52 protein-coding genes and 4 pseudogenes (1 of these 56 cut by a window edge) are annotated in these 56,955 nt (G+C 72.8%); 32 read left to right on the forward strand and 24 right to left on the reverse strand.

The genetic code is table 11. The features are described 5' to 3' along the window. The 8 genes from NFS20_RS18480 to NFS20_RS18515 form a co-directional block, all read left to right on the forward strand. Positions 1-304 carry the final stretch of an ABC transporter permease gene (locus NFS20_RS18480; protein WP_251153266.1) on the forward strand. 1,004 nt of this gene lie to the left of the window's left edge, so only the last 304 of its 1,308 coding nucleotides appear in the window; its start codon lies beyond the left edge, outside the window; its stop codon occupies positions 302-304. A 7-nt stretch (positions 305-311) separates the two neighbouring features. Continuing rightward, positions 312-785 carry a cytidine deaminase gene (locus NFS20_RS18485; protein ID WP_285821154.1) on the forward strand — a complete coding sequence of 158 codons (474 nt, stop codon included), beginning with the start codon at positions 312-314 and terminating at the stop codon, positions 783-785. Positions 786-802: 17 nt separating this feature from the next. Further along, positions 803-2,137 (forward strand): thymidine phosphorylase, encoded by a 1,335-nt coding sequence (locus NFS20_RS18490; protein ID WP_251153364.1) that lies wholly within the window; start codon positions 803-805, stop codon positions 2,135-2,137. Between the two features lie 2 nt (positions 2,138-2,139). Further along, entirely contained in the window at positions 2,140-2,598 is a 459-nt protein-coding gene (locus tag NFS20_RS18495) for a YidH family protein (protein ID WP_251153267.1), read from the forward strand. Further along, positions 2,595-2,921, forward strand: coding sequence for a DUF202 domain-containing protein (locus NFS20_RS18500; RefSeq protein ID WP_251153268.1), 327 nt, complete (start codon positions 2,595-2,597; stop codon positions 2,919-2,921). Before NFS20_RS18495 ends, NFS20_RS18500 begins: the two co-directional genes overlap by 4 nt. Beyond that, a complete protein-coding gene (locus tag NFS20_RS18505) occupies positions 2,918-3,958 on the forward strand; it encodes a hypothetical protein (protein WP_251153269.1) in 1,041 nt (346 codons plus the stop codon). The genes NFS20_RS18500 and NFS20_RS18505 overlap by 4 nt, the downstream gene beginning before the upstream one ends. A 151-nt stretch (positions 3,959-4,109) precedes the next feature. Continuing rightward, positions 4,110-4,349: a hypothetical protein gene (locus NFS20_RS18510; protein WP_251153270.1), complete on the forward strand. Its 240-nt coding sequence runs from the start codon at positions 4,110-4,112 to the stop codon at positions 4,347-4,349. Positions 4,350-4,400: 51 nt separating this feature from the next. Beyond that, positions 4,401-5,531: an adenosine deaminase gene (locus NFS20_RS18515; protein WP_251153271.1), complete on the forward strand. Its 1,131-nt coding sequence runs from the start codon at positions 4,401-4,403 to the stop codon at positions 5,529-5,531. A gap of 176 nt (positions 5,532-5,707) precedes the next feature. Here NFS20_RS18515 and NFS20_RS18520 read toward each other — a convergent pair whose 3' ends face one another. From NFS20_RS18520 to deoC, 3 genes are read right to left on the reverse strand one after another with little or no spacing between them, the layout of a single operon-like run. Further along, positions 5,708-6,661 carry an aldehyde dehydrogenase family protein gene (locus NFS20_RS18520; protein ID WP_251153272.1) on the reverse strand — a complete coding sequence of 318 codons (954 nt, stop codon included), beginning with the start codon at positions 6,659-6,661 and terminating at the stop codon, positions 5,708-5,710. Then, positions 6,661-8,142 (reverse strand): aldehyde dehydrogenase family protein, encoded by a 1,482-nt coding sequence (locus NFS20_RS18525; RefSeq protein ID WP_251153273.1) that lies wholly within the window; start codon positions 8,140-8,142, stop codon positions 6,661-6,663. The genes NFS20_RS18520 and NFS20_RS18525 overlap by 1 nt, the downstream gene beginning before the upstream one ends. A 23-nt stretch (positions 8,143-8,165) precedes the next feature. After that, on the reverse strand, positions 8,166-9,227 hold the full coding sequence (gene deoC, locus NFS20_RS18530; RefSeq protein ID WP_251153274.1) for a deoxyribose-phosphate aldolase: 1,062 nt from the start codon (positions 9,225-9,227) through the stop codon (positions 8,166-8,168). Positions 9,228-9,299: 72 nt separating this feature from the next. Between deoC and NFS20_RS18535 the strand changes: the two genes are divergently transcribed. Beyond that, entirely contained in the window at positions 9,300-9,527 is a 228-nt protein-coding gene (locus tag NFS20_RS18535; protein ID WP_251153275.1) for a hypothetical protein, read from the forward strand. Between the two features lie 72 nt (positions 9,528-9,599). Here NFS20_RS18535 and NFS20_RS18540 read toward each other — a convergent pair whose 3' ends face one another. Both NFS20_RS18540 and NFS20_RS18545 read right to left on the reverse strand, forming a co-directional pair. After that, a complete protein-coding gene (locus NFS20_RS18540) occupies positions 9,600-11,456 on the reverse strand; it encodes a phospho-sugar mutase (RefSeq protein ID WP_251153276.1) in 1,857 nt (618 codons plus the stop codon). Between the two features lies 1 nt (position 11,457). Further along, positions 11,458-12,309, reverse strand: a complete 852-nt coding sequence (locus tag NFS20_RS18545) for a purine-nucleoside phosphorylase (protein WP_251153277.1) — start codon at positions 12,307-12,309, stop codon at positions 11,458-11,460. Between the two features lie 129 nt (positions 12,310-12,438). Here NFS20_RS18545 and NFS20_RS18550 point away from each other — a divergent pair, with 129 nt between their 5' ends. Further along, complete coding sequence (locus tag NFS20_RS18550; protein WP_463105846.1) at positions 12,439-13,890, forward strand: NAD(P)H-quinone dehydrogenase; 1,452 nt, start codon at positions 12,439-12,441, stop codon at positions 13,888-13,890. Between the two features lie 40 nt (positions 13,891-13,930). On the opposite strand, the gene NFS20_RS18555 is transcribed toward NFS20_RS18550, so the two are convergent. Together NFS20_RS18555 and NFS20_RS18560 are read right to left on the reverse strand one after the other, a co-directional pair. Beyond that, a complete protein-coding gene (locus NFS20_RS18555; RefSeq protein WP_251153279.1) occupies positions 13,931-14,404 on the reverse strand; it encodes a hypothetical protein in 474 nt (157 codons plus the stop codon). Between the two features lie 58 nt (positions 14,405-14,462). Further along, on the reverse strand, positions 14,463-16,670 hold the full coding sequence (locus NFS20_RS18560) for an endonuclease/exonuclease/phosphatase family protein (protein WP_251153280.1): 2,208 nt from the start codon (positions 16,668-16,670) through the stop codon (positions 14,463-14,465). A 248-nt stretch (positions 16,671-16,918) separates the two neighbouring features. Here NFS20_RS18560 and NFS20_RS18565 point away from each other — a divergent pair, with 248 nt between their 5' ends. The 5 genes from NFS20_RS18565 to NFS20_RS18585 all read left to right on the forward strand — a co-directional run bounded on the left by NFS20_RS18565 (position 16,919) and on the right by NFS20_RS18585 (position 23,444). Continuing rightward, entirely contained in the window at positions 16,919-18,484 is a 1,566-nt protein-coding gene (locus NFS20_RS18565) for a CoA-acylating methylmalonate-semialdehyde dehydrogenase (RefSeq protein WP_285821157.1), read from the forward strand. A 59-nt stretch (positions 18,485-18,543) separates the two neighbouring features. Next, the gene (locus NFS20_RS18570) at positions 18,544-19,965 is read left to right on the forward strand and encodes an aspartate aminotransferase family protein (RefSeq protein WP_251153281.1); all 1,422 of its coding nucleotides are present in this window, start codon (positions 18,544-18,546) and stop codon (positions 19,963-19,965) included. Next, the gene (locus NFS20_RS18575) at positions 19,962-20,798 is read left to right on the forward strand and encodes a nitrilase-related carbon-nitrogen hydrolase (RefSeq protein ID WP_251153282.1); all 837 of its coding nucleotides are present in this window, start codon (positions 19,962-19,964) and stop codon (positions 20,796-20,798) included. The genes NFS20_RS18570 and NFS20_RS18575 overlap by 4 nt, the downstream gene beginning before the upstream one ends. 82 nt (positions 20,799-20,880) lie before the next feature. Then, a complete protein-coding gene (hydA, locus tag NFS20_RS18580) occupies positions 20,881-22,317 on the forward strand; it encodes a dihydropyrimidinase (protein ID WP_251153283.1) in 1,437 nt (478 codons plus the stop codon). Between the two features lie 59 nt (positions 22,318-22,376). After that, entirely contained in the window at positions 22,377-23,444 is a 1,068-nt protein-coding gene (locus NFS20_RS18585; RefSeq protein WP_251153284.1) for a TIGR03842 family LLM class F420-dependent oxidoreductase, read from the forward strand. Between the two features lie 15 nt (positions 23,445-23,459). Here NFS20_RS18585 and NFS20_RS18590 read toward each other — a convergent pair whose 3' ends face one another. Continuing rightward, positions 23,460-23,996, reverse strand: coding sequence for an NUDIX hydrolase (locus tag NFS20_RS18590; protein ID WP_251153366.1), 537 nt, complete (start codon positions 23,994-23,996; stop codon positions 23,460-23,462). A gap of 154 nt (positions 23,997-24,150) precedes the next feature. Here NFS20_RS18590 and NFS20_RS18595 point away from each other — a divergent pair, with 154 nt between their 5' ends. Together NFS20_RS18595 and NFS20_RS18600 are read left to right on the forward strand one after the other, a co-directional pair. Then, a complete protein-coding gene (locus NFS20_RS18595) occupies positions 24,151-25,365 on the forward strand; it encodes an MFS transporter (protein WP_251153367.1) in 1,215 nt (404 codons plus the stop codon). 121 nt (positions 25,366-25,486) lie between these two features. Next, the gene (locus tag NFS20_RS18600; RefSeq protein WP_353050484.1) at positions 25,487-26,860 is read left to right on the forward strand and encodes an MFS transporter; all 1,374 of its coding nucleotides are present in this window, start codon (positions 25,487-25,489) and stop codon (positions 26,858-26,860) included. Between the two features lie 20 nt (positions 26,861-26,880). Here NFS20_RS18600 and NFS20_RS18605 read toward each other — a convergent pair whose 3' ends face one another. The 11 genes and pseudogenes from NFS20_RS18605 to NFS20_RS18655 form a co-directional block, all read right to left on the reverse strand. Next, entirely contained in the window at positions 26,881-28,686 is a 1,806-nt protein-coding gene (locus tag NFS20_RS18605) for an acetyl/propionyl/methylcrotonyl-CoA carboxylase subunit alpha (RefSeq protein WP_251153285.1), read from the reverse strand. 181 nt (positions 28,687-28,867) lie between these two features. Further along, the gene (locus tag NFS20_RS18610) at positions 28,868-29,539 is read right to left on the reverse strand and encodes a Maf family protein (RefSeq protein WP_251153286.1); all 672 of its coding nucleotides are present in this window, start codon (positions 29,537-29,539) and stop codon (positions 28,868-28,870) included. A gap of 198 nt (positions 29,540-29,737) precedes the next feature. Continuing rightward, complete coding sequence (locus NFS20_RS18615) at positions 29,738-30,211, reverse strand: hypothetical protein (protein WP_251153287.1); 474 nt, start codon at positions 30,209-30,211, stop codon at positions 29,738-29,740. 191 nt (positions 30,212-30,402) lie between these two features. Continuing rightward, complete coding sequence (gene ybiA / locus NFS20_RS18620; protein ID WP_251153288.1) at positions 30,403-30,978, reverse strand: riboflavin biosynthesis intermediates N-glycosidase; 576 nt, start codon at positions 30,976-30,978, stop codon at positions 30,403-30,405. Between the two features lie 152 nt (positions 30,979-31,130). Beyond that, positions 31,131-31,218 (reverse strand): annotated as a pseudogene (locus NFS20_RS18625) (IS5/IS1182 family transposase); the annotation flags it as partial. A gap of 169 nt (positions 31,219-31,387) precedes the next feature. Beyond that, positions 31,388-32,308 carry an AEC family transporter gene (locus tag NFS20_RS18630; protein ID WP_251153289.1) on the reverse strand — a complete coding sequence of 307 codons (921 nt, stop codon included), beginning with the start codon at positions 32,306-32,308 and terminating at the stop codon, positions 31,388-31,390. Between the two features lie 3 nt (positions 32,309-32,311). Next, positions 32,312-34,051 (reverse strand): DUF885 domain-containing protein, encoded by a 1,740-nt coding sequence (locus NFS20_RS18635; protein ID WP_251153290.1) that lies wholly within the window; start codon positions 34,049-34,051, stop codon positions 32,312-32,314. Positions 34,052-34,093: 42 nt separating this feature from the next. Next, positions 34,094-34,819: a hypothetical protein gene (locus NFS20_RS18640; protein WP_251153291.1), complete on the reverse strand. Its 726-nt coding sequence runs from the start codon at positions 34,817-34,819 to the stop codon at positions 34,094-34,096. Further along, positions 34,816-35,070, reverse strand: a complete 255-nt coding sequence (locus NFS20_RS18645; RefSeq protein WP_251153292.1) for an acyl-CoA carboxylase epsilon subunit — start codon at positions 35,068-35,070, stop codon at positions 34,816-34,818. Before NFS20_RS18645 ends, NFS20_RS18640 begins: the two co-directional genes overlap by 4 nt. Continuing rightward, positions 35,067-35,612 (reverse strand): hypothetical protein, encoded by a 546-nt coding sequence (locus NFS20_RS18650; RefSeq protein WP_251153293.1) that lies wholly within the window; start codon positions 35,610-35,612, stop codon positions 35,067-35,069. Before NFS20_RS18650 ends, NFS20_RS18645 begins: the two co-directional genes overlap by 4 nt. A gap of 49 nt (positions 35,613-35,661) precedes the next feature. Next, complete coding sequence (locus NFS20_RS18655; RefSeq protein ID WP_251153369.1) at positions 35,662-37,263, reverse strand: acyl-CoA carboxylase subunit beta; 1,602 nt, start codon at positions 37,261-37,263, stop codon at positions 35,662-35,664. A 212-nt stretch (positions 37,264-37,475) separates the two neighbouring features. Here NFS20_RS18655 and NFS20_RS18660 point away from each other — a divergent pair, with 212 nt between their 5' ends. After that, positions 37,476-38,456, forward strand: a complete 981-nt coding sequence (locus tag NFS20_RS18660) for a biotin--[acetyl-CoA-carboxylase] ligase (protein WP_251153294.1) — start codon at positions 37,476-37,478, stop codon at positions 38,454-38,456. Between the two features lie 65 nt (positions 38,457-38,521). Next, positions 38,522-39,619, forward strand: coding sequence for an adenylate/guanylate cyclase domain-containing protein (locus NFS20_RS18665; protein ID WP_251153295.1), 1,098 nt, complete (start codon positions 38,522-38,524; stop codon positions 39,617-39,619). Positions 39,620-39,623: 4 nt separating this feature from the next. Here the strand turns inward: NFS20_RS18665 and NFS20_RS18670 are convergent, their stop codons facing one another. Further along, positions 39,624-40,388, reverse strand: coding sequence for an SOS response-associated peptidase (locus NFS20_RS18670; protein WP_251153296.1), 765 nt, complete (start codon positions 40,386-40,388; stop codon positions 39,624-39,626). A 136-nt stretch (positions 40,389-40,524) separates the two neighbouring features. Between NFS20_RS18670 and NFS20_RS18675 the strand changes: the two genes are divergently transcribed. The 3 genes from NFS20_RS18675 (at position 40,525) to NFS20_RS18685 (ending at position 45,588) form a co-directional block, all read left to right on the forward strand. After that, entirely contained in the window at positions 40,525-41,760 is a 1,236-nt protein-coding gene (locus NFS20_RS18675; protein ID WP_251153297.1) for a multidrug effflux MFS transporter, read from the forward strand. 86 nt (positions 41,761-41,846) lie between these two features. Continuing rightward, positions 41,847-44,135, forward strand: coding sequence for an esterase-like activity of phytase family protein (locus tag NFS20_RS18680; RefSeq protein WP_251153298.1), 2,289 nt, complete (start codon positions 41,847-41,849; stop codon positions 44,133-44,135). A gap of 133 nt (positions 44,136-44,268) precedes the next feature. Then, positions 44,269-45,588: an LCP family protein gene (locus NFS20_RS18685; RefSeq protein WP_251153299.1), complete on the forward strand. Its 1,320-nt coding sequence runs from the start codon at positions 44,269-44,271 to the stop codon at positions 45,586-45,588. A gap of 62 nt (positions 45,589-45,650) precedes the next feature. Here NFS20_RS18685 and NFS20_RS18690 read toward each other — a convergent pair whose 3' ends face one another. Next, a complete protein-coding gene (locus tag NFS20_RS18690; RefSeq protein WP_251153300.1) occupies positions 45,651-46,880 on the reverse strand; it encodes a pyridoxal phosphate-dependent aminotransferase in 1,230 nt (409 codons plus the stop codon). Positions 46,881-47,082: 202 nt separating this feature from the next. Here NFS20_RS18690 and NFS20_RS18695 point away from each other — a divergent pair, with 202 nt between their 5' ends. After that, the gene (locus NFS20_RS18695) at positions 47,083-47,499 is read left to right on the forward strand and encodes a hypothetical protein (RefSeq protein ID WP_353050485.1); all 417 of its coding nucleotides are present in this window, start codon (positions 47,083-47,085) and stop codon (positions 47,497-47,499) included. 45 nt (positions 47,500-47,544) lie between these two features. On the opposite strand, the gene NFS20_RS18700 is transcribed toward NFS20_RS18695, so the two are convergent. Together NFS20_RS18700 and NFS20_RS18705 are read right to left on the reverse strand one after the other, a co-directional pair. Further along, positions 47,545-48,174: a hypothetical protein gene (locus tag NFS20_RS18700; protein WP_251153301.1), complete on the reverse strand. Its 630-nt coding sequence runs from the start codon at positions 48,172-48,174 to the stop codon at positions 47,545-47,547. 363 nt (positions 48,175-48,537) lie between these two features. Next, on the reverse strand, positions 48,538-49,083 hold the full coding sequence (locus NFS20_RS18705) for a hypothetical protein (RefSeq protein WP_251153302.1): 546 nt from the start codon (positions 49,081-49,083) through the stop codon (positions 48,538-48,540). Between the two features lie 130 nt (positions 49,084-49,213). On the opposite strand from NFS20_RS18705, the gene NFS20_RS18710 reads away from it, so the two are divergent. The 7 genes and pseudogenes from NFS20_RS18710 to NFS20_RS18735 all read left to right on the forward strand — a co-directional run bounded on the left by NFS20_RS18710 (position 49,214) and on the right by NFS20_RS18735 (position 54,655). Beyond that, positions 49,214-49,408 (forward strand): hypothetical protein, encoded by a 195-nt coding sequence (locus NFS20_RS18710; RefSeq protein ID WP_251153303.1) that lies wholly within the window; start codon positions 49,214-49,216, stop codon positions 49,406-49,408. Between the two features lie 257 nt (positions 49,409-49,665). Next, positions 49,666-50,256, forward strand: coding sequence for a hypothetical protein (locus NFS20_RS18715; RefSeq protein WP_251153304.1), 591 nt, complete (start codon positions 49,666-49,668; stop codon positions 50,254-50,256). Positions 50,257-50,392: 136 nt separating this feature from the next. Then, complete coding sequence (locus NFS20_RS22390; protein ID WP_502800841.1) at positions 50,393-50,743, forward strand: 4-fold beta flower protein; 351 nt, start codon at positions 50,393-50,395, stop codon at positions 50,741-50,743. A 158-nt stretch (positions 50,744-50,901) separates the two neighbouring features. Next, positions 50,902-51,854 (forward strand): annotated as a pseudogene (locus NFS20_RS18720) (IS481 family transposase). An 872-nt stretch (positions 51,855-52,726) separates the two neighbouring features. Then, positions 52,727-53,386, forward strand: a complete 660-nt coding sequence (locus NFS20_RS18725; RefSeq protein ID WP_251153305.1) for a hypothetical protein — start codon at positions 52,727-52,729, stop codon at positions 53,384-53,386. Between the two features lie 85 nt (positions 53,387-53,471). Further along, the gene (locus NFS20_RS18730) at positions 53,472-54,188 is read left to right on the forward strand and encodes a hypothetical protein (protein ID WP_251153306.1); all 717 of its coding nucleotides are present in this window, start codon (positions 53,472-53,474) and stop codon (positions 54,186-54,188) included. Then, positions 54,185-54,655, forward strand: a complete 471-nt coding sequence (locus NFS20_RS18735) for a hypothetical protein (RefSeq protein WP_251153307.1) — start codon at positions 54,185-54,187, stop codon at positions 54,653-54,655. The genes NFS20_RS18730 and NFS20_RS18735 overlap by 4 nt, the downstream gene beginning before the upstream one ends. Before the next feature lie 318 nt (positions 54,656-54,973). On the opposite strand, the gene NFS20_RS18740 is transcribed toward NFS20_RS18735, so the two are convergent. Beyond that, on the reverse strand, positions 54,974-55,204 hold the full coding sequence (locus tag NFS20_RS18740) for a hypothetical protein (protein ID WP_251153308.1): 231 nt from the start codon (positions 55,202-55,204) through the stop codon (positions 54,974-54,976). 184 nt (positions 55,205-55,388) lie between these two features. On the opposite strand from NFS20_RS18740, the pseudogene NFS20_RS22180 reads away from it, so the two are divergent. Further along, positions 55,389-55,670: pseudogene (locus NFS20_RS22180) on the forward strand (ATPase, T2SS/T4P/T4SS family); the annotation flags it as partial. A gap of 280 nt (positions 55,671-55,950) precedes the next feature. After that, positions 55,951-56,798 (forward strand): annotated as a pseudogene (locus NFS20_RS18750) (type II secretion system F family protein). Positions 56,799-56,955 lie beyond the last annotated feature (157 nt).

The following is a 56,955-nucleotide window of genomic DNA, read 5'->3' on the forward strand; positions in this document are numbered from 1 at the left end:
GCTCGGCGGAGCGTTCTTCACGGTCGCCGCGGGGCTCGCGTTCGGCAAGGAGATGACCGGCGGCAAGGGCTTCATCGCCCTCGCCGCGATGATCCTCGGTCGCTGGAACCCCGTCGGCGCGCTGATCGCCGCGCTGCTGTTCGGGTTCTCCGACAACCTGCAGGTCGTGCTCGGGATCGTCGGGACGCCCATCCCCAGCCAGATCATGCTCATGACGCCCTACGTCGTGACGATCTTCGCCGTCGCCGGCCTCGTGGGTCGTGTGCGCCCGCCCGCCGCCGAGGGCATCCCCTACGTGAAGTGAGGTCCCGATGACGCACGTGCCCGACGGCGGGACGCACCCCGGTGACGACGCTCGACCAGGACGCGGCGCCGTCGGGGACCCGGACCCCGCGGTCGACTGGGAGGCGCTGCGTTCCGCGGCCCGCGAGATCATGGAGCGGGCGTACGCGCCGTACTCCGGCTACCCCGTCGGCGCCGCCGCGCTCGTCGACGACGGGCGCGTGGTCGTGGGGTGCAACGTCGAGAACGCCGCGTACGGCGTGACGCTGTGCGCCGAGTGCTCGCTCGTGAGCTCGCTCGTCGGCGGCGGGGGCGGGCGGCTCGTCGCGTTCGCGTGCGTCGACGGGCGTGGCGCCACGCTCATGCCGTGCGGGCGCTGCCGCCAGCTCCTGTGGGAGCACGGCGGCCCCGACCTGCTGGTCGACACCGTGCGTGGTATCAAGACGATGAGGGACGTGCTGCCCGACGCCTTCGGGCCCGACGATCTGGAGGTGCGCTCGTGACCAACGACGACGGGGCCGTGCAGGGTGGCGCGGCCGACGAGGAGCAGACCGGTCCCGCGCAGGAGCCGTTCGACGCGGTCGACGTCATCCGCGCGAAGCGCGACGGGGGGCTGCTCGACGGCGCCCAGATCGACTGGGTGATCGACGCGTACACGCGGGGCGTCGTCGCCGAGGAGCAGATGGCCGCGCTCGCGATGGCGATCTACCTGAACGGGATGGACCGCACCGAGATCGGGCGCTGGACGCAGGCGATGATCTCGTCCGGCGAGCGCATGGACTTCGCGGGGCTGTCCCGCCCGACCGTCGACAAGCACTCGACCGGCGGTGTCGGCGACAAGATCACGCTGCCCCTCGCCCCGCTCGTCGCCTCGTACGGCGTCGCCGTGCCGCAGCTCTCCGGGCGGGGCCTCGGCCACACGGGCGGGACGCTCGACAAGCTCGAGTCGATCCGCGGGTGGCGCGCCTCGCTGACCAACGAGCAGATGATGAACGCGCTCGAGCACGTCGGTGCGGTGATCTGCCAGGCAGGGTCCGGGCTCGCGCCCGCGGACAGGCTCCTCTACGCCCTGCGCGACGTCACGGGCACGGTCGAGTCGATCCCGCTCATCGCGAGCTCGATCATGAGCAAGAAGATCGCCGAGGGGACGGGCGCCCTCGTCCTCGACGTCAAGGTCGGCTCGGGGGCGTTCATGAAGGACCTCGAGTCCGCGCGCGAGCTCGCGCGCACGATGGTCGACCTCGGGACCGACGCCGGCGTCCGTACGGTCGCGCTGCTCACCGACATGTCGACGCCGCTCGGCCTCACGGCGGGCAACGCGCTCGAGGTGCGCGAGTCGGTCGAGGTCATGCAGGGCAAGGGCCCGCAGGACGTCGTGGACCTCACCGTCGCCCTCGCCGTCGAGATGCTCGCCGCCGCGGGCCGCCCGCAGGACCCCGACGACGTCCAGCACGCCCTCGTCGGCGGGCGGGCCCTCGACAAGTGGCGCGAGATGATCGCCGAGCAGGGCGGCGACTCGCGCGCGCCGCTGCCCGTCGCGCGCGAGAAGGAGCACGTGGTCGCGGACCACGACGGCGTCATGTCGCGGCTGGACGCCTACGCCGTCGGGGTCGCCGCGTGGCGCCTCGGCGCGGGGCGCGCCCGCAAGGAGGACGTCGTGCAGGCCGGGGCGGGTGTCGAGCTGTTCGCGAAGCCCGGCGACGTCGTCCGCAAGGGCCAGCACCTCATGACCCTCCACACCGACACGCCGGACCGGTTCGACCGGGCCGTGCAGGCGCTCGAGGGCGCCTGGGAGATCGCCCCTCCGGGGTCCGACGTCTCGCCGGGACCGGTCGTCCTCGACCGCGTCGGCTGAGCGTGGCGGACCCCGGGGCGGGCGGGCCGCCGGACCCGCGCACCGAGCCGGGGCCGGACCACGCGGAACCTGTCGACGACCGCCGCCCGCGGTCCGTCTACGGTGTCGGGACCGAGCCCGACGCGCGGTTCAGCCTCGCGAACGAGCGCACGGCCCTGGCGTGGGTCCGCACGGGTGTGGGCCTCGTCGCCGGAGGCGTCGCCCTCACGTCGTTCTCGACCTTCGCGGACCTCCCCGGGCTCGTCGACCTCGTCGCGGCCGTCGCGTGCCTCGTCGGCGCGGCGTGCGCCCTGTACGCCCTGCTGTCGTGGCGCCGCAACGAGCGAGCGCTCCGGCTGCGGCAGCCGTTGCCCGCGCCCGGCGGCATCCCCGTCCTCGTGACCGGCGTGATCCTGCTCGCGGTGCTCATCGCGGGCTACTCGGTCGCAGCGGGCCTCGGCGAGGCGGGCGCACTGCCGTGAGCGACCCCGTCGCACGGGACGAAGGCCTCCAGCCCGAGCGCACCGCCCTCGCCTGGCAGCGCTCCGTGCTCGGCGTGGTCGTCGGCGCGCTCCTGCTCGGCGCGGCCGGGCTGCGTAGCGCCAACGCCCTCGTCGTGGTGGCGGCCGCGGCGGTCGCGGTGCTGACGCTCGTCCCCGCCGTCCTGCGGCCGCCGACGGGCGGCCTGCCCGACAGCGGGCGGCTGCGCTCCTGGTCGTTCCTCGTCCGGCTCGTCGCGCTCGTGCTCGCGCTCGCCGGGATCGGCGCCGCGTGGGCGGTCGCGCGCGCGGTCGGCGCGGCATGAGCGCGCTCGGCGGGTTGCGGCTCACGTCCCTCGCCTCGCTGCTCGGCGCCGGTGCGCGGCCCCTGACGACGGGTGCGCGGCCGATCGCGCCCGGCCTCGGTACGTCGCTCACCGTCGCGGGCGCGCTCGACCGCGCGCGCGGCGCCGGGCACCGGGACGACGTCGTCGCCGGGCTCGCGCACGTGCTTCCCCGACTGCCCGTCGACACGCGCGTCGAGGTCGTCGACCCGCTCGGCCGTGCCTCGTCGCTCGCGCGCGTCGGTGGGCCCGCGGTCCGCCCCCTCACGCTCGCCGGTGCGCTCGCGCGGCAGGTCGACGGGACGACGTGCGGCTCGGCCGTGCTCGCGCTGCTCGCCGCCGCGGGCGATCCTGTGCTCGCCCTCTGGCTCGTGACCGGTACCGCGCTCGACGGCGCTCCCGCGACCGCCGGCACGGACCCGGCTCCCGGTCCGCGCGTCGCACCGGACCGGTCGTCCGGGGGCGCCTCGCCGGGCGGGGCGGAGCACCGGTGGCGTCGCCTGCAGCACATCGTCAAGGCGCGCACCGGCCGGAAGGCGCTCGGGCCGTTCCCGTGGCCCGGCGCGCTCGGGACGCCGCCGTGGGGTGCGGCGCGCACCGCGCGGTACGCCGACGTGCGGTTCACGCACCACGCGGTCGACGGCGCGCGCGGGTACTCCGTGCTGGGCGCCGCCCTCGACGCGGCGGCTCGCGGGATCCCGGTGCCCCTGTTCACCGGCGGCGATCTGTCCGGCGGCGTCACGGCAGCGGTGCCACGTCACGTCGTGCTCCTCGTGGCCGCCGACGCCGCGACGACCGATGGTGCCGCGGGCCGGTCAGGCCCGGTGCGCGCGCCAGGGACCGCGGCGTCCGGGAGGGCCGGCACGCCCGGGGTGCGCCGCTGTTGGGTCTACGAGCCGTCGTCGGGCACGGTGCACCGGCTCGACGCCGCACGGCTCGCCGCGGGGGGACAGGCGGCGGCCGTGCGGCGGGCGCTCGGCGGCTGGCCGCACGTCGTGTGGGCGATCCTGCCCGCCTGACGACGGCGAGGACGAGGGCGACGGCGGCCGCGCCGGAGGGACCGGCTCGGTGACCGGTCGGCGACCCGGCCGTCGACCGGGCGGGCTGGCGACCGGAGGACGCCCGCGTGAGGATGGAGGGGCCACGACCCGCCACGCTGAAGGAGTCGACATGAGCACGGTCCCGGGGGAGAACACCTGGCGAGACGCCGGTCTGGTCGAGCAGGACGAGGAGGCGGTGAGCCTCGTCGAGGAGGTCGAGACCGACGACACGGGCGTCGACGACCCCGAGCACGAGCCGGACGACTACCGCCCCCGTTCGGCGCGGCCCGACCTCGACGGGGAGGCGAGCGAGGCGGACGTCGTCGAGCAGGCGTCGGCGGTCCCCGGCGCCGAGGACGACTACGTCTGACGCGACGACGCGTGACCGGCCCGCCGGCTCCGCGGCCGGTACCGTGAGCGCATGACCACCGAGAACCGCCCGCTCACCGCGGACGTCATCCGTGCCCTGCCCAAGGTCGTGCTCCACGACCACCTCGACGGAGGGCTCCGTCCCGCGACGATCCTCGAGCTCGCGGCCGAGGTCGGGCACGAGCTGCCCGCCCACGACGCCGAGTCGCTCGCGACCTGGTTCGCCGAGTCGGCCGACTCCGGCTCCCTCGTGCGCTACCTCGAGACGTTCGACCACACGATCGCCGTCATGCAGACCCACGAGGCGCTCGCCCGCGTGGCCCGCGAGGCCGTGCTCGACCTCGCCGCCGACGGCGTGGTCTACGCCGAGCAGCGCTGGGCACCCGAGCAGCACCTCCAGCGCGGGCTGACCCTGCAGGAGACCGTCGACGCCGTCCAGGCCGGCATCGAGCAGGGCGTCGCCGCCGCCGCGGCCGAGGGGCGCACCATCCGCGTCGGACAGCTCGTCACCGCGATGCGCCACGCCGACCGGTGGCAGGAGATCGCCGAGCTCGCCGTCGCGAACCGCACGAACGGGGTCGTCGGGTTCGACATCGCCGGCGCCGAGGACGGCTTCCCGCCCTCGCGGCACGCCGAGATCTGGAGCTACCTCGCGGCGAACAACTTCCCCGTGACGATCCACGCCGGCGAGGCGGCCGGGCCGGAGTCGATCGCGGAGGCGGTGCACCTGGGCCAGGCCGGGCGCATCGGCCACGGCGTCCGGATCGTCGAGGACATCGCGTTCGACCCCGCCCACCCGCACAGCGCCGAGGGCGAGCCTGGCACGGCCGCGCTCGGGCTCCTCGCGCACTGGGTCCGGGACCACCAGATCCCGCTCGAGCTGTGCCCGTCGTCGAACGTCCAGACCGGCGCCGCGACGTCGATCGCCGACCACCCGATCACGCGGCTCAAGGAGCTCGACTTCGCCGTCACGCTCAACACCGACAACCGGCTCATGTCGCGCACGTCGATGACGCAGGAGATGACGCTCCTCGTCGAGCAGGCGGGGTGGACCATCGACGACCTCGCGGACGTGACGATGACGGCGGCGTGGAGCGCGTTCGTGCACCACGACGAGCGTCGCGCGCTGGTGGACGACGTGATCCTGCCGGGGTACCAGCTGGTCGAGGGCGCGCAGGTCTGAGCTTCCGCGGTCTCGAAGGGCCACGGGGCTGGTTCAGCGGCCTCTGCGGAGGGTCGACCGTGATCGCGCGAGGTAGTACGGGGGGCGCGGGGTCGAACGCTGTGCGTGAGGGTGGCCGAGAACGACTCCGGTGCCGTCATCCGAGGACGACGGCACCGGAGTCGTTCTCGGCGGGGTCAGATGCCCTTGGGGTGCCAGACCGTCTTGATCTCCGTGTAGGCGAGGATGCGCTGGGGGAGCGGGGCCTCGGTCCAGTCGGGCTCGGTGTCGTTCCCGCGGCGGTCGACGGCGGGGCGCAGGACGCGCTTGACCGAGTCCGCCGCGGCGGCCTCGAGCTCTCCCCAGCCGACACCGGCTGCGGCCACCGCGCCCGCGAGGTCGATCGCGTTGACGTCGAGGTGGGACGCGAGCGGGGGAGCGAGCTCCTTCGTGCGGCCCGTGAGGACGTTGACGACGCCGCCCGGCACGTCCGACGTCGCGAGGACCTCGGAGAGCGTGACGGCCGGGATCGGCCGGTCCTCGCTCGCGACGACGATCACGGAGTTCCCCGTCACCAGCGGCGGGACGATCGTCGAGACGAGGCCGAGGAGCGACGAGCGCTGCGGCGCGAGCACCACGACGACGCCGGTCGGCTCGGGCGACGACAGGTTGAAGTAGGGCCCGGCGACGGGGTTGGCGGAGCCGGCGACCTGCGCGACCTTGTCGGTCCAGCCCGCGTACCAGACCCAGCGGTCGATCGCCTCGGACACGGCGGTCTCCGCCTGCCGTGCGGTCAGGCCCTCCCCGGCGGCGACCTCGGCGACGAACTGGTCGCGACGTCCCTCGAGCATCTCGGCGACGCGGTAGAGCACCTGCCCGCGGTTGTACGCCGTCGCGCCGGCCCAGCCGGGCTGCGCGGCGCGCGCCGCGACGACGGCCTCGCGCGCGTCCTTGCGCGAGCCCTGCGCGACGTTCGCGAGGAAACGGCCCTTCGCGTCGACGACCTCGTAGGTGCGGCCCGACTCGCTCCGGGGGAACTTCCCGCCCACGTAGAGCTTGTACGTCTTGCGGACGCCGAGCCGCTCGGGTGCGGACGACCCGCGCGAGGCGCCGGCCTTCGTGGTCGTGCTGCCGCTCGTGGTGCGGGCCATCAGTACGTGCTCCCCTCGATCAGGTAGGACGCCAGGCCGTGCCGGCCGCCCTCGCGGCCGTAGCCGGACTCCTTGTAGCCGCCGAACGGGCTCGTCGGGTCGAACCGGTTGAAGGTGTTCGACCACACGACGCCCGCGCGCAGCCGGTCGGCCATCCAGAGGATGCGCGACCCCTTCTCGGTCCAGATCCCCGCCGAGAGACCGTAGGGCGTGTTGTTGGCCTTGGCGACGGCCTCGGCCGGCGTCCGGAAGGTCAGGACGCTGAGGACCGGACCGAAGATCTCCTCGCGCGCGATGCGGTGCGCCGCGGAGACACCGGTGAAGAGCGTCGGCGCGAACCAGTACCCCGACTCCGGCAGCTCGCACGCCGGGCTCCACCGCGTCGCGCCCTCGGCGACGCCCGCCTCGGTGAGCTCGGTGATGCGGGCGAGCTGCTGCGGCGAGTTGATGGCGCCGACGTCGGTGTTCTTGTCCATCGGGTCGCCCACGCGCAGCGTGCCGAGGCGTGCCTTGAGCCGCTCGACGAGCTCCTCGGCGATCGACTCCTGGACGAGGAGCCGCGAGCCCGCGCAGCACACCTGGCCCTGGTTGAAGAAGATGCCGTTGACGATGCCCTCGATCGCCTGGTCGACCGGCGCGTCGTCGAACACGATGTTCGCGGCCTTGCCGCCGAGCTCGAGGGTCGCGTGCTTGCGCGTCCCGGCGATCTGCTGCGCGATGCGCTTGCCGACCGCCGTCGACCCGGTGAACGCGACCTTGTCGACGCCGGGGTGCACGACGAGCGCCGCGCCCGTGGACCCGGCCCCGGTGACGATGTTCACGACGCCGGGCGGCAGCTCGGCCTGCCGCAGGAGGTCCGCGAAGAGCAGCGCCGTGAGCGGCGTCGTCTCCGCGGGCTTGAGCACCACGGTGTTCCCTGTCGCGAGCGCCGGTGCGATCTTCCACGCGAGCATGAGCAGCGGGAAGTTCCACGGGATGACCTGCGCGGCGACGCCGTGCGGGCGGGGGGCGGCGCCGTAGCCCGCGTGCTCGAGCTTGTCGGCCCAGCCCGCGTAGTAGAAGAAGTGGGCGGCGGCCGTCGGGACGTCGACGTCGCGCGCCTCGCGGATGGGCTTGCCGTTGTCGAGCGTCTCGAGGACGGCGAACTCGCGGGCCCGCTCGGCGAGGAGCCGTGCGATGCGGAAGAGGTACTTCGCACGCTCACGGCCCGGCATGGGCCCCCAGACCTTCTCCTGGGCGCGGCGGGCGGCGCGGACGGCGCGGTCGACGTCGTCCTCGGTGGCCTCCGCGACCTCCGCGAGCACCTCCTCGGTGGCCGGGTTGACGGTCTTGAACGAGCCGTCGTCGGACGCCGCGGTGAACTCGCCGTCGATGAAGAGGCCGTACGACGACGCGATGTCGACGACGGCGCGCGACTCGGGGGCCGGGGCGTACTCGAACGGCGAGCCGGCGGTGGTCGGGGTGCTGCTCGTGGTGCTCATCTGTTGCTGTCCTCGGGTTCCGCTCAGTCGACGGTCACGTAGTCCGGGCCCCAGTAGGCACCCGTGGCGAGCTTGTTGCGCTGCATGAGCACGTCGTTGAGCAGCGACGACGCGCCGAACCGGAACCAGTCCGGGTCCAGCCACTGCGGGCCGGCGACCTCGTTGACGGCGACCAGGTACTTGATCGCGTCCTTGGAGGTCTTGATGCCGCCCGCGGGCTTGACGCCGACCTGGACGCCCGTGAGCGCGAGGAAGTCGCGCACCGCCTCGAGCATGACGACCGTCACCGGCAGCGTCGCGGCGGGGGAGACCTTGCCCGTGCTGGTCTTGATGAAGTCGGCGCCCGCGAGCATCGCGAGCCACGACGCGCGGCGCACGTTGTCGTACGTCGCGAGCTCGCCCGTCTCGAGGATGACCTTGAGGTGGGCGTGGCGCCCGTTCGCGCGGCACTCCTCGCGCACGGCGACGATGTCGTCGTAGACCTGCTCGTACCGGCCGGAGAGGAACGCGCCGCGGTCGATGACCATGTCGATCTCGTCGGCACCCGCCTCGACGGCGTCGCGCGTGTCGGCGAGCCGCACGGCGCGGGTCGCGCGTCCGGACGGGAACGCCGTCGAGACGGCGGCGACCTTGACGCCCGTGCCCGCGAGCGCCTCGACGGCGACCGGGACCATGTCGTTGTACACGCAGACCGCCGCGGCGGCCGGGCACGTCGGGTCGTTGGGCTCGGGGCGCACGGCCTTGGCGGCGAGCGCGCGGACCTTGCCGGGCGTGTCGGCGCCCTCGAGCGTCGTGAGGTCGACCATGCGGATGATCGTGTCGAGCGCCCAGGCCTTCGACGTGGTCTTGATCGAGCGCGTGCCGAGCATGGCCGCACGGCCGTCGGCGCCGACCTTGTCGACCCCTGGCAGGCCGTGCAGGTAGCGGCGCCAGCCGGTGTCGTCGAGGACGGCGGAGCCGGTCACGGAGCGGGCGAGCTCGGCGATCTCGACGGCGGGACGGTCGGCGGGTGCCGGGGCCGCCGGGGCCGCGTCGGAGCCCGCCGGGCCGGTCTCCCGGACCGACGGCGGTGTCGTGGTGCTCATCGCCCCAGGTTACCCGTCGGTACGGTGCCGCGGATCGGAGAAGCGTGGCAGTCTGCCGCCATGATCACGCTGATGGACCGATTCCTGCAGGACACGCTCACACCGCGTGTGCGGGAGGCCGTCATCGCCTTCGCCGAGTCCGACGTCGGCTACCTGGAGATCACGGGTGACGTGTACAGCGCCGAGCTCTTCCGCGCGGACGGCGTGGCGGTCGTCCTCGACGAGCTCGATCCGGACGCCGAGATGCGCGTGCCACTCGAGGACTTCGTCCGGCTGGTCCGCGGTCGCACTCCCCGGTGACTGTCCCGCCCGACCGCGTCGAACGAGGTCCCTCGACGAGGCGATGACGCCGTCGTGGCGGTGTCCGACGTCCTACAGGCCGAGCGCGCGCGACATGTCGGCCTTCACGCGGTCGATCCGCTCGCGGGCGAACGCGCGGGCTGCGGTGAGGTCGTCGTGGGACGCGTCCGCGGCGACCGGGACGACGACCTCGAGGTAGCACTTCACCTTGGGCTCGGTCCCGCTCGGGCGCACGATGACGCGCGTCGAGTCGGCGGTGAGGAGCCGGACGCCGTCGGTCGGCGGGAGGCCGTCGAGCCCAGCGGAGAGGTCGGCGACGTCGGTCACCCCGGCGCCGGCGAGGGTGCGCGGCGGCGCCGAGCGCAGGTGCGTCATGGTGTCGCCGATGCGGTCGAGGTCGGTGAACCGCGCCGAGAGCTGGTCGCTCACGTGGAGGCCGTGCCGGCGCGCGAGGTCGTCGAGCGCGTCGACGAGCGTGCGGCCCTCGGCCTTGAGGCGGTTGGCGAGCTGCGCGACGAGCAGCGCGGCGCTGATGCCGTCCTTGTCGCGCACGTGCGCGGGGTCGACGCAGTAGCCGAGGGCCTCCTCGTACCCGAACACGAGGCCGTCGACGCGGCTGATCCACTTGAACCCGGTGAGGGTCGTCGCGAAGCCCAGGCCGTGCGCCGCGGCGATGCGCGAGAGCAGGCGGGAGGAGACGACCGAGCACGCGAGCACGCCACCGGCCGCCCCCGAGGAGGCGGCCCGTCGCGCGACGTCCTCGCCGAGCAGCGCACCGACCTCGTCGCCGTGCAGCATGCGCCAGCCGTTCGACCGCGCCGTCTCGGCGCCCTGGTACGTCCCGACGCGCGGGTCGTAGACCGCGACGGCGCACCGGTCGGCGTCCGGGTCGTTCGCGAGCACCACGTCCGCGCCCGCGTCCTGCGCGTACGCGAGCGCGAGGTCCATCGCGCCCGGCTCCTCGGGGTTCGGGAAGGACACGGACGGGAAGTCCGGGTCCGGGTCCAGCTGCTCCTCCACGGGCACGACGGTCGTGAACCCGGCCTCGCGCAGGACGTGCGCCACGACGGCGCCGCCCACGCCGTGCAGCGCGGTGGTGACGACCTTGAGCCGGCGGGGAGCGCCGTCGGACAGCGCGAGGACGGACGCGGCGTAGGCGCGGACGACGTCCCGTCCGAGCACCGTCCACCCGTCGCCCGCGCGCGGTACGGAACGGGCCGGCCCGACGGCGGCGATCGCCGCCGCGATGCGCGCGTCGTACGGCGGGACGATCTGAGCGCCCTGACCGCCGTCGGTGACCACCCGGCCGCCGAGGTACACCTTGTAGCCGTTGTCCGCCGGCGGGTTGTGGCTCGCGGTGACCATGACGCCCGCGTCCGCGTCGAGGTGGCGCACGGCGAACGCGAGGACCGGCGTGGGCAGCGCGCTCGGCAGGACCGAGACGTCGAGGCCGGCGGCGGTCAGGACCGCGGCCGTGTCGACGGCGAACGCGCGCGAGCGGTGCCGCGCGTCGAAGCCGACGACCACCCGGGGCCGCGTGCCGCTGCCCAGCGCGTCGAGCAGGTACGCACCCAGCCCGGCCGCGGCACGCACGACGACCGCCCGGTTCATGCGGTGGGGTCCCGCCGCCATCGCTCCGCGCAGGCCGGCCGTGCCGAACTCCAGCGGGCCGGAGAACCGGTCCCGCAGCTCGGCGAGCGCCGCGCGGCGCACGTCGTGCTTCCGGGGGTCGGGGGAGTCGGCGAGGTCCAGCAGGTGGCGCAGGTCCGCCTGGTCGCCCGCGTCGACGTCGTCGTCGATCCACGCCGCGACGCGCTCGAGGAACGCGGCGTGCGCCGAGCCCGGGTCGAACGACGGGTCGTCGGTGGCGTCGGCCGGAACGCTCGGCCTGGACGTCTTCCCCCGCGGGGACGTGGCACGCTCGGTCATGTCACACCAGCTTCGCGATGTCGGCCAGGAGGGCGCTGATACGGGGGCCCGCGGCCTGGCCGGCCTCGATGACCTCCGCGTGGGAGAGCGGCGTCGGGCTGATCCCCGCCGCGAGGTTCGTCACGAGCGAGATGCCGAGCACGTCGAGGCCGCAGTGCCGGGCGGCGATGGCCTCGATCGTCGTCGACATCCCGACCAGGTCCGCGCCGATGGCCCGCGCCATGCGGACCTCGGCCGGCGTCTCGTAGTGCGGCCCGGGGAACTGGGCGTACACGCCCTCGGCGAGGCTCGGGTCGACGCGGCGCGCGAGCTCGCGCAGGCGCGGCGAGTACACGTCGGTGAGGTCGACGAACGTCGGCCCCTCGAGCGGGCTGCGGCCCGTGAGGTTGATGTGGTCGGAGAGCAGGACGGGCGTGCCCGCGGCCCAGTCGGTGTTCAGGCCGCCGCACCCGTTCGTGAGGATCAGGGTCTCCGCCCCCGTCGCGGCGGCGGTCCGCACGCCGTGCACGACGGCGCGCACGCCCTTGCCCTCGTACAGGTGCGTGCGCGAGCCGATGACCAGGGCGTGGCGCACCGAGCCGTCCGCGCGCTCGACCCGGATCGAGCGCGTCACGGACAGGTGTCCGACGACCGCCGTCGCGGAGAAGCCGGGGATCTCGGCGGTGGGGATCTCGGCGACGACGTCGCCCAGGAGCTCCGCGGCGCCGCCCCAGCCCGAGCCGAGCACGAGCGCCATGTCGTGCCCGTCGACCCCGGTCGCCTCGGCGATGTGGTCCGCGGCGGCCCGCGCCACGACGAAGGGTTCGGTGCTCGGGTCGTCGAGCGAGGGTGTGCTCGGAGGCGTCGTCGTCATGCCGCCCAGGCTAGTCCTCCCGCCGCGCGCTGACCTGGGGTGCGGCCGACCGGGCCGCCGCCCCGCCATGTCGGGACCTCGGCAGGCCGTCTCGCATCGTGACACGCGCGGGCCGTCCGGCCTGACAGAATGGGCCGCGTGACCCACGAGACCCTCGACCGTCAGGCCACCCGGATCGTCGTCGTGGGAGGTGGTCCCGGCGGTTACGAGGCGGCTCTCGTCGCCCGTCGGCTCGGGGGCGACGTCACGGTCGTCGAGCGCCAGGGGATGGGCGGCGCGGCCGTCCTCACGGACGTCGTCCCGTCGAAGACGCTCATCGCGACCGCCGACTGGATGACGATCGCCGAGCGCGCCGCCGACCTCGGCATCCGCCTCCCCGTCGACACCGCCAAGGCGCAGCACCCGGCGATGCGCCGCCACATCGTCGACCTCGACGCCGTCAACACGCGCGTCATGGCGCTCGCGGCCGCGCAGTCGGCCGACATCCGGGCGCGCCTCGAGCGCGAGGGCGTGCGCGTCGTGACAGGCACGGGCCGGCTCGACGGCCCGTCCCGCGTCGTGGTCGAGGGCGGTGGCGGTGCGGGCGCCGACGTCACGCTCGACGCCGACGTGATCCTCCTCGCGCTGGGCTCCACGCCGCGCACGCTGCCCACCGCGCAGCCCGACGGCGAGCGCATCCTCACGTGGACGCAGCTCTACCACCTCACCGAGCTGCCCGAGCGCCTGATCGTCGTCGGTTCGGGCGTCACGGGCGCCGAGTTCGCGGGCGCGTACAACGCGCTCGGCTCGGACGTCGTGCTCGTGTCGAGCCGTGACCGCGTGCTCCCCGGCGAGGACGCCGACGCCGCCGAGCTCCTCGAGGGCGTCTTCCGGTCGCGCGGCATGACCGTCATGTCGCGCTCGCGGGCCGAGTCCGCGGTCCGCACGGCCGACGGCGTCGAGGTGACGCTCTCCGACGGCCGCGTGATCACCGGCTCGCACGTGCTGCTCGCGGTCGGGTCGATCCCCTCGACGCACGGCATCGGTCTGGAGGAGGCCGGGGTGCGCCTCGCGCCGAGCGGGCACGTCGAGGTCGACAAGGTGTCGCGCACGTCGGCGCGAGGGGTCTACGCGGCAGGGGACTGCACCGGCATCCTGCCCCTCGCGTCCGTCGCGGCGATGCAGGGCCGCGTCGCGATGTCGCACGCGCTCGGCGACGCCGTCGCGCCGATCAAGCTCCGCACGGTCGCCGCGAACATCTTCACCGCTCCCGAGATCGCGACCGTCGGGTACAGCGAGGAGCAGCTCAAGGCCCAGAGCAGCAAGTACGTCACGACCACGCTCCCGCTCGCGCGCAACCCGCGGGCGAAGATGCTCGGCATGCGCGACGGCTTCGTCAAGCTCTTCGCGCACCCGGAGGCGGGGGTCGTGCTGGGCGGCGTCGTCGTCGCGCCGCGCGCGAGCGAGCTGATCTTCCCCATCACGCTCGCCGTGTCGCACCGCCTCACGGTGGACGACGTCGCGTCCGCCTTCACGGTGTACCCGTCGCTCTCGGGGTCGATCGCCGAGGTCGCACGCATGCTGCACCACCGCGAGGACTGAGCACCCGGGCGACGGGCCGTGCCACGCCGGAGGGAGCGCGCTACAGCCTCGCCTCGACCCGCAGCGTCCCGGCGGCGTAGGCGAGATCGGTGATCTCGAGGCCCGGCAGGGTCCCGGCCAGCCCGGCGGCGAGGAGCGCCTGCACGTCGAGGGCGAGCCGCGCGTCGGGCAGCACGCGGACCGCGTCCGCGGGGAGGCCCTTCGACCGCAACGCACCCTGGAGCGGGCCCTCGGCCATCCCGAGCAGCTTGTGCGCGGGGAGCCCGGCGGCGCTCGCCTCCACGGCGACGACCGCCGTCCCCGCGACGAACGACTCGACGCGCAGCGTCCCGCGGACGACGGGGACGAGCCGCGCCGCGAGCCGCAGGGCCGACGGCGGGTCGGGCACCTCGCGCAGGTCGAGGACCACGCGCACGTCGTCGCCCTCGCCGGTCACCGAGCGCACGAACGGGGGCAGCGCCCCGGACGCACGCGCGAGCTCGACGGCCTCGGTCACGGTCAGCTCGATACGCACCGGCCGACCTTAACCCGGGCTCACCGCGCTCGCGGGCGGGGGCCGGCGTCGGCCGCGCTCAGTCCGTGGCGCGGACCTCGGTGAGCAGCGAACGGTGGTCGGACGCCGTGTCGTCGAGCACCTCGAACGACCGGAACGTCACCGGCGCTGAGCCGAGGACCCAGTCGATGCGGTGCGCCGGGGCGACCGCGGGTGACGTGAGCGCGTCGGGGTCGCCCGCGGCGTCCTGGCCGCTCTCCAGGCCCTGGTCCTCGAGGAGCGCGATCTCGTCCCACCCGGGCTCGGCGTTGAGGTCGCCGGCGAGGACGTACGCACCCTCGACCGGTTCGGCGGCGAGCAGGGCGTCGAGCTGTTCGAGACGCGTGGGCGTGCTCTCCTCGCGGTGCTGGAGGTGGACCGACGTGACGCGCACGGGCACGCCGCCCGCGTCGACGGTCGCGGACACCGCGGAGCGCTGCTGCGGGCCCGCGCCGAACGGCAGCGCGTGGCGCTCGACGTCGGCGAGGTCGCCCAGGGCGGGGTCCCAGAGGAGGACGTTGACGAACTGGCGGTCGGCCGCCGGCGCGGCGACGAACCGCATGCCGGTCTCGCGCGCGAGGTACGAGGCCATGTCGGCACCGCCGCCGAGCACCCAGCCGCGCGAGACCTCCTGCAGCGCGACGACGTCCGCGCCCGAGGTCTCGATCGTCGCCACGACCTCGTCCAGCCGGACCGAGGGGTCGGCGCTCACGCCGTAGTGCAGGTTCCAGTCGAGCACGCGCAGGAGACCGGGCTCGCGGTCGGCGGTGGCTCCGGACGCCGGTGCGAGCACCTGTGTCGTCCCGACGAGCGCCAGCACGGCGACAGCTCCCGCGACGGCGACGAGCGGTCCGGTCCGCAGGCCGCCGCTCTCGACGCCGTCCGCCTGCGCGCCTGCGAGGGGCATGCCGCCGCCGGCAGGGTCGGCGGGCTCGGCGGAGGCGGCGCTCGCGGCGCGTGCCGTGCGGTACGCGGTGACGACGGCGACGACCGCGAGGACCGCGGCGGCACCGACGGGCACCCACCCGTTGCGGAACGGGAGCGGCACGTCGTAGTCGATCTGGTAGCCGAGGACCGGGACCACCACGCCCAGCCCGGCGAGCGTCGCCGCGCCCGCGAGCCGCAGCCAGGTGACGTCGCGCGCGGGGCGGTCGAGGCCCAGGGAGAGCGTCGCCGCGGCGGCGGGCACGAGGAGCGTGAGCAGCACGACGAGCGCCCAGCCCCCGGCCGTGCCGGGTCCGTCGAGGCGCGGGACCGCGAGGAAGGCGACCGCGACGCCTCCGACGAGCAGCACCGGTGGCCCCCAGACGGCGACGAGCCGCCCGGCGCCACGGACGCTCCGGGCAGCGCGCGCGACCCACGGCACCGCCCAGGCGGTCAGGAGCGCTGCAGCGGCGAGCGCCGCGACCGCCGGGGCGAGCGCGACCCCGGACTGCGAGGCGACGAACGCCGGGTTCGCGAGCGCCTGCACGACGAGCGCGAGGAACGGGCCGAGCAGCCAGAGTCCCCGGGCACCGGGCCACGCGGCGCGCCCTCGCACGACCCACGCGCACGCGAGCGCCCCGAGCCCGACCGCGACCGTGAGAGACCAGGCGAGGGGCCCGTCGCGCCAGTAGGCGTCCCACGTGCCGAGGAGCGCGCTCAGCGCCGCGGCGAGCAGGGCGCCGAAGGTCACGCCGAGGGCGACGAGACCGCCGCGCGCGCGGCCGGCCGGCCGAGCGTCGCCCGGGTGGGGGTCCGCGGGACGGGGTGCCGCGCCCGTCGTCCCGGCCACGGCGTCGGTGGGCCGGGAGCGCGAGCCGCTCGCGAACGCGGCGACGATCACGAGCGTGGCGATCCCCAGCGCGACCGTCGCGAGCCCCACGCCGTAGCGCACGAGCCCCAGGTCCGCGCCGGCGGCGATCGCGGTGCCGAGGCCCTGGAGCACGAGCCGCGCGACGACGAGGGAGCAGACCGCGAGGAGCACGACCTTGCCCGTGATCTCGAGCCGCGCGGCGATCATCACGACGAGGACGCCGGGGGCGGCGTAGGTCGCGAGCGCCGTGAGCGCGACGGTCGTGATCCCCGCGGCGAACGCGTGGTCGAGGAGCGGCCCGCTCGACCGGACCAGCTCGACGACGAGTGCCGTGACCAGCACGAGCAGGACGAGGACGGCCCGACCCGGGTCCCGGTCCGGCCGGCCCGGTGGCGTCGTCGTGCCCGAGGTGTCGCCGGTCGGGGAAGGGGGAGCCTGCGGCGTCGCGCTCACGGGACCGAAGGTACCGGGCGCCCGGCCGGCCCGCGACGTCCGTGCCGGTGCGTGCCGGTGCGCGCCGTCCGTGGCGTCAGTGCCGCCCGGTGCGGAGGTGTGATCCGTGCCACACTGGGGGATCGGCGGCGACGGCGCGCCACCACCTCGGCGCGCGAGGAGGAGACGTGGATCGGACGACCCGGACCCTGGGCACCACGAGCGCCCCGCGCGGCGTGAGGATCCCCGCGGCGCCCGACAGCACCGTCGTGGACAGCGACGAGACCGGTACCCGGCCCGCGGGCGCTCCCGGGCAGCCGCGCGTCGTCGGGCACTGGGTCGGCGGCGCGCTGCGCACGGACGCCGTGCGGCACGCCCCGGTCCACGATCCCGCCCGGGGCACCGTCTCGGGCCGGGTGGCCCTCGCGTCCGCCGAGGACGTCGACGCCGCGGTCGCGGCAGCCCGCGAGGCGTTCGGTGCCTGGCGGGCGACGAGCGTCTCGCGCCGTGTCGAGATCCTCTTCGCGTTCCACCAGCTCCTCGTGGAGCACCGGGACGAGATCGCGGCCGTCGTGAGCGCGGAGCACGGCAAGGTGCTCTCCGACGCCGCGGGCGAGGTGGCCCGCGCGCTCGAGTGCGTCGAGTTCGCGTGCGGCATCGGGCAGCTCCTCAAGGGCGGGTACACCGAGCAGGCGTCCGCGGGCGTCGATGTGCACGAGGTGAAGCAGCCCCTCGGGGTCGTCGCGTGCATCACGCCGTTCAACTTCCCCGCCATGGTGCCGCTGTGGATGATCCCCAACGCGATCGCCTGCGGGAACACGGTCGTGCTCAAGCCGAGCGAGCGCGACCCGTCGGCGTCGCTCGTCGTGGCGCGGCTGCTCCAGGAGGCGGGACTGCCCGACGGCGTGGTGAACGTCGTGCAGGGCGACCGCGTCGCCGTCGAGCGGCTGCTCGAGCACCCCGACGTCGAGGCCGTGAGCTTTGTCGGGTCCACGCCCGTCGCGCGCCACGTGTACGAGACCGCCACCCGGCACGGCAAACGGGTCCAGGCCCTCGGCGGCGCCAAGAACCACATGGTCGTGCTGCCCGACGCCGACGTGGACGTCGCCGCCGACGCGGCGGTCTCGGCGGCGTACGGGTCGGCGGGCGAGCGGTGCATGGCGGTGTCCGTGCTCGTCGCCGTGGGTGCGGTCGCCGACCCCCTGGTCGAGGCGATCCGGGAGCGCGTGGCGCGCCTCGTCGTCGGGCCGGGTGACGACCCGGCCTCGCAGATGGGTCCGCTCATCACCGCGGAGCACCGTGACCGCGTCGCCGCGCGCGTGGCGACGGCCGAGGCGGAGGGCGCGACGCTCGTCGTCGACGGTCGCACGACACCGGACCGCGGGGCAGGCGACGGCTCGGGCGCCGCCGACCTGGGGGCAGGCTTCTTCCTGCACCCCACGCTCGTCGACCACGTGCGGCCCGAGCACACGGTGTACCGCGAGGAGATCTTCGGGCCCGTGCTGTCCGTGGTCCGCGCCGACACGTACGACGAGGCGGTCGGCCTCGTCAACGACAACCCGTACGGCAACGGCGCGGCGATCTTCACGCGCGACGGTGGCGCGGCGCGCGCGTTCGAGGTCGACGCGCGCGCGGGCATGATCGGCGTGAACGTCCCCATCCCGGTGCCCGTCGGCTACTACTCGTTCGGCGGGTGGAAGAGCTCGCTGTTCGGCGACCTGCACGTCTACGGCCCCGAGAGCGTGCAGTTCTACACGCGCACCAAGGTCGTCACGACCCGCTGGCCCGACCCCGCGACGTCCGCCGTGGACCTCGGCTTCCCCCGGACGAGGTGAGGGGACCGGCCCGCACGACCCTGACCGACGCTCACCGAGCCCGGACGAGAGGAGGACGCGTGACGACGGAGGACCTCACGCGGGGGGCAGCGACACGGCCCGACTCGCGCACGCGTGCCGACGACCGGTACGTCTTCCACTCGTGGTCCGCGCAGGGCGCGATCTCGCCGCTCCCCGTCGCCGGCGGCGAGGGCGCCTGGTTCTGGGACGAGGACGGCAACCGCTACCTCGACTTCGCGTCCCAGCTCGTCAACCTCAACCTGGGTCACCAGCACCCGCGCCTGGTCGCGGCCGTCCAGGCGCAGGCGGCGCGGCTCGCGACCGTCGGTCCGACGTTCGCGAACGACGTGCGGGGCGAGCTCGCGCGGCTGATCGTCGAGCGTGCGCCGGGCGCGACGGCCGGCGACGCGTCGCGCGACCGGCGATGGCGCGTGTTCTTCACGAACGGCGGGGCGGACGCCGTCGAGAACGCGGTGCGGCTCGCGCGCCTGCACACCGGCCGGGCCAAGGTGCTCTCCGCGTACCGGTCGTACCACGGGAACACCGCCACGGCGATCACCCTCACCGGCGACCCGCGGCGCTGGCCGAACGAGGTCGCGCCCGACCCGCAGGTGCGCCACTTCCTCGGGCCGTACACGTACCGCTCGGCGTTCGGCGCGCGCGACGACGCCGAGGAGGGCGAGCGCGCCCTCGCGCACCTGCGGGAGGTCGTGAGCCTCGAAGGACCGGGGACGATCGCGGCGATCCTGCTCGAGACGATCGTCGGGACGAACGGCGTGCTCGTCCCGCCCGACGGCTACCTCGCGGGCGTGCGCGCGCTGTGCGACGAGCACGGGATCCTGCTGGTCGTCGACGAGGTCATGGTCGGGTTCGGCCGGGTCGGGGAGTGGTTCGCGATCGACCGGTGGGGCGTCGTGCCCGACCTCGTGACCTTCGCCAAGGGCGTGAACTCCGGGTACGTGCCGCTCGGTGGTGTCGTCATCGCCGAGCACGTCGCGCAGACCTTCGACGACCGCGTGTTCCCCGGCGGGCTCACCTACTCCGGTCACCCGCTGGCCTGCGCCGTCGCGGTCGAGTCGATCCGCACGTTCGAGGACGACCGGATCCTCGAGCGGGTCCGTCGGCTCGGCGACGAGCTGATCGGCCCCCGCCTGCGCGAGATCGCCGCCCGCCACCCGAGCGTCGGCGAGGTGCGCGGGCTCGGCTTCTTCTGGGCGGTCGAGCTCGTGCGCGACAGGGAGACGCGCGAGCCGTTCGTCCCGTTCAACGCGAGCGGACCGGCCGCCGCTCCCATGGCGGCGGTCGTCGCCGCGGTGAAGGAGCGCGGCGTCTGGCCGTTCGTCCACTTCAACCGCCTGCACGTCGCGCCGCCGCTCGTCACGTCCGCCGACGACCTCGAGCACGGCCTCGCCGCGATCGACGCCGCGCTCGACGTCGCCGACGACCACATCGGGAAGCCCAGGACGAAGGAGGGGTCATGACCACCGTGCGCGCCGCACTCACGCAGGTCCGCTGGACCGGCGACAAGGAGTCGATGATCGACGTCCACGAGAAGCACCTGCGCGACGCCGCCGACCAGGGCGCGCGGCTCGTGTGCTTCCAGGAGCTGTTCTACGGCCCGTACTTCTGCCAGGTGCAGGACGCCGCGTACTACGCGTACGCCGAGTCCGTCCCCGGGCCGACCGTCGAGCGGTTCTCGGCGCTCGCGGCCGAGCTGGGGACCGTCGTCGTGCTGCCCGTGTACGAGGAGGAGCAGCCCGGCGTCCTCTACAACACGGCAGCCGTGATCGACGCCGACGGGCGCTACCTCGGCAAGTACCGCAAGACCCACATCCCGCACGTGCGCGGGTTCTGGGAGAAGTTCTACTTCCGCCCGGGCAACCTCGGCTACCCGGTGTTCGACACCGCGGTCGGGCGCGTCGGCGTCTACATCTGCTACGACCGGCACTTCCCCGAGGGGTGGCGGGCGCTCGGGCTGAACGGCGCGGAGATCGTCCTCAACCCCAGCGCGACGAGCCGTGGCCTGTCGAACTACCTGTGGCGGCTCGAGCAGCCGGCCGCCGCCGTCGCGAACGAGTACTACGTCGGCGCGATCAACCGGGTGGGCGTCGAGGACCTCGGGGACGACGACTTCTACGGCACGTCGTACTTCGTCGACCCCGAAGGGGCGTTCGTCGGGGACCCGGCGGACGACCACGAGGAGGAGCTCGTCGTGCGCGACCTGGACCTCGACCTGCTGCGCGTCGTGCGCGACCGGTGGCAGTTCTACCGGGACCGCCGCCCGGACGCCTACGAGGACCTCACCCGGCCCTGAGCCGCTCCTCCCGCCGGCGATACCGCACGGCCACCCGCACACCCACCCCGACACCGCTCGCTCCAGCAGGGAGGACCACGAGATGCCGCACACGCTGATCCGCGGAGGGACCGTCGTCGGGCCGACGGGCTCGACGCTCGCCGACGTCCTCGTCGACGGCGAGCAGGTCGCCGCGCTGCTGCGGCCGGGGGACACGAGCCTCGGCGCGGACCTCGCCGCGAACGCCGAGCGCGTGGTCGACGCGACGGGGAAGTACGTCATCCCGGGGGCGGTGGACTGCCACACGCACATGGAGCTGCCGTTCGGCGGCACCCACGCGTCCGACACGTTCGAGACCGGGACGCGCGCCGCGGCCTGGGGCGGCACGACGACGATCGTCGACTTCGCGGTGCAGCGCACCGGCGAGCGCGTCCAGGACGGGCTCGCGGCGTGGCACGAGAAGGCCGCCGGGCGGTGCGCGATCGACTACGGCTTCCACCAGATCCTCGGCGGCGTCGACGACGACGCTCTGAAGGCCATGGACGAGCTCGTCGGCGAGGGGATCACGAGCTTCAAGCTCTTCATGGCCTACCCGGGCGTGTTCTACAGCGACGACGGCCAGATCCTGCGAGCCATGCAGAAGGCCCGCGACAACGGGTCGGTGGTCATGATGCACGCCGAGAACGGCATCGCGATCGACGTGCTCGTGCGGCAGGCCCTCGACCGCGGCGACACCGGCCCGTTCTTCCACGGCACGACGCGACCGTGGGAGACGGAGGAGGAGGCGACCCACCGCGCGATCATGCTCGCGCGGCTCACGGGCGCGCCGCTGTACGTCGTGCACATGTCGGCGAAGCAGGCCGTCGAGACGCTGGCACGAGCCCGCGACGAGGGCCACACGGTGTTCGGCGAGACCTGCCCGCAGTACCTCTACCTGTCGCTCGAGGAGCAGCTCGCGGCGCGCAGCGAGCAGTGGGGCGACCTCGAGGGCGCGAAGTGGGTGTGCTCGACGCCGCTGCGGTCGCGCGCCGAGGGCCACCAGGACGAGCTCTGGCGCTACCTGCGCACGGGGGACCTGTCGGTCGTGAGCACCGACCACTGCCCGTTCTGCATGAAGGAGCAGAAGGAGCTCGGCCGGGGCGACTTCTCGAAGATCCCCAACGGCATCGGCGGGGTCGAGCACCGGCTCGACCTCCTGTACCAGGGCGTCGTCGACGGGAGGATCTCGCGCGAGCGCTGGGTCGAGCTGTGCTGCACGACGCCGGCCCGCATGTTCGGGCTCGACGGCCGCAAGGGCGTGCTCGCGCCGGGCGCCGACGCCGACGTGGTGGTCTACGACCCCGCCGGGCACACCTCGATCGGGTACGAGCGGACGCACCACATGAACCTCGACCACTCCGCGTGGGAGGGCTTCGAGGTGGACGGACACGTCGACCTCGTCATGTCGCGCGGGCGCGTGCTCGTCGAGGACGGCGCCTACCACGGGAGCCCCGGTCACGGGCAGTTCCTGAAGCGCGGGCTGTCGGCGTACCTGCGCTGAGGGCGGAGCCGGGCGTCGTCCGCCGGGCGCAGCCGCATCGGACCGATCGGGGAGGGCTCGTGGACCTGGGAGTGGTGCTGCAGAACGACCCGCCCGCGTGGCGGGTCGTCGACCTCGCGCGGCAGGCGGAGACCTACGGGTTCAGCCACGTGTGGACGTTCGACTCGCACCTGCTGTGGGAGGAGCCGTTCGTCGTCTACTCCCAGATCCTCTCGGCCACGCACCGCGTCACCGTCGGGCCGATGGTCACCAACCCCGCGACGCGCGACGTCACCGTCACCGCGTCGCTCTTCGCGACCCTCAACGAGATGTTCGGCAACCGGACGGTCTGCGGCATCGGGCGCGGCGACTCCGCGGTGCGCGTCATCAACGGGCGGCCCGTGACGGTCGCCGAGCTGCGCGACGCGATCGCCGTGATCCGCGGCCTCGCGTCGGGCGAGGCCGTCGAGTACCGCGGCTCGACGCTCCGCCTGCCGTGGAGCCCGGGGTCGCGCCTGCCCGTGTGGGTCGCGGCCTACGGGCCGCGGATGCTCGCGCTGACCGGCGAGGTCGGCGACGGGTTCATCCTCCAGCTCGCCGACCCCGACGTCGTCGCGTGGTCCGTCGCGGCCGTCCGCGCCGCGGCCGAGCGCGCCGGCCGCGACCCCGACGCCGTGAGCATCTGCGTCGCAGCGCCCGCCTACGTGACCGACGGCGCGGCGTCGAGCCGGGCCGGGCGTCGCTCGCTCGCCCACGCGTACGACCAGTGCCGGTGGTTCGGGGGGATGGTGGGGAACCACGTCGCCGAGATCGTCGCGCGCTACGGGCCCGGCGGCGCGGAGGAGTCCGCGGGCGTGTCGATCCCCGAGGCGCTGACGGCGTTCGTCGCGGGCCGCGAGGGCTACGACTACAACGAGCACGGGCGCGCCGGGAACACGCACACCGCGTTCGTCACGGACGAGATCGTCGACCGGTTCTGTCTCGTCGGTCCGGCGGAGCGTCACGTCGAGCGCCTGCGCGAGCTCGCCGCGCTCGGCGTCGACCAGTTCGCGGTCTACCTCCAGCACGACGCGAAGGACGAGACCCTGCGTGCGTACGGCGAGACGATCGGCCCGGCCGTCCGCGACCTGGCTCCTACCCGGGAGTAGGACGGGCGGCGCCGGTCAGGTGGACGGAGCGCCGTCGAGCAGATCGTGCAGCGTCGGCCAGGCGTCGGCGAAGGCGGGGAGCAGGGGGAGCCCGGCGACGTCGTCGACCGGGACCCACCGCACCTCGACGCTCTCCGCGTCGGTCGCGGTCGGCGCGAGGTCGACCCCGTCGGCCACCTCCGCCACGACGGTCGTGTACCGCCACGGCCCGTGGTCGAGCACGCGCTCCCCGAGGACCCGCACGGTCGCCGGGTCGATCCCCGCCTCCTCGTGGGCCTCGCGCAGCGCGCCCTGCTCGGGCGTCTCGTCGGGCCCGACGGCGCCGCCCGGCACGCCCCACGTCCCGCCCTGGTCGCTCCACGGGGCGCGGTGCTGCAGGACGACGTGGGTCGCCCGGCCGTCGTCGCCGCGCCGTGCGAGGAGCAGCCCGGCGGCCCCGAAAAGACCCCAGTGGCGCCGGCCGCACGCGCACTCGACCCACCCGTCGCCGGGCTGCAGGTGGCGGGGGAGGCGCGGCGCGGGGTCGCCCGGGTCGCGAGGAGCGGTGGGGATCGTCACGGGGCCATGCTGCCAGGCGGGGGCGGGCAGGAGGCACGCGCGTCACCCCGCGGCGTGCCGCGGCGTCGTCCGGGACACGTAGGATCTCCCCCTTGTGAGCGAAGGGCGTGGCGCGGGCAGGGTCGTGGAGGTCGTGTTCCCCCGGCGCATGGGGGCGAGCTTCCGCTGGCTCGTCGGGTCGTCGTGGACGAGCAACGTCGGCGACGGGATCGCGCTGGCCGCCGGTCCGCTCCTCGTGCAGTCCCAGACGGACTCCGCGTTCCTCGTCGCGCTCGCCGCGCTCGTCCAGCGCCTGCCGTGGCTCCTGTTCGGGCTCTGGGCCGGCGCGATCGCCGACCGGGTCGACCGCCGCCTCCTCGTCGTCGGCGCGAACCTCGTGCGGGCAGGGGTCGTCGGCGTGCTGTGCGCGTTCGTCGCCACGGGGCACGTGAGCATCGGCGTCGTGCTCGCCGCGCTGTTCTGCCTCGGCGTCGCCGAGGTCTTCGTCGACACGACGGCGAGCACGCTCCTGCCGATGCTCGTCGACCGCAGAGACCTCGGCACCGGCAACGCGCGCCTGCAGGCGGGCTACCTCGTGGGCAACCAGCTCGTCGGCCCGCCGGTCGGCGCGTTCCTCTTCGCGGCCGGCATGGTCTGGCCGTTCGTCGTCCAGGCGGTGAGCATCCTGCTCGCCGTCCTGCTCGTGGCGCGCATCACGACGACGCCGGTCCCGGCGCGCGCAGGGCGCACGCACGTGCGCCAGGACATCGCCGAGGGCGTGCGCTGGATCCTCGGCAACGCCCCGGTGCGCACCCTCGCGCTCGTCATCCTCGCCTTCAACATCACGTGGGCCGCGCCCTGGGCGGTCCTCGTCAAGTACGCGATCGACCACCTCGACATGGGCGAGGTGGGGTTCGGGCTGCTCACGACGGCGTCGGCCGTCGGCGGGGCCGTCGCGATCGGGTGCTACGGGTGGCTCGAGCGGCACGTGCGCCTCGCGACGCTCATGCGTGCGTGCCTCACGCTCGAGGTGCTCATGCACGCGGCGCTCGCGCTCACCACGTCCGGCGCGGTCGCGATCGTCCTCATGGGCGTCTTCGGGCTCTACGCGTTCGTGTGGGGGACGGTGTCGAGCACCGTGCGCCAGCGTGCCGTGCCGACCGAGCTGCAGGGCCGCGTCTCGGCCGCCTACATGGTCTGCGTCTACGGCGGCGTCGTGGTCGGGCAGCTCCTCGGCGGGATCCTCGCCGAGGCCTGGGGGGTCACCGCGCCGTTCTGGTTCGCGTTCGCGGGCGCCGGCCTGACCCTGGCGCTCGTGTGGCGCCAGCTCGCGAACGTCGCCCACGCGGGCGAGGTCGACCCCGCACCCCCACCGGCCGCGTGACCGTCGACCGACCGCGCGACGACCATCCGGTCGGCGGTCGGAAAGGCGTGGTCGGCCGGCCCGGTGCCTGGCTCCGGGAAAGTCGTGGACCGGTGTCGGTGGCTCGGGTGAGGATGTGGGGGTGAGTCATACGCCGTACGAGAACGACGCCCCGACCGACGAGGTCCAGACCGACGGACCCTCGTCGCACGCCGCCGACGGGGCACCGGACGACGTCGCCGCCCTGCCGCGGTGGCGGCGCGACGCCACGATCTTCCTCTCCGGTCAGACCGTCTCGCTGTTCGGGTCGATGCTCGTGCAGTACGCGGTCCTGTGGCACCTGACGATCGAGACCAAGTCGGGGTCCGTGCTCGCGCTGAGCACGGTCTTCGGCTTCCTGCCGCAGGCCGTCGTGTCGATCTTCGGCGGTGTGTGGGCCGACCGCGTCAACCGCAAGGTGCTCATCGTCGCGGCGGACGCGACGATCGCCCTCACGACCCTCGCGCTCGCGCTGCTCATGCTCGGGGGCGCCGACGACCTGTGGCTCATCTACGCGGCGCTGGCGATCCGCTCGACCGGCGCGGGCATCCAGACGCCCGCCGTCGCCGCGCTCCTGCCGCAGATCGTGCCGACGAGCAAGCTCCTGCGCGTCAACGGCATCAACCAGTCGATCCAGTCCGCCATGATGCTCCTCGCCCCGGCCGTGGCGGCCGCGGTCTACGCGAGCGCGTCGCTCGTCGCGGTGTTCTTCGTGGACGTCGTCACCGCCGCGATCGGCATCGGCCTGCTCCTGCTCGTCCCCGTGCCGACGCTCGCGCACGCCCGCGCGACGGCGGACCGCGCCGGGTACTTCGACGACCTCGTGGAGGGGTTCCGGTACCTCGGCTCGCACGCGTTCGTCCGGTGGGTGCTCGGCCTGTACGCGGCGATCTTCCTGCTCATCGTCGCGCCGTCGTACCTCACGCCCCTCATGGTCGCGCGGTCGTTCGGCGAGGAGGTGTGGAAGCTGACCGTCAACGAGGTCGCGTTCTCCGTCGGCATGCTGCTCGGCGGCGTGCTTCTCGCCACGTGGGGCGGGCTGAAGAACCGCATCGCGATGATGGTCGGCGCGACGTTCGTCTTCGGGATCCTGTCCGTCGCGATGGGCCTGTCGACCAACATGTGGGTGTTCTTCACCTTCATGTTCCTGCTCGGCCTGGCGGTCCCGCCGTTCTCGACGACGTCCATGACGATCCTGCAGGAGACGGTCGAGCCGGAGCGGCAGGGGCGCGTCTTCGGGTTCGTCGGGATCGTCATGGCGGTGTCGATGCCGCTCGGCATGATCGTCTTCGGCCCGCTCGCCGACCGTTTCACCGTCGAGTCGCTGCTCGTGGTGTCGGGCGTGCTCATGTTCGCCGTCATCGGCATCGCCGTCGCGCTCCCGTCGGGGCGTCGGGCGATGCGCGCGGCGGCGCAGCACGGGAACTCGGCCGAACCGGTGGCCGAGGTGCGTGCAGCGTCCGGCGACGGCGCCTGACAGGCGTCAGGCGGTGACGGTCAGTCGACGATCTCGCAGATCGAGGTCCCCGCGCTGACGCTCGCGCCCGCGCTCGCGGCCAGCGAGCGCACGGTGCCGGCGCGGTGCGCGAGCAGCGGCTGCTCCATCTTCATCGCCTCGAGCACGACGACGAGGTCGCCCTCGGCGACCTGCGCCCCGTCCTCGACGGCGACCTTGACGATCGTGCCCTGCATCGGGGAGGCGAGCGTGGTGCCGGACGTGCCGCCGTTGGTGCGAGCCGCAGCGCGACGGGCAGGTCGGCGTGCGGCGTTCGCCGTGCGTGCGCGGCCCGCAGCCATGCCGAGCCCGGCGGGGAGGACGACCTCGAGACGCTTGCCGCCGACCTCGACGACCACGCGCTCCGTCGCGACGGGCTCGTCCGCGTCGTCGTCCGTGGGCGCCGACCCGGCCTTGCGGGCAAGGGTCGCGAGCGTGTCCGCGAACTCGGTCTCGATCCACCGCGTGTGCACCCGGAACGGCTCGTCGCCCGCGGGTACGAACGCCTCGGCGTCGAGCACGGCGCGGTGGAACGGCACGACGGTCGGGATGCCCTCGATCTCGAGCTCGCGCAGCGCGCGGCGTGACCGCTCGACGGCCTGCTGCCGCGTGGCGCCCGTGACGATGACCTTGGCGATCATCGAGTCGAACGCGCCGGAGATCGTGTCGCCCTCCACGACGCCCGAGTCGACGCGCACGCCCGGTCCGGACGGGAAGCGCAGGGTCGAGATGCGGCCCGGCGCGGGCAGGAAGTTCGCGGCCGGGTCCTCGCCGTTGATGCGGAACTCGATGGAGTGCCCGCGCGTGGCGACGGACGAGTAGCCGAGCGGCTCTCCCGCGGCGATGCGGAGCTGCTCGCGCACGAGGTCGATGCCGCTGATCTCCTCGGAGACGGGGTGCTCGACCTGCAGGCGCGTGTTGACCTCGAGGAACGAGATGGTCCCGTCGGCGCCCACGAGGAACTCGCACGTGCCTGCGCCGACGTACCCGGCCTCCCGCAGGATCGCCTCGGACGCCTTGTAGAGCTCGGCCTCCTGCTCGGGCGTGAGGAAGGGTGCGGGTGCCTCCTCGACGAGCTTCTGGTGCCGCCGCTGGAGCGAGCAGTCGCGCGTGGAGACCACGACGACGGTGCCGTGCTCGTCGGCGAGGCACTGGGTCTCGACGTGGCGCGGGGTGTCGAGGTAGCGCTCGACGAAGCACTCGCCCCGCCCGAACGCCGCCACGGCCTCGCGGACCGCGGACTCGTAGAGCTCGTCGATCTCCTCGGCGACCCGCGCGACCTTGAGGCCGCGGCCGCCGCCCCCGAACGCAGCCTTGATCGCGATCGGCAGGCCGTGCTCGGCCGCGAAGGCGTGCACCTCGCTCGCGTCGGCGACGGGGTCGGACGTGCCCGGGACGAGCGGCGCGCCGGCGCGCTGCGCGATGTGGCGCGCGCTCACCTTGTCGCCGAGCGCGTCGATCGCGGCAGGCGGCGGCCCGATCCACACCAGCCCCGCGTCGATGACGGCCTGCGCGAAGCCGGCGTTCTCGGCGAGGAAGCCGTACCCCGGGTGTACCGCGTCGGCGCCGGAGCGGCGGGCGACGTCGAGCAGCTTGTCGACGTCGAGGTAGGTCTCGGCCGCGCGCGCACCGCCCAGCGCGAAGGCCTCGTCGGCGACGCGCACGTGCAGGGCCTGGCGGTCCGGGTCCGCGTAGACCGCGACCGACGCGACGCCGGCGTCGGCGCACGCGCGGGCGATCCGGACGGCGATCTCGCCGCGGTTCGCGATGAGGACCTTGCTCAGGGGGCGTGAGGGGTTCGCGGGCACGGCTCACGGTAACGCGTGCCCGGACCGCCGATCACGCTCCGACGCCCGGTACCGGACAAGATTGGAGATGCGGCCAAGGCGCGCGCGGGGCGGTTGGAGGAAACCTCTATAGCGAGGCCGCTGCGCGGTGCTCCTGCGACGCCGGGTTGTCCGGCACCCACAAGTCCGCCGCCGGTGGCCCTCAGCCGCGGAGCTCGTGCCAGGCCACGCCGACCTCGTCGAGCAGCTCGCGCACGAGCGGCAGGCTGATGCCGACGACGTTGTGGTGGTCGCCCTCGATGCGCTCGACGTACGGACCGCCGAGCCCGTCGACGGTGAAGGCCCCGGCGACGTGCAGCGGCTCGCCCGTCGCGACGTAGGCGTCGATCTCCGCGTCGGAGAGGTCGGCGAAGTGGACGGTCGTCGAGGCGGTCGCGCCGAGCGTCGCGCCGGTGCCGTCGTCGTCGTGGTGGCGCAGGTCGATGAGCCAGTGGCCGGTGTGCAGCACGCCCGCGCGTCCGCGCATCGCTCGCCACCGCTCGCGCGCGTCGTCGGCGTCCCGCGGCTTGCCCAGGATGTCGCCGTCGAGCTCGAGCATCGAGTCGCAGCCGACCAGCAGGTCGGCGTCCGTGCCGTCGTCCACCGGCTCGTCCGCGTCGGCCTCGGCGTCGAGCACGCGTGCGACCTCCTCGGCCTTGGCGCGCGCCAGCACGAGCACGGCGTCGACGGGGGCGAGATCGCCGTAGCGCTCCGCCGCGTCCCGCAGGACGGCGTCCTCGTCGACGTCGGACACGCGGACCGCCGGCTCCACACCGGCGGAGCGCAGGGTCGTCAGACGGGCGGGGGAGCGCGAGGCGAGCACGAGTCGGAGCACCCGCGCAGACTACCCGCCGTGCCAGCGCCACGAGCTGCCGTCAGCCGGCGTCAGCGGTCGGTGCCCAGCCGCCAAGCTGGAGGGGAGCGAGCCGTGGAACGTCTCGACGCGGCACTCGCCCAGCCGATCTCTCGCGTTCTCACGAGGCGCCGAGACCGAGTCCGAGGCGCTGGCCGACGAGACGCTCCCGGGGGATCGCTAGATCGGGGGAAACTCGAGCACCCCCTGCCGAAGTCGTCGGAGGCGCAGACGCCAGGCCAGCTCGGTGGTCAGACGATGGACCCAGATGCCGTCGCTGTGCTCGTCGGGCGAGTCGGGTGCGAGCACGAGCTGGCTGCTCGTCTGCTTGTCGCCCGCGTACGTCAGGACAAGTCGACTAGGCCCGCGGAGTGCAGACACCGCGGTCGCGAGCCGATCGCGAAGCTCGTTCGGCTTCTCGTCCTCGTCGTACTCGAACGTCACCCCGAGGTAGGTACCGAGCTCCACCACGAACACTTCCTCACCGCGGTGCACCAGCAGGCTCGCGACCCGCTCGGGCGCTGCGGTGGGGCTCAGCACGACACGGAGGCCGTCGACGTGGTCGTCGAAGCGCCACACGATGTCGGCATGCTCCGCCATGATGTCCGGCACGAGCGCCCGGAGGGCCGCGCCGGAGGGCGTTCGGGTGTTCACAGCGCCATTGCATCAGATCCCACGACGGAAATCGGGTCCTTACCACCCCGGCGGGAAGGTGACCGGCAAGACGACCCGACATAGCGCTCGCCCGCGCAGAGCCGCGGACGTAGCCACCTCGAAGACTGCTGAGAGCAGTCGCGCGCGTGGCCGCTCGGCTTCCCGCGAGACGGTTCGGGCCAGGGTGTCGATCAACTTCTGGCTTCGATCGAGTCGCGTGCTTCCATCAGGGCGAATCCGAGCAGGTTCAGTCCTGGCCAGCTATCAGGGTTGGCGATCGCGGGACTATCGACGGGGAGCCCTGCTCCCCAGATGCGATCGACTGGTGATGCTTCCACCAGAACCCTGTTTCGGGTGGACCGCAGGTAGGTGCAGAGGTTCTCGTCAGAGCGGAACTTGGCGACGGATGCTGCCACGACGATGTCCCAGCGGTACTCGTGCCAGACGGTTTCGTCGAAGCCTCGGACAGCACGGCCGAGTGCCTTGGCGTGGGCCGGTGAACGGGCTGTCAAGATGGCCTCTGCGGTGGGAGCGTCGGCGAACAAGCGCGCTTTGCGCCACATCATGTACTGCTCGGCCGATCCGAAGGATGCTCCGTCAGCCTCGAACGGGGCGGGCCACCACTGGCTAAGACAGGACTGGTCGAGCTGACCGTCGCGGCGTGGCCGATGACCCCAGAAGAAGATGAACCGAGGCGTTTCCCCTGGCCGGGTAGCGGCGCTCAGTTCGCTGACAGAGCGGGCACCCTGGATTGGGGACGTGTTCACGCGAGGATTCTTCCATCACGACAATGGCCGCGGTCAAAGAGATTCGCGACGCTCACGTGGGTCGGCGCTGGTCGATGCAACGCCAGCGCGCGCAGCCCTGATGTCTGTCCTGACCCTCACGAGGACAGCGGCGAGGGTGATCGCGGCGTTGTAAGAGCGGGCGGTCTTGTCTGTACGCATCGCGATGCCTCGCCCGGTCTTGAGGCGGTTGAAGCAGCGTTCGACGACGTTGCGTAGGCGCGAGCGTGCTTGCTGGTCGGTTTCGAAGTCGATGGGGAAACCGGGCCCTGTGCGACGGGCGATCTGGTCGTCTCGTTCGGGGATCGTGGCAGCGATGCGGAGCTCGCAGGGTCGAGCGTCGACGTGCGTGAGTGCGCGCACCCGACACGCTCGTGACCGTGAGCGCTCCTCAGGACAGCAGCACCGCCGCGACGACGAGCACGACCGGTGACGCGAGAGTCGTGACGAGGATCGTGTCCCGCGCGAGGATCTCGCCGCGGCCGAACCGCGCCGCGTAGTTGTAGACGTTCTGGGCCGACGGCAGCGCGGCGAGCGTCACGGCCGCGGCGACCGCGGCGTCGTCGAACCCGAACGCGAACCGCGCGACGACGAACACGACGAGCGGCATGACGAACAGCTTCACGCCGCTCGCGACCCAGACCGCCGCGCGCGCCTCGCCGCGCCGCAACGGCCGCGTCCCGTGCAGCGACATGCCGAACGCGAGCAGGATCATCGGGATGGCCGCGCCGCCGAGGATGTCGAGCGGTGCCATGACGGCGACCGGTAGGGTCCAGCCCGTCAGCGAGACGACGGCGCCCGCGGCCGACCCGAGGATGATCGGGTTGCGCACCGGCTGCGCGAGGACGAACCGCCACGACATCCGGCCGCTCGTCGTCGCATCGAGCACGAGCAGGGCCACGGGCGCGAGGACGAGCAGCTGCAGCAGGATGACCGGCACGACGGCCGTCGCGTCGCCGAGCACGTAGACCGCGACGGGCAGGCCGATGTTGTTCGCGTTCACGTAGCCGGCGCCGACGGCACCGACCGTCGCCTCCGGCGCGGGCAGGCGCAGCCACAGGCGATTCACGAGGACGAACACGCCGGCGGCCACGACGGCGCCCACCGCCGCGACCGCCAGCGGCGCCTGGACGAGCGCCGCGACGTCGGCCCGCGCGAGCACCGTGAACAGCAGGGCCGGGCTCGCGACGAAGAACCCCACCTGGTTGAGCGCGGTCCTCGCGTCCGGGCCCCCGATGCGCAGCCGCGCGCACAGGTACCCAGCCGCGACGACCACGGCGATGATCGCGAAGCCGACCAGGACGTCCGTCACGCGTCAGGCCAGCGCGCCGCGCAGCACGTCCAGACCGACGGAGCCGAGGTTGAGCGCGCGCTCGTGGAACGCCTTGACGTCGAACGTCTCGCCGCGCGCCTCGGCGGCCGCACGGGCGGCGTCGCGGGTCTGCTCCCACAGGCGCTGACCGACCTTGTACGACGGCGCCTGGCCCGCCCACCCGAGGTAGCGGTCGAGCTCGAAGCGGACGAACGACTCGGGCATGTTGACGTTGGCCCGGAGGAACGTCCACGCCTTGTCCGCGTCCCAGGTCCCGCCACCCCACTCCTCGGGCGCCGGCAGACCGAGGTGGACCCCGATGTCGAGCACGACGCGCGCCGCGCGCATGCGCTGGGCGTCGAGCATCCCGAGCCGGTCGCCGTCGTCCTCGAGGAAGCCGAGGTCGGCCATGAGGCGCTCCGCGTACAGCGCCCAGCCCTCGCCGTGACCGGAGACCCAGCACGCGAGGCGGCGCCACGTGTTGAGCGTGGCGCGCGCGTACACCGCCTGGCCGCACTGGAGGTGGTGGCCGGGGACGCCCTCGTGGAAGACCGTCGTCTTCTCGCGCCACGTGTTGAACTCCGTGACGTCGGCGGGCACCGACCACCACATGCGGCCCGGGCGCGAGAAGTCGTCGCTCGGGGGCGTGTAGTAGATCCCGCCGGTCTGGGTGGGCGCGATCATGCATTCGAGGTCGAGGACCGGTGCGGGGATGTCGAAGTGCGTCCCGTTCAGCGCGGTGATCGCGGCGTCCGAGGTCTCCTGCATCCACGACCGGAGGGCGTCCGTCCCGCGCAGCGTCCGGGCGGGGTCGGCGTCGAGCGCGGCGACGGCGTCCTCGACGCTCGCGCCCGGACCCGCGATGCGCTGAGCGATCTCCTCCTGCTCCGCGACGACGCGCGCGAGCTCCTCGAGCCCCCACGCGTACGTCTCGTCGAGGTCGACCTCGGCACCGAGGAACGTGCGCGAGAGGAGCGCGTACCGCTCGCGCCCGACGGCGTCCTCGGTGCGCGCCTGCGGGGCGAGCGTCGTCTCGAGGAAGTCGGCGAGCCGCCCGTAGGCCTCGCGCGCCGCGGTGGCGCCGCGCTCGAGCTCGGCGCGCACGAGCGAGCACGCCGAGGAGTCGTCGAGGACGGCCGCGGCCTCCTCGCCCTGGACGAAGGTCGTGAAGAACGAGGTCTGCGCGTCGGCGAGCTCGCGTGACTGCTGCACGCCGATCCGCACCTGGCGGATCGCGGCGACGTTGCCACGGGACGCGGCCTCGGCGAGCGACGCCATGTACCCGTCCACCGCGCCGGGCAGCCCGTTGAGGCGCGCCGCGACGTTCTCCCACGCCTCGACCGTGCCCGTCGGCATGAGGTCGAACACGTCGCGCAGCTCCTGCACGGGTGACGCGATGTTGTTGAGGCTCGCGAGCGTCTCGCCGGCGTCGTGCAGCTCGAGCTGGAGACCGACGCGCTCGCGCATCGCGGCCAGGGTCACGCGGTCGACGTCGTCGACCGGCTCGAGGCCGTCGAGCTCGCGCAGCACCGCGCGGTCGGCCTCGGCGCGGGCCTCGTGGCCGGCGGGGGACAGGTCGGTCACGAGGTGGTCGTACCCGGTGAGGCCCATCGCCGTCGCCTGGAACGGGTCGAGCTCCGCGAGACGTGTCGTGTAGGCCTCGGCGACGGCGTCGATCGCGGTCGGCTCGCGGGTCACGGCGGGAGCGGCGGCAGGGTTACCGGAAGGGGTGGTGTCGGTCACGCCGCAGAGCCTACTCGCGCCGGCCCGGCCGCCTGCAGGTGGTCAGGCGCCGGGGCCCTGGTCCGGCGGCGCCTCGTGCCCGGCCGTGTGCGCGTCGCCGTCCCCGTCGGGCGTCCCCAGCGCGGCGAGGAGGTCGTCCGCCCAGTCCCGGTGGTAGCGCACGAGCAGGACGCCCGTGGCGTCCTCGTCGTCCCGAGCGTGCCAGACGGCGAGCGGGTCGCCTGCGCGCGGGCCGACGACCCCCGCCGGCACGACGACGCGCACCGGCCGGGAGAAGGTGTCGCCCGACGCGGGGGTCACGGTGAGAAGGCCGGCGACCGGAGCGGTCGTCGGTGGTGCCGACGGCGACGGCTCGGCGTCGCGTCGAGCGTCCGTGCCTCTGCCCGGCACCGGGCCCGTGGGCGTGAACGTGCCCGTCGCGCGGACCGGTGCGTCGAGCAGCGCCCGACGTCCCCGTCCGAACGCGGCCGCGCCGCGGTCGTCCAGGTAGCGCACGAGCGCGAGGAGCGCGGTCACGGCCAGCCCGATCGTCGCGGCGACGACGACGGCCTCAGGCACGGGCCAGTCGCGGCCGGCCGCGAGGCGCTGGTAGACGATGAGGGCGACCGTGGGGACGAACGCGACCGCCCAGCCCCAGCGCCGCCAGGCGGCGACCCGGTCGGGCGTGGGGAGCGACGTCGGGTCGGTCTCCACCGCGTCCGGGGACGCCGGGAGCTCGACCAGGACCGAGCGCACGGGCAGCCGGCGGACGCGCGCGCCGGCGCTCACGAGTGCAGGCTCCAGCGCCACGCGTCCGCGTTGTGACGGCCCGACCGGCCGCCGAAGTTCTTCGCCGTCGCCCCGGCCCCGGTGCCGCGCAGCCCGCGGACGCGGTTGGTCCACTCCGCGACGGGTGCGACGTCGTCGGGCAGGTCCGACGCCGCGGCAGCGGCCGCGAGGCCCGCGACCAGCGCCGCGACCTCGACCTCGTCAGGCGTGCCGCGCACGACGCGCACGCTGGCACCGCGCTCCTCGGTCACCGGCCGCCCTCCGTCCCGTCGTCCTCGTCGTCCAGGTCGTCGAGCGCGTCGCCGCGCGACGCCGTCCACTCCACGACGTCGAAGCCCGAGTCCACGAGCCGCGCGACCACGGCGGAGCCGGCGTCGTCGAGGAGGCCGACCACGTCGTCGAGACCGACGTCCGTCGTCCCCGCCGGCGGTGCGACGACGAACCCGAGGTAGAACTCCTCCGCCACCTCGTCGCGCGACGTCTCGTCCCGCGGCGCGGCGTCCTCCTCGCCCTCCTCGGGCTCCCACACCGACGACGTGAGGTCGGGGTGCATGCCGAGCGACCCGTGCAGCGCGTCGAACAGGCGCGCGTTGAGCGTCCCGACCCGCTCCTCGAGCGCGAGGATGCGCGGGTCCTCGTCGGCCTCGTGCGCGCCGAACTCCGCGCGCACACCGACCGCTGCCCCGACGTACTCGTGCAGCGCCGCCGCGAGAGCGTCGACCGCTGCGTGCATCGGCGCCGGGTCGACCGAACCCAGCGGGGCCGGTCCGTGCGTCGCGTCCTCGTGGCTCATGCGTGCTCCCTCCGCGTCGTGCGTCCGTCGTCCAGGTTCCCGGCGGCGCTCACAGCGGGATGTTCCCGTGCTTCTTCGGGGGCAGGCTCGCGCGCTTCGTGCGCAGCGCCCGCAGCGCGCGCACGACCTGCACGCGCGTCTCCGACGGCCGGATCACCGCGTCGACGTAGCCGCGCTCCGCGGCGTCCCACGGGTTGACGATCGCGTCCTCGTACTCCGCGACGAGGCGCGCGCGCTCGGCGTCCACGTCCTCGCCGGCGTCGGCCGCCCGCTTGAGCGCCGCACGCTGGAGGATGTTCACCGCGCCGCCGGCGCCCATGACGGCGACCTGCGCCGTCGGCCACGCGAGGTTGACGTCCGCGCCCAGCTGCTTGGAGCCCATGACGATGTACGCGCCGCCGTACGCCTTGCGCGTGATGACCGTGACGAGCGGGACGGTGGCCTCGGCGTACGCGTAGATGAGCTTCGCGCCGCGGCGGATGATGCCCTGGTGCTCCTGGTCGACGCCCGGGAGGAACCCGGGGACGTCGACGAGCGTGAGCACCGGGATGTTGAACGCGTCGCACGTCCGCACGAACCGCGCCGCCTTCTCCGCGGCGTCGATGTCGAGCGTCCCGGCCATCGACAGCGGCTGGTTCGCGACCACGCCCACCGACTGGCCCTCGACGTGCCCGAACCCGACGACGACGTTCTTCGCGAACAGAGGCTGCACCTCGAGGAACGCGCCCTCGTCGAGCACGTGCTCGATCACCGTGCGCATGTCGTACGGCTGGGAGTCCGAGTCCGGGACCAGGGCGTCGAGCTCGAGGTCCTCGTCGGTGACCTCGAGCTCGGTGTCCTCCGGCGGGAACGACGGCGCGTCCGACAGGTTGTTCTGCGGCAGGTACGAGACGAGGTGGCGCACGTAGTCGATCGCGTCGTCCTCGTCGGCCCCCAGGTAGTGCGCGACACCGGACGTCGAGTTGTGCGTCAGCGCGCCGCCGAGCTCCTCGAAGCCCACGTCCTCGCCCGTCACGGCCCGGATCACGTCGGGGCCCGTGATGAACATGTTCGACGTCTTGTCCGCCATGACGATGAAGTCCGTCAGGGCGGGGGAGTAGACGGCACCGCCCGCGCTCGGGCCGAGGATGAGCGAGATCTGCGGGATCACGCCCGACGACGCGACGTTGCGCCGGAAGATCTCCGCGAACTGCGTGAGCGCCGCGACGCCCTCCTGGATGCGTGCGCCGCCGCCGTCGCTGATGCCGATCAGGGGGACGCCCGTCCGCAGCGCGAGGTCCTGCACCTTCGTGATCTTCTGGCCGTGCACCTCGCCGAGGCTCCCGCCGAACACCGTGAAGTCCTGGCTGTAGACGCACACCTGGCGGCCGTCGATCGTGCCGTGCCCGACGACGACGCCGTCGCCCGCGAGCCGCTTCTTCTCCAGACCGAAGTTGACGGAGCGGTGCTTCGCGAACGCGTCGAGCTCGACGAAGCTCCCCTCGTCGAGCAGCGCATCGATGCGCTCGCGCGCCGTCTTCTTGCCGCGCGCGTGCTGCTTCTCCCGCGCCGCCTCCTCGGGGACTGTCGTCGCCTCGGCGCGGCGGCGGTCCAGGTCGGCGAGCTTCGCCGCCGTCCCGGTGAGGTGCGAGGCGTCGCCGTCGGTCGTCACGTGCGCGTCGGTCGTGGCAGGTTCGGTCACGACGTCGAGCCTAGTTGGTGGGTCCGACCACCTCGATGCGGTCGTCACCAGCGCGATGGGGGCGGGCGTTGGTGGGTCTCGACAAGCGGGAAGGTCGGGTCCCGCCCACCCCGACCTCGTCCGTCGGCTCGCTCTCAGGACCGTCGACGTGCCCGCAGCCGCTGGTGAGGGAGGATGGCGGGATGGTGAGCGTGCCCGACGGCGAGTCCCGGCAGGACGACGCGGTCCGCCCCGCGCTGCGGGCGGAGTTCCTGCGCGAGCTGCTCGTCCGGCCCGCGGGCCCGCTCGCACGGCTCGAGGTCGTCGAGGAGTCGACGTCGACGAACGCCGAGCTCGCGAAGGCCGTCGCCGCGGACCCGGGCGCGTGGCCGGCGCCGGCGCTGCTCGTCGCGGAGCACCAGGGCGTCGGGCGGGGCCGGCTCGGGCGGTCGTGGACGACGCCGCCCCGAGCGGCGCTCCTCGGCTCGCTGCTCCTGCGCCCCGACGTGCCGCGCGAGGCGCTGAGCTGGCTGCCGCTGCTCGCCGGGCTGGCGACGGTCCGGGCGCTGCGCGCGACGGCCGGCGTCGACGCCGTCGTGAAGTGGCCCAACGACGTGCTCGTCCCGGACCCCGGCGCCGTGTCAGGGCCCCAGGTCACCCCGGTGTCGTCCCGTCCTGACACCACGGCGGACCTCGGTGGCGTGTCAGGGCCGAAGGTCACCCCGGTGTCGTCCCGCCCTGACACGCCGCGGCCGTTGCTCAAGGTCGCCGGGATCCTCGCCGAGGTCCTGCCCGACGGGGGCGTCGTCGTCGGCGTCGGCCTCAACGTGACCCAGGCGCGGGACGAGCTGCCCGTGCCGACGGCGACGTCGCTCGCTCTCGCCGGCGCCGCGACGACAGATCGCGAGGTGCTCCTCGTCGCGCTCGAGGAGGCGTTCCACGAGGTCGTGGTCCGCTGGCAGGACGCCGGCGGGGACGCGGCCGCCGCGGGCCTCGACGCCGATCTCCTCCGGGTCTGCGCCACGATCGGCACGCGCGTCCGCGTCGAGCGCGTCGGCGGGGACGAGTCCGTCGGGACCGCGACCGGGCTCGCTCCCGACGGCGGACTCGTCGTCCGGCACGACGACGGCACCACGAGCGTCCAGCACAGCGGCGACGTCCACCACCTGCGGCCACACGCCTGACCGGCCGTGACCCGCGGCCGCAGGGTCCGATCACCGCCGGGACTGCCCGGTCGTAGGATCGCGGGGTGCCCGAGGAGAACGACGCCGCAGCCCGGAACGACGAGACGACCGCCGACGATGCCACCGCCCCTGCCGACGCCGACGTCGCCGACGGCGGGGGCGCGGCGACGGAGGCCGTCCTCGACGAGGCGCTGCTCGGCGGTCCCCGCACCCTCACGCTCGAGCGTCTCGCACAGCGTGCCGGCGTCGACGAGACCCGGGTGCGTGCCTACTGGCAAGCCCTCGGACTGCCGATCACGGAGGGCGAGGAACGCGCCTTCACCGAGCTGGACGCGCAGGCGCTCGCGGACGTCTTCGCGTTCTCCGGGTCCGAGCAGCTCGACGACCGCGCGCTGACGACCCTCATCCGCTCCACCGGGCACACGACCGAACGCCTCGTGCTGTGGCAGGTCGAGGCCCTCGTCGAGCACCTGACACGCCGGTTCGACCTCGACGACACGAGCGCGCGGCTGCTCGTCCTCGACCGCCTGCCCGACCTCGCCCCGGTCCTGGAGGAGCAGCTCCTGCACGCGTGGCGGCGCCAGCTCGCCGCGGTCGCGGGGCGGTTCGCGGTCGAGTTCTCGCAGGCACGCGACACGGCCGTCGACGAGCACGCGCTCCCGCTGCCGCGCGCCGTCGGGTTCGCGGACATCGTGTCGTTCACGCAGCGCACGCGCGGCCTCGGGTCGAGCGAGCTCGCCGAGTTCGTCCAGCTCTTCGAGACCAGCGCGCGCGACGTCATCACGGCCGCCGGCGGCCGGGTCGTCAAGACGATCGGCGACGCGGTCCTCTACGTCGCGGACGACGTCGCCACGGGTGCGCGGGTCGCGCTCGGCCTGGCGGCGGCGGGAGGGCGCGAGGAGGACGTCGACGTGCCGCCGGTCCGTGTGAGCCTCGTGTGGGGGCGCGTGCTGTCGCGCTTCGGCGACGTGTTCGGGCCGAGCGTGAACCTCGCGGCCCGCCTCGTGGACATCGCCGACCCGACGACGGTGCTCGTCGACCGCGACACCGCGGGCATGCTCGCGCGCGACCAGCGGTTCGCGCTCACCGCGCAGCCCGAGCGCGAGGTCCAGGGACTCGGCACGATCGAGCCCGTCCGGCTCCAGTGGGCCTACCGGGGCTGAGAGCTCAGACCGGGGCGAGCAGCCCGGGGCCGTCGTTCGCGACGGTGTTGACCAGGGTCGGCACCTCGCGCGCCACCATCGGGACGTCGTCGTGCGGACCGCCGAGGCCGAGCAGGTCGGCGGCGCCCTTCGCGTCGACCGCCGGGTCGAGCCACGCGTCCCAGGCGTCCGGGGGCAGGACGAGCGGCATCCGGTCGTGGATCTCGGCGAGGTACGGCGCGGCGTCGGTCGTCACGATGGTCGTCGACACGAGCCAGCGGTCGGGGTCGTCGTCCGCCTTGGTCCGGTCGCGCCAGAACTCGTACAGGCCGGCGAACGCCGCGCCGCGCCCCTCGCCGGGCTCGATGTAGTACGGCTGCTTGGGGGTCTTCCCGCGCCGTGGGCGGGCCTCGTCGCCCGCCGGGGACGCGCCGTCGGGCAGGGGACGCCACTCGTAGTAGCCGTCGGCGGGGACGAGGCAGCGGCGGACGCCGAAGGGCTTCGCGAACGCGGGCTTGTCGAGGATCGTCTCGGCCCGCGCGTTGATCATGCGCGCGCCGCCCGCGGGGCTCTTCGACCACGACGGCACGAGCCCCCAGCGGGCGACGCGCAGCGAGCGCCGCACCTCGCCCGTGTCCTTGGCGGCGCGCTCGACGACGATCCGCACGGGATCCGTCGGGGCGAGGTTCCACGACGGGGGCAGGAGCCGGGCGTCGTCGGCCAGGTCGGCGACGGCGAACTCGTCGGCGAGGTCCTGGGCGTCCCGGAAGGAGGCGTAGCGTCCGCACATGCTTCCAGGGTGCCGCACGGCGCCCACACCCGGCACACACCCGGCACGGCCGCGGCCGCTCGGCCGCTCGGCAGGGAGAGGCGAATCACGTCGCCCGGGGCGATCATGTCGTGATCGAATCGATACGATACCCCCCATGCCCTCCTCCTCGGCCGAGTCCGTCATGCCCCGACCGAGGTCCTCCGCACGCTGGGTCCTGCTGCTCGGTGCGCTCGCGACGCTCCCCGCGCTGACCGTCGACATGTACCTGCCGCTCCTGCCCGAGGTCGGCGCCGAGCTCGGGGCCCCGGACTCGCTCGCGCAGCTCACGCTCTCGGGCATGCTCGTCGGCGGCGCGGTGGGGCAGCTCGTCATCGGACCGCTCTCGGACCGCTACGGCCGCCGCCTGCCCGTGATGATCGGCCTGACCCTCCACGTCGTCACGTCGCTGCTGTGCGCGCTCGCGCCCAACATCGGCATGCTCATCGCGCTGCGCGTCCTCCAGGGCTTCTTCAACGCCTCCGCGTCGGTCGTCGCGATCGCCGCCATCCGCGACCGGTTCACCGGGTCCGACGCCGCGCGCGTGCTCTCGCGGCTGATGCTCGTCATCGGTCTCGCGCCGCTCCTCGCGCCGTCGATCGGCTCCTTCATCGGGGCGCACGCGTCGTGGCGGGCCGTGTTCTGGGTGCCCGCGCTGGGCGGGATCGTGCTCGCCGCGATCGTCGCGCTCTGGATGCCGGAGTCCCTGCCGCTCGAGCGCCGCCGCCCCGCGGGAGCCCGGACCGTGCTGCGCGGCTACCGGAGCCTGCTGCGCGACCGGCATTTCGTCGCGCTCGCGGTCCTGCCCGGCCTCGGGCAGGCGGTGCTCATGAGCTACGTCGTCGGGTCGCCCTTCGTGCTCCAGGAGGGCTACGGGCTCAGCCACGGGCAGTTCGCCGCCCTCTTCGCGGTCAACGGCATCGGCCTCGTGCTGTCCGCGCAGCTCAACGCGTCTCTCGTCCGTCGCGTCGCGCCGATCCGCCTCCTGCGGACGGCGCTCGTCGTGCAGGGAGTCTTCGCGGTCGGGCTCGTCGTCGTCGCCGTCTCCGGTGCGGGCGGTCTCGGCGGGATCCTCGTGGCGCTCTTTCTCGTGCTCTCCCTCCAGGGGCTCATCCCGGCGAACGCGTCCGCGCTCGCACTCTCGCGCCACGGCGAGATCGCCGGGACCGCGGCCGCGGTCATCGGCGCGTTCCAGTCGGGCGTGGCGGGCCTCGTGAGCCCGCTCGTCGGCGTCCTCGGGGGCGACGCCGTCGCCATGTCGACCGTCATGCTGGGCGCGGTCGTCGCCTCCCTGCTCGTCCTCGGGCTCGCCACGCCCGCCTTCCGCAAGGGCGGCTGGCACACGCCGGTCTGACGTCGTCACCCGGCGGCCACCGAGTCGTCGTCGGCGCGACGCCCACCGGACATGCGGGCGACGCCCGGCGGCGTTCTGCTGTTCTCATGAGACCCACAGCCGTGCTCAAGGTCGTCGCCGCCGCGGTCGCCGCGACGCTCCTCCTCCCCGTGACCGCCAGCGCCGCGCCGGTTCCCGGCGCCCCCTCCGACGCAGCGCAGGGCCACGGCTCCGCCGAGCAGGTCGGCGGGCACAACGGCGGGCACGGCTCCGGCCGCACCTGGACGACCGTCCCCACCCTGGTCGCCCGCGCCACCCTGTCGGCGGACCACCTCGAGGAGGGGCCGCCGTCGGGCGCCCTCGTGACGCCCGCCAACGGGCGGCAGGGGCCGTTCGCCGGGCAGGTCGTCCCCGGCTTCTCGGCGATGATCGACAACGGCGACGGCACGTTCTGGGCGCAGCCGGACAACGGGTTCGGCGCCAAGGGCAACTCGGCGGACTTCCTCCTGCGCCTGTACAAGGTGACGCCGCACTGGGAGACGGCTCGGGGCGGGCCCGGAGAGATCGAGGTCGGCGAGCACATCTCCCTGCGCGACCCCGACCACCGGTTCGACTTCCCGATCGTCCACGAGGACACCGACGAGCGGCTCCTCACCGGGGCCGACCTCGACATCGAGTCCGTCGTGCGCGCGAAGGACGGCAGCTTCTGGATCGGCGAGGAGTTCGGGCCGTTCCTCGTGCACGTCGACGCGACCGGCAAGGTCCTGTCCGCGCCCGTCCCGTCCCCCGACGGCAAGTCGCCCGCCAACCCGTACCTCGCTCCGGGCGAGACGCCGCGCGTCGGGTCGAGCCGGGGCTTCGAGGCGCTCGCCGGCTCGCGCGACGGCCGCTACCTCTACCCGGTGCTCGAGGGCGCGCTCGTCGGCGACGACCCGCGCGACCGCGTCGTGCGCCAGTTCGACACGCGCGCCGGCCGCTACACCGACCGGACCTGGACCTACCGCGTCGACACCGACGCGAACGTCGTGGGCGACGCGTTCCTGGTCGGCAAGGACGAGCTGCTCCTCGTCGAGCGCGACGACTTCGAGGGCGAGCAGTCCGTCATCAAGCGCGTGTACCGCGTCGACCTGAGCGAGCGCGACCGGTCCGGGAACCTCGAGAAGGAGCTCGTGCTCGACGCGCTGAAGATCGCCAACCCGCACGGCATCGGTGCCGGCGACGGCTACGGCACGGGCGACCCGTTCTCCCTGCCCGTGCAGTCGTTCGAGACCGTCGTCCAGCTCCGCGACGGGCGCCTGCTCATCGGCAACGACAACAACTACCCGGGCAACGACGCACGCGTCCCGGGCACTCCCGACGACACGGAGCTGGCGGTCGTCGAGCTGCGCCGCGAGAAGGTCGCGACCGACGACGTCACGGTCGTCGCGCACCGCGGCGCGAGCGGCTACCGCCCGGAGCACACGCTCGCCGCCTACGAGCTCGCCATCCAGCAGTGCGCCGACTACATCGAGCCGGACGTCGTCTCCACGAAGGACGGCGTGCTCGTCGCCCGTCACGAGAACGAGATCGGCGGCACGACGGACGTCGGCACCCGTGCCGAGTTCGCCGATCGCCGCACGACCAAGGTGATCGACGGCGCGAGCCTCACCGGGTGGTTCACGGAGGACTTCACGCTCGCCGAGCTCCGCACGCTGCGCGCGAAGGAGCGCATCCCCGCGGTCCGCCCCGGCAACACCGCGTTCGACGGCCTCTACCCCGTGCCGACGCTCGCCGAGGTCCTCGACCTCGCGCGCCACTCCGAGACGTGCGACGGCGAGCAGGTCGGGGTCTACCCGGAGACCAAGCACCCGACGTACTTCGACTCGATCGGGCTCTCGCTCGAGGAGCCGCTCGTCGCGGCGCTGCGCGAGGCGGGTCTCGACTCGTCGAGGGCCCCGGTGATCCTCCAGTCCTTCGAGACCGGCAACCTGCGCGAGCTCGACCGCATGACGAAGGTCGACATCGCCCAGCTCGTGAGCAGCTCCGGCGCACCGTACGACCTCGTCGCGGCCGGCGACCCCCGCACGTACGCCGACCTCGTCACCCGCTCCGGGCTGCGGGAGATCGCGCGCTACGCCGACGGCGTGGGCCTCGAGAAGAACGTCATGATCCCGCGCCGCGCCGACGGCACCCTGGGCGAGCCCACGAGCGTGATCCGCGACGCGCACCGCGCCGGGCTCGAGGTCCACGGCTGGACGTTCCGCGCCGAGAACCAGTTCCTCCCCGCCGAGTTCCGCTCGGGCACCGACCCTGCCGCGCACGGAGACCTGGCGGGGGAGATCCAGCGGTTCCTCGACGCGGGCATGGACGGGTTCTTCACCGACCAGCCCGACCTCGGCGTGGCCGCGGCACGCTGACAGGTCAGGGCCTCCGCGGGGCGTCGTCGGGCACCCGCCCGACGGCGTCCCGCGGCGTCGTCTTCGCGTCACCTTCACCGGTTCGGCGAGACGTCGCGCGCATGCCTCCCCGTGCTGGCTCTACCCTCAGGGGGTGCCCAAGTCTTCCGAGCCGTCCGCGCCCCGCGCGTCGGGCGGCCCGCACCACGCCCGCAGGCTCGCCTCCCACCGCGTCGCGCGGACCGTCGGCCTCGTCCTCACCGGCGCCCTGAGCTTCGCCGCCGTCGGTGCCGGGGCCGTCTATCTCGACCTCAAGTCGAAGATCACGGTGAGCGACGTCTCCGACCTCGTGGTCGGCGGACCGGCCGTCGAGCCGCCGAAGGACCCCGACGACCCCTTCGCCGGGCGCGCCCTCAACATCCTGGTCATGGGCACCGACTACCGCGACGAGGAGAACGCCGCCCTCGCCGGCGAGGAGGAGGGCATGCGTTCCGACACGACCTTCATCGCGCACGTGTCCGGCGACCGCACGCGCATGGAGGTCGTCTCGATCCCGCGCGACTCACTCGTCGAGATCCCCTCCTGCACCCTGCCCGACGGGTCGATGTCCTCGCCGCAGTACGGCATGTTCAACTCCGCTTTCGAGATCGGGTCCGGCGGGGTCGACGACCTCGACCACGCCGCGGCGTGCACCATCACGGCCGTGCAGGAGCTCACCGGCATCCCCGTCACGAACCACGTCGTCGTGAAGATGTCGGGCGTCATCGGCGTCGTCGACGCCATCGGCGGCGTGACGATGTGCTTCCCCGAGGACGTCGTGGGCGGTGTCCACTCGCCCGCCCTCAACATCCCCGCCGGTCAGCGCGACCTCGACGGCAGGACGTCGATCGAGTTCCTCCGTGCGCGCAAGGGCCAGGGCATGGGTCTCGAGATGGGCAGCGACCTCGCCCGGATCCAGCGCCAGCAGGCGTTCATCGACTCCGCCGTGCGCGAGATCCTGTCGAAGGACCTCATCACCAACTCGCCGCAGCTCTACGGCATGATCCAGGCCGTGCTCAGCTCGATCAGCGCCGACCAGACCATCGCGGACCCGACGGCGCTCGCCGGCCTCGCGTTCAGCCTGCGGAACATCGACCCGTCCGAGGTCGTGTTCACCGAGCTGCCGGTGGTCACGGCCAGCAGCGACGCCAACCGCGTCGAGTGGACCTCCGCCGCCGACGAGATCTGGCAGCGCATCGTCGCCGACGAGCCGCCGCCTGGCCACGAGGCGCCCGTCGACCCGCGCGACGACGCGACGACCGGTGACGGGACCCAGGAACCCGGCACCGACCCGGCACCCCCCGCGGACGCGGGTCAGCCTCCGGCGGACGCCGGTCAGCCCCCGGCCGACGGCGGCGCGACCGACCCGGGCGCGGCCCCCACGGAGCCCGCCCCCGAGGAGACGCTGCTCCCCGGCGTGTGCCCGCCCTCCTGACGACCCCGCTCCGGCACGGCCGCCGCCGACACCGTCGTCGGGGTGCAAGGGTGTCAGAGGCGTCAGGGGCGTCTCGCCCGCCGCAGCCGGTCCACCGCCTCGCGCAGCACGTCCTCGCGCTTGACGAACGTGAACCGGACGCGCGAGGCGAGGGCGCGCGCCGTCGTCGAACCGGGGGTGCAGAACGCGCTCACCGGGACGGCGACGACGCCCGCGAGCGCCGGCAGCTCCCGGCACAGGGCGATGCCGTCGTCGAAGCCCAGGGGGGCGCCGTCGGCCACGACGAAGTACGTCCCCTGCGGCACGACGACCTCGAACCCCGCGGAGACGAGCCCCGAGCACAGCAGGTCGCGGCGCGCGGAGAGGGAGTCGGCGAGGGCGCGGGGCGTCTCGTCGTCGGACAGCGCGTCGGCGATCGCGGGCTGGAAGGGCGCGCCGGACGTGTAGGTGAGGAACTGCTTGACCGTGCGGACCGCCGTGACGAGCGGTGCCGGGCCGTGCAGCCAGCCGATCTTCCAGCCGGTGAACGAGAACGTCTTACCCGCGGACGAGATGGTGATCGTGCGGTCCCGCATGCCGGGGAGCGTCGCGATCGGCACGTGCTCCGTGTCGTCGAACGTCAGGTGCTCGTAGACCTCGTCCGTGACGACGACGGCGTCGTGACGGCGCGCGACGGCGGCGATCGCGTCGAGCTCGTCGAGGTCCAGCACCGTGCCCGTCGGGTTGTGCGGGGTGTTGACGAGGATCAGGCGCGTGCGGTCGGTGACGGCAGCGCGCAGGGCCTCCGTGTCGAGGCGGAACCGGTCGGTGCCCGGCAGCAGCGGCACCGTGACGTGCCGTGCTCCCGCGAGCGCGATGCACGCGGCGTGGGAGTCGTAGAACGGCTCGAGCGTCACGACGTCGTCGCCCGGGCCCGCGAGCGCGAGGACCGTCGCGGCGATCGCCTCGGTCGCGCCCGTGGTCACGAGGACCTCGGTGTCCGGGTCCGGGTCGAGCCCGTAGTGGCGGTACTGGTGAGCCGCGATCGCGTTGCGCAGCTCGAGGATCCCGGGTCCCGGCGGGTACTGGTTGTGCCCCTCCTCGATCGCACGCTGAGCCGCGTGCTTGACCGTCGAGGGGCCGTCGACGTCGGGGAAGCCCTGCCCCAGGTTGATCGCGCCCGTGCGCCGCGCGAGCTCGGTCATCTCGGCGAAGATCGTCGACGCGACCGTGCCGTCGGCGCGCAGGAGCCCCGTCGCGCGCGCGGCGTCCTGCCAGCGGCCGGGCGGGAGGGAGCCGGTCGAGTGAGTCATGCGCCGACCCTACTGGGCGTCCTCGCGACCAGGATGTGGGACGCGCGGTGGCGTGACCTCGCGAGGATCCGCGGGATTCCGCGGCTCGGACGGCCTTGTCCACAGGGGGCCTGCCGCGGGCGTCCGAGATGCCCTACTCTCTGGCGCAGTTCGATCGGTGCGCGGCAACGGTTGCCGGGCAGGGGGAGCGGGGGACGCTCGGATGGCTGTCGACGCGCACGGCATCGCCGTGCTCGAGAGCGAGGTGCGCGAGCTCGTCCGACGCCGCGGTGTCGACCCGGCGCGGGACCGGGCCGCGGTCGACCGGCTCGTCCGCGACGCGATCGCCGACTACGAGACACGCAGCACCATCGGCGCCGTCGTCCCGCTCGTCGACCCGACCGGCGCGAGCCGTGCGGTCGTCGACGCCGTCGCCGGGCTCGGACCGCTCGAGCAGTACCTCGACGACCCGGCGGTCGAGGAGATCTGGATCAACGCCCCGCACCAGGTGTTCGTCGCGCGCGGTGGCGAGTCGGAGCTCACGACGACGATCCTCACGGGCCAGCAGGCGCGCGACCTCGTCGAGCAGATGCTGCGCTCCTCCGGCAGGCGGCGCGACCTGTCAGAGCCGCAGACTTGACATATGACACCGGTCACAGTCGGTGCAAGGGGTACGTCGAGGCGTCTACGAATGCAGCAGCGGCGGGGTCTTCCGGCGGACGGCACCAGCACCGATCGACACGAGACCGACACCGAGCACGGCGGTCAAGAGTCCGACGAGGCTGGAGCGGGACTCGATAACTTCGGCAGTGCCGAGGGATGCGGTGCACAGACCTACGGCGAGCAGGATGGCCCATACGAACTCGGAGCGCGTCCCGCCCTCCACCTGGTAAAGCATGGTCAGTTTCGGGGGCGAGACCTCCTCGCCGCGCCAGTACTCGGCGGCGATGCGGTACCGCTCCAGGTGCACGCGAATGCCGCGACGCAGCGTGAGCCATGAGGCGGCGACTCCCGAGAGGAAGACCCCAACGACGTCCGTCGAGTCGTAGGTCCGGATCACGACGAACGGAACGGCAACGACCATGAGGATGGTTTCCACGTAATAGCGTGGCGGGACCATCACGCTCGCGACCATGTGAGCGGTAGCCATGGCGCGGAGTTGCTGGAGCGCCTCCGTGCGATGGTCGTTGGCCTCGCCGTCTGCAAGTTGCTTCGTCCATTCGGCCACTCGGCGCATGCGTGACCGCTGGGTAAGTTGGTCGACGGCGACGAGCAGGGCCACGATCGAGGCGACGGCCGCGACGACAGGAGCCACGACGTCTAGCACTTCGTCCACGTGTCTCCCCAGAGTTCAGCCGTGCAGCGATCGGTTCAGAACTATCCCGAAGTGTGGGTCTCTCCCTCCTCTCGGCGCGCCGCGTCGAGCGAACTCGTCGCCGAGCCGGACGACGGCGAGCCGCCGTCCTGACGTACGCCAGGAAGACCCTGCCCGTGCACCTCGAGCGAGGTCGGGACACCTCGGCCTAGGTGGCGCGAGTTGGGGGGCACATTGGGCGGCATCGAGGGAGTTCGACAGTTTGTACTGACACACATAAGTGCGTCGCGGGATGTTTCCGCCACCGCTCCCGTGTCAAGAAAGTCTCTTGGTGAGCGCCGTCGCGCCTTCTCGCCCACAACCTCAGAGCGCATCCATTAGATCGGTCTTCATCGTCACGACGAGCCTGTCAAAACGAATCTGAACCCTCTCGACGTCGTCGCTGACGACGGCCCTATATCGTCGAGCGTTCGCATCAACACCGTTGAGAACATGGAGCATGTCTTGCGCAGCATCGTTCACTTCCACAGGTCCGACGAGTCGCGTCGTAGCCACGCATCGCGCGACCCGCGTGCGGAACCCCTCACCAGCCGAGTCAGCCGCCAGCCCTTCTGGCGCGGTTAGCACCGCAGCGCCGAGGCTTAGGCCCGCCCTGTGGTTCATGACGTCGATCCATTCGGACGCGGCGACCGTGAGTTGAAGGTAGGCATCTCGCCGTTCCTCAAGTAGATGCACCCGTCGTGCCGCCTCGGCCTCGCGCTCGGCGGTCTCGCGGCGCTCGGTTGCGGCATCGATGTCGCGCCGCTTCTGGGCGGCGAGATTCGAGAGGTTGCCCCACAGCGTGGCGGCGATGCCCGCGAGTCCGACAGCACCGGTGATTGCGAGCGGTAGCCATTCCCCGGGTTCCATGCCGGGAACCTAGCGCCCCGCGCCCACGACGAGGCGGCGCCGCGCCCCACCCGAGACACGCGACGCCGCCCCTGCCTCGACGGCAGCGCTCGGCGGCCGGCTCTAGCTCCACGATGGGAAGGTCGCACTGATGGCGTTTTCACTCGATGCGTGGCTGACCAAGCTCGAGCACGGTGCTGATGAGGCAGAGGCGTGGGCCAAGGACGTCGAAGCACTCATCGACGCCGGTGCACTAAGAGATCTCGTCAAGCAGCTCGTCGACCGAGGCAAGCACGAGACGAGCCCGTGCCGCCGAGCGCGACCGCAGTCGAATGCGCAGCAGTAATGTCATGAGAGGGATGCGCCGGACGCTCCCAGCCGGGGCACACCCAACCGTTCTCAGCGACCCACGCCGCGATGGCACGCTTCCGACGTTCACGCTCACGGGGGTCACGAGCTGCGCGCGACCTCCGCGACAAGGGCCGCTGCGAGTGCTCAGGGCAGTACGTCCGCCCAGTCACCCGAGCCTCACAGCCCGTCCGACCGCACCGCTTCGGAGCCCTTAGCATCCAGCCTCCCAACGAGCGCCGATATTGTTCCGCCATGGAGCCCGTGTCCTGGTGGACCATCATCCCGATCAGCGCGATCGTCTCCGCGCTCGTCACTCTGACGATCCGCTACCTCGACAAACCCCGCCCGCACCTCGTTGTGGTACGCCGGGGACTCCTGCTGCCCACGTCAGAGACCAAGATGTTGGATATCTACGGCAAGCCCACCACGATCCACAACTACGGGAACGGCACCGCGTACGGCGTCCGCATCGTCGGGTCCAGCTGTGTCGTCGGTGTCCGGATGCCGAAGGCTCACGCCTTCGGCGGGGATTCGTGGAACGACTACCTACCAGCGATCGAGCCCGGTGAGACGGTCGTTCTCGACGTCCACAACCTCGATGAGAACAGCACCCCGCGGATCGTAATCACCCGCGACCGGTTTCCCTCGCTGCCAGCACTCAGGGGACTGCGACGAGTGCAGGTCTTTCGTTTGGACCGGATGCTCGTCGAGAACCCGTTGCCGCCGGGGGGCTTCGAACCACGCGCCATCCCGGCATTACGTCGTCGCCTGGGGATCGTCGCGCCCTACGGGCTCACGGCGCGCGTGAACTCCAATAATCCGGGGTCATTCCTCGACGAGTAATGACCAGCACCAGAAGGCCCAGACCCTGGCAGATGAAAGTTTGCAGACCCCTGCGGTACTGGGCGCCGACCGGGGAGGGGGTGGTGGCAGTGGCGGACGCCAAGAAGTGTCGGTGGTTCGTGCGACGATCCGCGACATGGAGCCTCTGTACGACCGAACTGGCGTCGTTGTAGCGTGGATCTACTCGGATCGGGTGCTGGACCTGCATGGCCAGACCCTTGGCTGGGCGAGGGGCGACTCCGTGTACTCCCGGCGTGGGTCGCACCGTGCGTGGTTCGACCGCGGCGTGGTGTATGACCACTCGGGTCGCGCGCTCGCGTTCGCTGCAGGTGCGACGGGTGGGCCGGCCAAGCCTGGTCGGGCCGGACAGCCGGGGCGCCCGGGTGTGTCGGCGTCACCCGGTCGTCCTGGGTTCAGTGCGAAGCCTGGTCGATCCGGTCTCACGGGTTCGTGGTCGTCGCAGTCGCTGCCTGACCTGCTGGGGTAGCGGGGGGTGTGTGGTGGCACCGGCGACCTAGTAGGCCATCCCCCGCGAGCAACGCGCTAGCTGTACCCGGCCACAAGGTTGGTGGCAGTTCCGGTTGTCGACGGGAGGACCTCCGGGCTTAGTGGAGATGTCGAAGTCTTCACAACCCGGAGGTCCTCGTGTCCCACGCAAATGCCCGGTTGACGGTCCGGGGCAAGATGCTGATCGTCGAGCGTCGCGGTCAGGGCTGGAAGCAGGCGCATATCGCTGCGGCGATGGGCGTCTCGCGCAAGACCGTGCGGTACTGGCTGGCCCGATCCGCTACTGAGGGCGAGCGGGCCTGCACGACCGCTCCTCACGGCCGCACCGTTGCCCGACCAGGACGCCGCCGCAGGTCGAGGCCAGGGTCGTCGCCCTGCGACGGGCCGAGCGGCGCGGGCGCGACCAGATCGCCGCTGAGCTCGCCATGCCGGCCTGGACCGTCTCGCGGATCCTGGCCCGCCACCACATGCCGCACCTGGCCGTGCTGGACCCGATGACCGGTGAACGTCTGAGGGCCTCCAAGACGACCGCGGTCCGCTACGAACGCGACCGGCCCGGCGAACTGGTCCACATGGACGTCAAGAAGCTCGGGCGCATCCCCGACGGCGGCGGCTGGCGCGCCCACGGCCGCGGCCCCGGCGACAACCGCGACCGCAAGCACGGCACCGGCTACGACTACGTCCACTCGCTCGTCGACGACCACTCCCGCCTGGCGTACTCCGAGATCCTGCCCGACGAGAAGGGCACCACCTGCGCCGCCTTCCCGACCCGCGCGATCGCCTACTTCGCCACGCACGGCATCACCACGATCGAGCGCCTCATGACCGACAACGCCTGGGCCTACCGCTGGTCACTGCGGGACCTGTGCGCTGCTCACGGCATCCGGCAGAAGTTCATCAAGCCCCACTGCCCCTGGCAGAACGGGAAGGTAGAACCCCTCAACCGAACCCTCACAACCGAATGGGCCTACCGCCAGATCTTCATCAGCAATGCCGAGCGCGCCGCCGCACTGGCACCCTGGATCGAGTACTACAACACCCGACGCCGCCACCACGCACTCGGCGGCCTGCCACCGACCAGCCGGCTGTAACCAACCTCCTGGCCGGGTATAGCTAGCGCGGTAATTCAGTGGGGGACTGCTGGCGAGTGGGTCGGCGGCGTGGGCGCAATCATCGCGGCCGGCGTGCCGCTTGTGCTCTACCTGATCGAGCGACGGGAGCGCATCGCAGGCGTACCTGATCTGACTCTCGACGACGTCGACGACTGAACTGGCGCGGGACGGATCGTCGCAGTCTCTTGCATTCCGAGCCCGTCGCGAGCGCGCACCCCGGGTGCCCCCCACCCCACCCCCACGGCGACCGCCGGTGCAGAGCGCCTGTCTCTCTCCGTGAATCGAAAAACCCCCGGCAGGTCGCCGAGGCCGGGCGCGATACGCGGCCAGCGAGGTCTATAGGATCGTTTGGTGGCCGACTGGACTACGCCTAAGGCACTCGCGGGGGATCTCGGGGTAACGGCGTCGGCCGTGCGCCGCTGGCTGCGCGACAACGTCGTCCGCGTCGAGTCGGGCCCCTGGGTGATCGACGACGACGTCGCTTCCCGAGTTCGAGCCCGCTTCGAGGCAACACGGCCGGCGCGTGAGCGCGGCCGGGGAGAGTGCGCGACCGACGACTGCGACCGGACGGCCGTCGGACGCGGTTGGTGCCGCATGCACTACAACCGGTGGTATCGAACCGGGCGAGTCGACGGCGTCGTCTCGGGCGCACACCAACTCGCGAAGACGCACTGTCCGCACGGGCACGAGTACACGCCCGAGAACACCATCGTCTACCCCTCGGATGGACGGCGACGGTGTCGGACATGCCGGAGCTCTACGGGGTAGCAGAAGTGGGCGGCTCAACCCCACTATGAGCCCGTCGGCTACCCTGTCCTTGGCATCTGGTCGACCGTTAACGAGGGGGTTCGGTGGGTACGTGGCGTGGGCCCGCCGATAGGTGGCCGGAGCACAGCAAGCAGTGGTTCCAGGACGCTCTGGCCGAGGCGCGTAGTGCCGGCTGGCACTTTCTCGACTTTTCGTCGCATTCGTTCGGTTTGGTCGCCTGTCGGGTCGACCTTGAGGACCGATGTGAGTTCCCAATCTTCAGTACAGGTCGAGCCGGCGAGGATGCCGCCCAGACCCTGCAGAAGATGGTGCGGCGCTGCCCTCATCGCGCACCGGAGGCGAAGCCCTTCGGAGCCGCAGCCCACCTCGGCAGAGCGGAAGACTCTCTCAAGAAGGGGCAGCGGCTCGCGAGCGCGGCCGAGGTTTGTCTCGCCGCGCAAGACGCAAGCAACCACGCGCAGGAGCTTCTCGAGCAGGCCATGGAGGTCGTTGAGCATGCGCAGCGGAACTTCGACGAGGCTCTGGAAGAGGAACGGGCCGCCTCTGAGCTCCTGAAGACGGTCGACCCCGATCTGGCTGCCATGCCTACCGTCGCCGTCGTTGAAGGTGCCGCAGAGCATCACCGTGATGCCACTCGCTCGTTACGTCGTGTCACCAAGGAGAGCCCGCGCAAGCGCGCGGTCGGGAAGGCGCTCGGAGAGCTCCGAGCCCAAATTGAGGCCCTCCAGAGAGCCGACCTGTAGCGCGGAACGCCGCCCCTACCAGTAGGGTTGGCAGATGGCAACACTAGGCTGTACGATCCTCGGACGCCACCCCCAAGGAGTGCCAGTGCGTACAAAGTTCAGCGTGGTAGTCGACGGCATCAAACTCTCTGACGTCCCAACGCTGATGGTCATGCAGGATCAGCTCGATGATCTCGTTTGGTCGTCGATCAATGGCCGTGTCACGTTTTCTTCCAGCGTTGCAGAGGGCGTGGACGTCGTATGTGCCGCCTCAGAGGCTGCGCGCCGGGTTCTCTATGCGCTTCCCGGCTCGAACATCGTTGGGGCCGAGCGCGATATCGTGTCCGCGGCGGACGTCGCCGAACGCATCGGGGTGTCGCGCGAAACGGTCCGCACCTGGGCGCGAGGAATGCGTGGACCAGGAGGCTTTCCTATGCCTGTTGGAACGGTCGGAGGCGGGGCCCGTGGCGGTACTGATATTTGGTACTGGTGCGAGGTTCAGGCGTGGCTTGAGGCGAAGCGCGGCTTTGTGTTCGATGAGCGGTCGCCAAGCGTCGTAGAAATGGCCGCAATGGATGGTCATTTCAAGCATGCGCCGACTGTGCTCGATCATCAGTTCCGGAGCGCGCAAAGCGCCTGGACTTCGCAAGCAGAGGCCACGACCTTCAAGCAAAAGTCTACGGTACTGCGCAACGGCTCTCCCGAGGGCTGGGCGACCGTCTCGCCCTTGATCGCGAGAAGGTCAGGGTCTGTGCCCGGCACCAGGGGGTTGAAGGTTGACGTGTCCGTGGTCTACATGCACCAGCGGATGAAAGCGCAATGAGCGAGCGAACTGACGAAAGCGTCTTGGATGGCATGTCGCGGCTTGTCGAGGAGAGTATTCTCCGCAACATTCGGCCCGTCGCGATTTCAGCTGAGCTCCCGTTCAACGCCCCCTTCCCTTATGGCGATATCCGCTATGAGGCGGTCGATCCCGAGTACCGTGTAGAGGGTGGTGAACTTCAGTACCGCCTGGGATTCGGGGTATCTCTAGTCGATGAGGACGAGGATGTAGTCGCCGAGTTGGCGTGCACATTCCTTGTGGCCTTTGAACTCAAAGATGCAAGCGTTGCTGAAGACCGGGAGGCGGTTTTCGCGTTTGCAGAGACCAATGTTCTTTTCATTGTTTGGCCATATGTGCGAGAGATCTTTTCATCTCTAGCTATTCGGCTTGAACTGGATAAGCTTGTGCTCGGCGTTCTTCGTCGCGGGACAAACGCCCCTGATGGTGTGACTCGTGTTATCAAGTGATGCAACTGCACGGGACGCCCGCATCCGGACCCACAAGGACTGAGTGTGGCTCGGAGGTGACCGCGAGGGGGGACGTGGTGGGGGGAGCGAACTAGGAGCCAGCCGCCGGTATTGGGCGCGAGCTTCGCTTGAACCGTCGCGAACCGTGCACTGCTCAGCGTCGGGTGCCCGTGTCGTTCACGGGACGAACTGTCTGCCGGACCCCATCGGTTAGCGGCTGAGGGGCAGGAGCGCCGTAGTGTGTAGGTCGGCCGCGTCGGGCGTCCTGCCCTGTTCACGGACCCGCTAAAGGGGCCGTGAGCGAGCCGGGACGACCGATCAGCGGCAGTAGGTTCCTGCACTGTCGCCGACCGCGTGCGCGACCAGGTACACGTCGGACGCCCTGAGCGAGCCGATGCGGTGCAGGCGCGCCCATAGGGCCAGCGACGAACGGTCCGTGCCTCGGGTCGCGTCGCGGGTGCTCAAGCCGGCAGCCGCCAGCCGCCTGCGAGCGACCTTGGCCGTGTCACGGACGGACTTGCGCATGGTGGCGTTGCTGATGGTGCTCATGATGCTGTTCCTCTCGTTCGTGCCGCCGTCGTTGGCGGTCTTCTCAGGCTCCTGCGGCCGGGTGGTCGCGGGACCTCCAACTAGGTGACGGCCTGGCCCGTTCGGTGTTCCAGCACCGGGCGGGCCTCTTGTGTGTCTACCAGCGTGGCGCTTGCTGCGGTTCGCCGTACGCGACCTGGTGTCGATGCAGTGCTGCCAGCCGAGCCTCGAGGCGACGGGCAAGATCCCGCTTCGTCGCCTCGTGAAGGAGGCGCTGCGCATGCAGCTCGACCGCATCGTCATCGGCGAGGTCCGGGAGGCGGAGAGCTTCGACCTGCTGATCGCCCTCAACGCTGGAGTTCCGGGCGCGTGCACGATCCACGCGAACTCGGCGCGCGAGGCGCTCGCGAAGATGTGCACGCTGCCGCTGCTCGCGGGGGAGAACGTGTCCGACAGGTTCGTCGTGCCGACGGTCGCGTCAGCGATCGACGTGGTCGTCCACCTCGGTGTCGACGTGGACGGGCGCCGGCGGGTCCGCGAGATCCTCGGTGTCCCGGGCCGGGTCGAGGAGGGCGTCGTCGAGACGTCCGAGCTCTTCGTGCGCTCCGGCGACCGGCTCGTGCGGGCGGACGGGTACCCGCCCGTCGCGGACAGGTTCGCCCGGGCGGGGATCGACCTCGGAGCGGTGTTGCGCCATGCCCGGCCCGAGGAGCCGGGCACCCTGCCCGACGTCGCGTGGTCGGGGGGGTCGCTGACGTGGGGTCGTCGTGGGTCTGCTGCTCGGTGCCGGGCTCTTCAGCGTGTGGTGGTCGTTCTGGGAACCGTCGCCCGACGTCCGCGCCGCGACGACGGCTGGTACGCCCGGGCACAGGACCTCCTCGTGCAGGCCGGTGCGCCGTCGGTCACGCCGGGTGCGCTCGTCGCGAGCAGCGTCGGGATCGGGCTGGTCGTCGTGCTCGTGGCCGGCGTCCTGACGCGGTCGCTGACCATCGCGGCGTGCTTCGCCCTCATCGCCGCGTCGGCGCCTGCCATGCTCGTCCGGTCCCGCGCCCGCCGGCGCCGCGCGCGGCTGCGTGACGTGTGGCCCGAGGTTGTGGACCATCTCGCCTCGGGCGTCCGGGCGGGACTGTCGCTGCCGGAGGCCGTCGGGCAGCTCGGCGACCGCGGACCGGTCGAGCTCCGGGCACCGTTCCTCCGCTTCGCGCAGGACTACCGCGCGAGCGGGCGGTTCGGCGACTGCCTGGACGCGCTCAAGGGCCGCCTGGCGGACCCCGTGGCCGACCGCATCGTCGAGGCGCTGCGCCTGACGCGCGACGTCGGCGGGACGGATCTCGGGCGGCTGCTGCGCACGCTGTCGGCGTTCCTCCGGGAGGACGCGCGGACGCGCGGCGAGCTCGAGGCGCGCCAGTCGTGGACGATCAACGGCGCGCGCCTCGCCGTGACGGGACCGTGGGTGGTCCTCGCCTTCCTCGCGACCCGCCCCGAGACCGCCGCGGCGTACAACTCCGTGACCGGCGCGCTCGTCCTCGCCGGTGGCGCGGCGTGCACCGTCGTCGCCTACCAGCTCATGCTGCGGATCGGTCGGCTGCCGGAGGAAGAGAGGGTCCTGCGATGACCGGGGTCGGGATCTCCTGGGTCGGTGCCGCCGTCGGAGCGCTCGGCGGTCTCGGGATCCTGCTCGTCGTCTCCGGCCTGCGTGGTCGCGCGATCCGGCTCGACGAGCGTCTCGCACCGTACCTGCGCACGCACGACGCGACGTCGGCCCTGCTGCG

The sequence above is a fragment of the Cellulosimicrobium sp. Marseille-Q4280 genome (assembly GCF_943181405.1).
Lineage (GTDB): Bacteria > Actinomycetota > Actinomycetes > Actinomycetales > Cellulomonadaceae > Cellulosimicrobium.

What these genes read in the sequence shown, in the direction of transcription:
- NFS20_RS18510 (WP_251153270.1), top strand. Translation starts at nt 4,110, where the DNA reads ATGAGCACGGTCCCGGGGGAGAACACCTGGCGAGACGCCGGTCTGGTC.
- NFS20_RS18735 (WP_251153307.1), top strand. Translation starts at nt 54,185, where the DNA reads ATGAGCGAGCGAACTGACGAAAGCGTCTTGGATGGCATGTCGCGGCTT.
- NFS20_RS18525 (WP_251153273.1), bottom strand. Translation starts at nt 8,142, where the DNA reads ATGAGCACCACGAGCAGCACCCCGACCACCGCCGGCTCGCCGTTCGAG.
- deoC (WP_251153274.1), bottom strand. Translation starts at nt 9,227, where the DNA reads ATGAGCACCACGACACCGCCGTCGGTCCGGGAGACCGGCCCGGCGGGC.
- NFS20_RS18540 (WP_251153276.1), bottom strand. Translation starts at nt 11,456, where the DNA reads ATGACCGAGCGTGCCACGTCCCCGCGGGGGAAGACGTCCAGGCCGAGC.
- NFS20_RS18545 (WP_251153277.1), bottom strand. Translation starts at nt 12,309, where the DNA reads ATGACGACGACGCCTCCGAGCACACCCTCGCTCGACGACCCGAGCACC.
- hydA (WP_251153283.1), top strand. Translation starts at nt 20,881, where the DNA reads ATGCCGCACACGCTGATCCGCGGAGGGACCGTCGTCGGGCCGACGGGC.
- NFS20_RS18710 (WP_251153303.1), top strand. Translation starts at nt 49,214, where the DNA reads ATGGCGTTTTCACTCGATGCGTGGCTGACCAAGCTCGAGCACGGTGCT.
- NFS20_RS18705 (WP_251153302.1), bottom strand. Translation starts at nt 49,083, where the DNA reads ATGGAACCCGGGGAATGGCTACCGCTCGCAATCACCGGTGCTGTCGGA.
- NFS20_RS18485 (WP_285821154.1), top strand. Translation starts at nt 312, where the DNA reads ATGACGCACGTGCCCGACGGCGGGACGCACCCCGGTGACGACGCTCGA.
- NFS20_RS18650 (WP_251153293.1), bottom strand. Translation starts at nt 35,612, where the DNA reads ATGAGCCACGAGGACGCGACGCACGGACCGGCCCCGCTGGGTTCGGTC.
- NFS20_RS18575 (WP_251153282.1), top strand. Translation starts at nt 19,962, where the DNA reads ATGACCACCGTGCGCGCCGCACTCACGCAGGTCCGCTGGACCGGCGAC.
- NFS20_RS18690 (WP_251153300.1), bottom strand. Translation starts at nt 46,880, where the DNA reads ATGACTCACTCGACCGGCTCCCTCCCGCCCGGCCGCTGGCAGGACGCC.
- NFS20_RS18680 (WP_251153298.1), top strand. Translation starts at nt 41,847, where the DNA reads ATGAGACCCACAGCCGTGCTCAAGGTCGTCGCCGCCGCGGTCGCCGCG.
- NFS20_RS18550 (WP_463105846.1), top strand. Translation starts at nt 12,439, where the DNA reads ATGGGCCGCGTGACCCACGAGACCCTCGACCGTCAGGCCACCCGGATC.
- NFS20_RS18505 (WP_251153269.1), top strand. Translation starts at nt 2,918, where the DNA reads ATGAGCGCGCTCGGCGGGTTGCGGCTCACGTCCCTCGCCTCGCTGCTC.
- NFS20_RS18515 (WP_251153271.1), top strand. Translation starts at nt 4,401, where the DNA reads ATGACCACCGAGAACCGCCCGCTCACCGCGGACGTCATCCGTGCCCTG.
- NFS20_RS18595 (WP_251153367.1), top strand. Translation starts at nt 24,151, where the DNA reads ATGGGGGCGAGCTTCCGCTGGCTCGTCGGGTCGTCGTGGACGAGCAAC.
- NFS20_RS18670 (WP_251153296.1), bottom strand. Translation starts at nt 40,388, where the DNA reads ATGTGCGGACGCTACGCCTCCTTCCGGGACGCCCAGGACCTCGCCGAC.
- NFS20_RS18695 (WP_353050485.1), top strand. Translation starts at nt 47,083, where the DNA reads ATGGCTGTCGACGCGCACGGCATCGCCGTGCTCGAGAGCGAGGTGCGC.
- NFS20_RS18715 (WP_251153304.1), top strand. Translation starts at nt 49,666, where the DNA reads ATGGAGCCCGTGTCCTGGTGGACCATCATCCCGATCAGCGCGATCGTC.
- NFS20_RS22390 (WP_502800841.1), top strand. Translation starts at nt 50,393, where the DNA reads ATGGAGCCTCTGTACGACCGAACTGGCGTCGTTGTAGCGTGGATCTAC.
- NFS20_RS18675 (WP_251153297.1), top strand. Translation starts at nt 40,525, where the DNA reads ATGCCCTCCTCCTCGGCCGAGTCCGTCATGCCCCGACCGAGGTCCTCC.
- NFS20_RS18535 (WP_251153275.1), top strand. Translation starts at nt 9,300, where the DNA reads ATGGACCGATTCCTGCAGGACACGCTCACACCGCGTGTGCGGGAGGCC.
- NFS20_RS18520 (WP_251153272.1), bottom strand. Translation starts at nt 6,661, where the DNA reads ATGGCCCGCACCACGAGCGGCAGCACGACCACGAAGGCCGGCGCCTCG.
- NFS20_RS18740 (WP_251153308.1), bottom strand. Translation starts at nt 55,204, where the DNA reads ATGAGCACCATCAGCAACGCCACCATGCGCAAGTCCGTCCGTGACACG.
- NFS20_RS18660 (WP_251153294.1), top strand. Translation starts at nt 37,476, where the DNA reads ATGGTGAGCGTGCCCGACGGCGAGTCCCGGCAGGACGACGCGGTCCGC.